43 protein-coding genes (1 of these 43 only partly in view) are annotated in these 57,671 nt (G+C 50.4%); 24 read left to right on the top strand and 19 right to left on the bottom strand.

All coding sequences use genetic code 11. The features are described 5' to 3' along the window. A protein-coding gene (locus tag T488_RS19090) for a CotH kinase family protein (RefSeq protein WP_051536533.1) crosses the window boundary here: on the top strand, nucleotides 1–2,287 show its 3' portion. It extends 731 nt beyond the left edge of the window; only the last 2,287 of its 3,018 coding nucleotides appear in the window; its start codon lies beyond the left edge, outside the window; its stop codon occupies nucleotides 2,285–2,287. 49 nt (nucleotides 2,288–2,336) lie between these two features. Here the strand turns inward: T488_RS19090 and T488_RS0116365 are convergent, their stop codons facing one another. Both T488_RS0116365 and T488_RS0116360 read right to left on the bottom strand, forming a co-directional pair. After that, nucleotides 2,337–2,963, bottom strand: coding sequence for a response regulator transcription factor (locus T488_RS0116365; RefSeq protein WP_028521747.1), 627 nt, complete (start codon nucleotides 2,961–2,963; stop codon nucleotides 2,337–2,339). A gap of 19 nt (nucleotides 2,964–2,982) precedes the next feature. Further along, on the bottom strand, nucleotides 2,983–4,044 hold the full coding sequence (locus T488_RS0116360) for a sensor histidine kinase (protein ID WP_028521746.1): 1,062 nt from the start codon (nucleotides 4,042–4,044) through the stop codon (nucleotides 2,983–2,985). A gap of 273 nt (nucleotides 4,045–4,317) precedes the next feature. Between T488_RS0116360 and T488_RS0116355 the strand changes: the two genes are divergently transcribed. From T488_RS0116355 to T488_RS0116345, 3 genes are read left to right on the top strand one after another with little or no spacing between them, the layout of a single operon-like run. Beyond that, on the top strand, nucleotides 4,318–5,268 hold the full coding sequence (locus T488_RS0116355) for an ABC transporter ATP-binding protein (protein ID WP_028521745.1): 951 nt from the start codon (nucleotides 4,318–4,320) through the stop codon (nucleotides 5,266–5,268). 2 nt (nucleotides 5,269–5,270) lie between these two features. Beyond that, nucleotides 5,271–6,404 carry an ABC transporter permease gene (locus T488_RS0116350; RefSeq protein ID WP_028521744.1) on the top strand — a complete coding sequence of 378 codons (1,134 nt, stop codon included), beginning with the start codon at nucleotides 5,271–5,273 and terminating at the stop codon, nucleotides 6,402–6,404. Next, nucleotides 6,391–7,572: an ABC transporter permease gene (locus T488_RS0116345; RefSeq protein WP_028521743.1), complete on the top strand. Its 1,182-nt coding sequence runs from the start codon at nucleotides 6,391–6,393 to the stop codon at nucleotides 7,570–7,572. Before T488_RS0116350 ends, T488_RS0116345 begins: the two co-directional genes overlap by 14 nt. Before the next feature lie 186 nt (nucleotides 7,573–7,758). Here T488_RS0116345 and T488_RS0116340 read toward each other — a convergent pair whose 3' ends face one another. The 14 genes from T488_RS0116340 to T488_RS19465 form a co-directional block, all read right to left on the bottom strand. Further along, nucleotides 7,759–8,454, bottom strand: a complete 696-nt coding sequence (locus T488_RS0116340) for a thioesterase II family protein (RefSeq protein ID WP_028521742.1) — start codon at nucleotides 8,452–8,454, stop codon at nucleotides 7,759–7,761. A 1-nt stretch (nucleotide 8,455) separates the two neighbouring features. Further along, complete coding sequence (locus tag T488_RS0116335) at nucleotides 8,456–8,707, bottom strand: acyl carrier protein (protein ID WP_028521741.1); 252 nt, start codon at nucleotides 8,705–8,707, stop codon at nucleotides 8,456–8,458. Next, nucleotides 8,707–10,266, bottom strand: a complete 1,560-nt coding sequence (locus T488_RS0116330) for a class I adenylate-forming enzyme family protein (RefSeq protein ID WP_028521740.1) — start codon at nucleotides 10,264–10,266, stop codon at nucleotides 8,707–8,709. The genes T488_RS0116335 and T488_RS0116330 overlap by 1 nt, the downstream gene beginning before the upstream one ends. 2 nt (nucleotides 10,267–10,268) lie before the next feature. Next, nucleotides 10,269–11,390 (bottom strand): alpha/beta hydrolase, encoded by a 1,122-nt coding sequence (locus T488_RS0116325; protein ID WP_028521739.1) that lies wholly within the window; start codon nucleotides 11,388–11,390, stop codon nucleotides 10,269–10,271. A 26-nt stretch (nucleotides 11,391–11,416) separates the two neighbouring features. After that, nucleotides 11,417–11,773 (bottom strand): hypothetical protein, encoded by a 357-nt coding sequence (locus T488_RS0116320; protein WP_028521738.1) that lies wholly within the window; start codon nucleotides 11,771–11,773, stop codon nucleotides 11,417–11,419. 32 nt (nucleotides 11,774–11,805) lie between these two features. Further along, on the bottom strand, nucleotides 11,806–13,017 hold the full coding sequence (locus T488_RS0116315) for a beta-ketoacyl-[acyl-carrier-protein] synthase family protein (RefSeq protein ID WP_028521737.1): 1,212 nt from the start codon (nucleotides 13,015–13,017) through the stop codon (nucleotides 11,806–11,808). A gap of 26 nt (nucleotides 13,018–13,043) precedes the next feature. Then, nucleotides 13,044–14,165, bottom strand: coding sequence for a 3-hydroxyacyl-CoA dehydrogenase family protein (locus T488_RS0116310; protein WP_028521736.1), 1,122 nt, complete (start codon nucleotides 14,163–14,165; stop codon nucleotides 13,044–13,046). A gap of 2 nt (nucleotides 14,166–14,167) precedes the next feature. After that, nucleotides 14,168–14,872: an enoyl-CoA hydratase/isomerase family protein gene (locus T488_RS0116305; protein ID WP_028521735.1), complete on the bottom strand. Its 705-nt coding sequence runs from the start codon at nucleotides 14,870–14,872 to the stop codon at nucleotides 14,168–14,170. Then, the gene (locus T488_RS0116300) at nucleotides 14,865–15,281 is read right to left on the bottom strand and encodes a hypothetical protein (protein WP_196243342.1); all 417 of its coding nucleotides are present in this window, start codon (nucleotides 15,279–15,281) and stop codon (nucleotides 14,865–14,867) included. Before T488_RS0116300 ends, T488_RS0116305 begins: the two co-directional genes overlap by 8 nt. 4 nt (nucleotides 15,282–15,285) lie before the next feature. Next, complete coding sequence (locus tag T488_RS0116295) at nucleotides 15,286–15,708, bottom strand: acyl-CoA thioesterase (protein ID WP_028521733.1); 423 nt, start codon at nucleotides 15,706–15,708, stop codon at nucleotides 15,286–15,288. Further along, on the bottom strand, nucleotides 15,705–16,424 hold the full coding sequence (locus T488_RS0116290; protein ID WP_028521732.1) for an enoyl-CoA hydratase/isomerase family protein: 720 nt from the start codon (nucleotides 16,422–16,424) through the stop codon (nucleotides 15,705–15,707). Before T488_RS0116290 ends, T488_RS0116295 begins: the two co-directional genes overlap by 4 nt. A 9-nt stretch (nucleotides 16,425–16,433) precedes the next feature. Then, complete coding sequence (locus T488_RS0116285) at nucleotides 16,434–16,736, bottom strand: acyl carrier protein (protein ID WP_028521731.1); 303 nt, start codon at nucleotides 16,734–16,736, stop codon at nucleotides 16,434–16,436. Nucleotides 16,737–16,799: 63 nt separating this feature from the next. Beyond that, nucleotides 16,800–17,690: a malonyl CoA-ACP transacylase gene (locus T488_RS0116280; RefSeq protein WP_028521730.1), complete on the bottom strand. Its 891-nt coding sequence runs from the start codon at nucleotides 17,688–17,690 to the stop codon at nucleotides 16,800–16,802. Nucleotides 17,691–18,072: 382 nt separating this feature from the next. Next, nucleotides 18,073–19,263, bottom strand: a complete 1,191-nt coding sequence (locus tag T488_RS19465) for an ECF transporter S component (protein WP_082320570.1) — start codon at nucleotides 19,261–19,263, stop codon at nucleotides 18,073–18,075. A gap of 499 nt (nucleotides 19,264–19,762) precedes the next feature. Between T488_RS19465 and T488_RS0116270 the strand changes: the two genes are divergently transcribed. The 10 genes from T488_RS0116270 to T488_RS0116225 all read left to right on the top strand — a co-directional run bounded on the left by T488_RS0116270 (nucleotide 19,763) and on the right by T488_RS0116225 (nucleotide 40,435). After that, nucleotides 19,763–31,510 carry a SpaA isopeptide-forming pilin-related protein gene (locus tag T488_RS0116270; RefSeq protein ID WP_155267243.1) on the top strand — a complete coding sequence of 3,916 codons (11,748 nt, stop codon included), beginning with the start codon at nucleotides 19,763–19,765 and terminating at the stop codon, nucleotides 31,508–31,510. Between the two features lie 168 nt (nucleotides 31,511–31,678). Beyond that, nucleotides 31,679–32,233: an RNA polymerase sigma factor gene (locus T488_RS0116265; RefSeq protein WP_028521728.1), complete on the top strand. Its 555-nt coding sequence runs from the start codon at nucleotides 31,679–31,681 to the stop codon at nucleotides 32,231–32,233. Then, entirely contained in the window at nucleotides 32,226–33,140 is a 915-nt protein-coding gene (locus T488_RS0116260; RefSeq protein WP_028521727.1) for a hypothetical protein, read from the top strand. The genes T488_RS0116265 and T488_RS0116260 overlap by 8 nt, the downstream gene beginning before the upstream one ends. 379 nt (nucleotides 33,141–33,519) lie before the next feature. Continuing rightward, a complete protein-coding gene (locus T488_RS0116255; RefSeq protein WP_028521726.1) occupies nucleotides 33,520–34,452 on the top strand; it encodes a magnesium transporter CorA family protein in 933 nt (310 codons plus the stop codon). 187 nt (nucleotides 34,453–34,639) lie between these two features. After that, a complete protein-coding gene (locus T488_RS0116250; RefSeq protein WP_028521725.1) occupies nucleotides 34,640–35,152 on the top strand; it encodes a helix-turn-helix domain-containing protein in 513 nt (170 codons plus the stop codon). A 320-nt stretch (nucleotides 35,153–35,472) separates the two neighbouring features. Next, entirely contained in the window at nucleotides 35,473–36,930 is a 1,458-nt protein-coding gene (locus tag T488_RS0116245; RefSeq protein WP_028521724.1) for an L-aspartate oxidase, read from the top strand. Nucleotides 36,931–37,048: 118 nt separating this feature from the next. Beyond that, nucleotides 37,049–38,389: a D-alanyl-D-alanine carboxypeptidase family protein gene (locus tag T488_RS19745; protein WP_051536532.1), complete on the top strand. Its 1,341-nt coding sequence runs from the start codon at nucleotides 37,049–37,051 to the stop codon at nucleotides 38,387–38,389. A 162-nt stretch (nucleotides 38,390–38,551) separates the two neighbouring features. Next, nucleotides 38,552–39,391, top strand: a complete 840-nt coding sequence (gene nadC, locus T488_RS0116235; RefSeq protein ID WP_028521723.1) for a carboxylating nicotinate-nucleotide diphosphorylase — start codon at nucleotides 38,552–38,554, stop codon at nucleotides 39,389–39,391. 60 nt (nucleotides 39,392–39,451) lie between these two features. After that, nucleotides 39,452–40,216, top strand: a complete 765-nt coding sequence (locus T488_RS0116230) for a Cof-type HAD-IIB family hydrolase (RefSeq protein WP_028521722.1) — start codon at nucleotides 39,452–39,454, stop codon at nucleotides 40,214–40,216. 30 nt (nucleotides 40,217–40,246) lie between these two features. Beyond that, on the top strand, nucleotides 40,247–40,435 hold the full coding sequence (locus tag T488_RS0116225; RefSeq protein WP_028521721.1) for a DUF6472 family protein: 189 nt from the start codon (nucleotides 40,247–40,249) through the stop codon (nucleotides 40,433–40,435). On the opposite strand, the gene T488_RS0116220 is transcribed toward T488_RS0116225, so the two are convergent. Beyond that, complete coding sequence (locus T488_RS0116220) at nucleotides 40,432–40,965, bottom strand: hypothetical protein (protein WP_037298688.1); 534 nt, start codon at nucleotides 40,963–40,965, stop codon at nucleotides 40,432–40,434. The genes T488_RS0116225 and T488_RS0116220 overlap by 4 nt on opposite strands. 125 nt (nucleotides 40,966–41,090) lie before the next feature. Between T488_RS0116220 and T488_RS0116215 the strand changes: the two genes are divergently transcribed. Then, complete coding sequence (locus T488_RS0116215) at nucleotides 41,091–42,254, top strand: CPBP family intramembrane glutamic endopeptidase (RefSeq protein WP_037298685.1); 1,164 nt, start codon at nucleotides 41,091–41,093, stop codon at nucleotides 42,252–42,254. A gap of 8 nt (nucleotides 42,255–42,262) precedes the next feature. Beyond that, on the top strand, nucleotides 42,263–42,736 hold the full coding sequence (locus T488_RS0116210; protein ID WP_028521718.1) for a nucleoside deaminase: 474 nt from the start codon (nucleotides 42,263–42,265) through the stop codon (nucleotides 42,734–42,736). A 3-nt stretch (nucleotides 42,737–42,739) separates the two neighbouring features. Here the strand turns inward: T488_RS0116210 and T488_RS0116205 are convergent, their stop codons facing one another. Together T488_RS0116205 and T488_RS0116200 are read right to left on the bottom strand one after the other, a co-directional pair. After that, on the bottom strand, nucleotides 42,740–43,726 hold the full coding sequence (locus tag T488_RS0116205) for a hypothetical protein (RefSeq protein WP_028521717.1): 987 nt from the start codon (nucleotides 43,724–43,726) through the stop codon (nucleotides 42,740–42,742). Continuing rightward, nucleotides 43,719–45,161 (bottom strand): spore germination protein, encoded by a 1,443-nt coding sequence (locus T488_RS0116200; protein WP_028521716.1) that lies wholly within the window; start codon nucleotides 45,159–45,161, stop codon nucleotides 43,719–43,721. Before T488_RS0116200 ends, T488_RS0116205 begins: the two co-directional genes overlap by 8 nt. 510 nt (nucleotides 45,162–45,671) lie before the next feature. Here T488_RS0116200 and T488_RS0116195 point away from each other — a divergent pair. The 8 genes from T488_RS0116195 to T488_RS18390 all read left to right on the top strand — a co-directional run. Next, on the top strand, nucleotides 45,672–47,489 hold the full coding sequence (locus T488_RS0116195) for a phosphoenolpyruvate carboxykinase (GTP) (RefSeq protein ID WP_196243341.1): 1,818 nt from the start codon (nucleotides 45,672–45,674) through the stop codon (nucleotides 47,487–47,489). A 119-nt stretch (nucleotides 47,490–47,608) separates the two neighbouring features. Then, on the top strand, nucleotides 47,609–48,082 hold the full coding sequence (locus T488_RS0116190) for a pyridoxamine 5'-phosphate oxidase family protein (protein WP_028521714.1): 474 nt from the start codon (nucleotides 47,609–47,611) through the stop codon (nucleotides 48,080–48,082). A gap of 465 nt (nucleotides 48,083–48,547) precedes the next feature. Beyond that, nucleotides 48,548–49,036 carry a GtrA family protein gene (locus T488_RS0116185; protein WP_028521713.1) on the top strand — a complete coding sequence of 163 codons (489 nt, stop codon included), beginning with the start codon at nucleotides 48,548–48,550 and terminating at the stop codon, nucleotides 49,034–49,036. Beyond that, nucleotides 49,029–50,033 carry a tRNA dihydrouridine synthase DusB gene (dusB, locus tag T488_RS0116180; protein ID WP_028521712.1) on the top strand — a complete coding sequence of 335 codons (1,005 nt, stop codon included), beginning with the start codon at nucleotides 49,029–49,031 and terminating at the stop codon, nucleotides 50,031–50,033. The genes T488_RS0116185 and dusB overlap by 8 nt, the downstream gene beginning before the upstream one ends. A gap of 293 nt (nucleotides 50,034–50,326) precedes the next feature. Beyond that, nucleotides 50,327–51,592 (top strand): CapA family protein, encoded by a 1,266-nt coding sequence (locus T488_RS0116175; protein ID WP_028521711.1) that lies wholly within the window; start codon nucleotides 50,327–50,329, stop codon nucleotides 51,590–51,592. A 533-nt stretch (nucleotides 51,593–52,125) separates the two neighbouring features. Continuing rightward, nucleotides 52,126–52,986, top strand: coding sequence for a cohesin domain-containing protein (locus tag T488_RS20215; RefSeq protein ID WP_028521710.1), 861 nt, complete (start codon nucleotides 52,126–52,128; stop codon nucleotides 52,984–52,986). Between the two features lie 97 nt (nucleotides 52,987–53,083). Next, the gene (locus T488_RS0116165) at nucleotides 53,084–55,276 is read left to right on the top strand and encodes a hypothetical protein (RefSeq protein ID WP_028521709.1); all 2,193 of its coding nucleotides are present in this window, start codon (nucleotides 53,084–53,086) and stop codon (nucleotides 55,274–55,276) included. A 179-nt stretch (nucleotides 55,277–55,455) separates the two neighbouring features. After that, nucleotides 55,456–57,671: cohesin domain-containing protein (locus tag T488_RS18390; RefSeq protein WP_196243340.1), on the top strand; the 2,216-nt coding region annotated here is incomplete at its 3' end.

The following is a 57,671-nucleotide window of genomic DNA, read 5'->3' as shown; positions in this document are numbered from 1 at the left end:
AAGAACAGACATCACAGCTTATACGGATATACTCGCTCCTGCCGAGGGCGTTCTCAAGGCAGCAGTAGTACGTGCGGCAGCAGTTGACGCTCAGGGACGCACCAGCGAGATCATCACAAAGACTTACTTCATCGGCTCCACAAACGTGGACAAGTATAAGAATATGAAGGTCATCTCTCTCGTTACCGACCCCGCTAACCTTTTCGACTATGAAAAAGGTATCTATGTAAAGGGCAAGGTATATGACGAGCAGAACGGCGGAGGCGCCTGGACCATGCCCGGCTGGGGCGGTCAGCAGCAGCCGGGTCAGCAGCCCGGACAGCAGGATCCCAACCAGGGACAGCAGGGCTGGAACCCCGGTGCATGGGGACAGCAGGACGGTCAGCAGCAGGGCTGGGGCAACTTTGACTTCGGCGGTGCAGGCAATCCCGTGGCTATGGCAGATGAAGGCGACCAGCAGCAAGGCGGCTGGGGCGGCTTCGATATGGGAGGCGGCGGCTTCGGCGGAGGCGGCTTCGGAATGGGCGACTTCGCATTCATGTCACAGGCCAACTACAACCAGAAGGGCGCTGAATGGGAGCGTCCTGCCAATATTGAGATCTTCGAGAACGGTCAGAGCGTAGTTTCCCAGAACGTGGGCATCAGGACAAAGGGTGCAGCTTCCCGTGCATGGGCACAGAAGAGCTTCAACGTCTTTGCACGTATGGACTACGGCAAGGGCGAGGTGGAGTATGACCTCTTTGAGGGCAAGTCCACAAAGGAGAAGAACGGCAAGGTAATTGACAAGTTTGACGGCTTCACCATCAGAAACGGCGGAAACGACAACATGGCAGGCTATTTCCGTGACTCCGTGAACCAGGCTCTCGTGGCTGACAGAAACAACATGGCTACTCAGGCTACCAGCGAGTGCATACTCTTTATCGACGGCGAGTTCTGGGGCATCTATCAGCTTATGGAGAAGTATAACTCCGACTATTTCAAGTCACACTACGGCGTTAAGAAGAACGACGTTGCCTTCGTAAAGAACGGCAAGCTTGAGGAGGGCAATGACTCCGACCTCAGCGACTGGAACAACCTGCTCAACCAGATCTCCAGCGCAGATATGACCAATGAGGCTACATATAAGCAGTTCTGCGAGAAGCTTGATATGCAGAGCTATATTGACTACTTCGCAGCACAGATCTACTGGGCTAACCATGACTGGCCCGGCAACAATACTGCTGCATGGCGTGCAAATACAGTAGACCCCGAAAATCCCTATGCAGACGGCAAGTGGCGTCTGGTGCTCTTTGATACCGAGTACAGTGCCAACCTTGCCGATAAGGTAAGCGAGACAGGTCCTACCTACAACAGCTTCAGCCAGTTCGGCGGCGGCGGAGGCTTCGGCTTCGGTATGGGCGGAGGCGGACTCAGCGGCTCATTCACCTCACTGATGAAGAATGCAGAGTTCAAGAAGCAGTTCGAGCTGACATTCATGGACCTTGCAAACTATAACTTCGATACAAAGAAGACCACAGCTGCTATCAACTACTACAAGGGCTTCAAGCAGCAGATAGTTGATACCTATGAGCGTTTCCCCTCATCGAAGAACACTCACAATGCTCAGACCTTCGATCAGGATTATCAGCTCCTTGAGACATTCTACAACACAAGATACAGCAACGTAACAAGTCAGATGAAGAGCTACATGGGTCTCCAGGGCAGCCTTGCATCAGTTACCGTAAACAATGACGGCTCAAAGGGCTCGATAAAGTTCAACACCATCAACCTTGACGACTCACTCAGCACATGGACCGGAAAGTACTTCACAGACTATCCCGTGACCGTAAAGGCTGAGGCTAAGGAAGGCTACTCCTTCGACCACTGGGAGGTAACAGGAGCAACTGTGTCAAATACAAGCTCCGCAGAGATCACCGTTCCCGTAAGCGAGGGCGTCAGCATAAAGGCAGTCTATGCCGCAGGCGGTTCACCTGCTCCTCAGACTACCACCACTACAACAACAGCTCCCGTAGTAACAACAACTACAACTACCACAACAGCTCCCGTCGGCAACGTTGTTTACGGCGATACCAACTGTGACGGAAAGGTAGAGCTTGCAGACGCTGTACTCATAATGCAGTCTCTTGCAAACCCCGACAAGTACGGCACAAAGGGCAATGCCGAGAAGCACATGACCGAACAGGGCTCAAAGAACGGCGACGTTGACAAGTCCACACCCGGACTCACCTCCAACGACGCACTGAAAATTCAGGAATATCTCCTTGGAAAGCTCACCTCACTCGATTAATTACCGGAAAGGGCTGCACAGATGTTGTGCAGCCCTCTTTCGTTTATATTCAGTTTCTTACCTCGGTGTAGTAGTACACCGCAAGCTGTGTCCTGTCACGGAGCATAAGCTTGTCCAGGAGGTTGCTTATATAGTTTCGCACCGTTCCCTCGCCCAGGAACAGCTCTCCTGCTATCTCCTTGTTGCTGAGACCCTTTGCCACCAGCTCCATTATCTCACGCTCCTTGTCGCTTATGCCGTGGGCGGCGAAGTCGAATTTGTCCTTGGGCTTCATGAGCTCGGGGAGCTTGGTGATTATCTGGTCTCCGAACACGCTCTGACCGCCCATGACGGCTTCAAGAGCAGGGACGATACCCTCGAAATCCTGTTTGAGTATATAGCCCTTGGCTCCCATGCTGAGGGCTTTTACTATGTATTCATCATCGGAGAAGGTGGTGAGATAGAGTATCCTTGCCTCGGGGAACTCTCTCAGTATCAGCTCTCCTGCCTCAAGACCCGTCATGCCCTCCATGCGTATATCCATGAGCATGACGTCGGGCTTGTGGGTGCGGTAGAGCTCAGGTGCCTCGGCCCCGTCAGAGCCCATGGCAGCCACGGTGACCTTTCCCGTACTCTCCAGAATGGTTTTCAGCGACAAAGCCACCAGCTTGTCGTCATCTATAACTACGATGTTCATAATAACTCCTCTCTGCTGTCTATGATTTGGGAATGGACATGAATATCCTGAAGCCCTCGGGTGAGGGTGTGAAGCTTATCCTTCCTCCCAGAGCGGCTGCACGGTCACGCATATTCTTGAGACCTATGCCGCTTTCCTTTATCTCCGAGCAGCTTCCGTTGTCCTCCATCACCAGCTGGCAGAAGGCGGGATGCTCGCGGACTATGAGCTTTATGCTGTCTCCGTTTGAGTGCTTCACGGCGTTGGATAGTCCTTCCTTGATGACGCCGATGATACACAGCTTTATATTGCCTGCCAGGTATTCGCTGACGTCGCAGTCGAAGGAGACGGTGAACTTGCCCTCCACTGACTTGAGGCTGTCCTCCACCACCTTTTTCAGGTCTATGGAGTCATCGTGGAGGTCGTGGACGCTTGCCCTTATGCTTGTCATAGCGGAGTCAAGGGTGTCGCGGAGACTTTCCAGGGGCTCGCGGAGCTGCTCGTCCTTGTTGATGACGATGAGGGCTCCCGACTGGAGCAGGGAGCGTGTGAGCATATGCCCCACATTGTCATGTATCTCACGGGCGATACGGTTTCGCTCTTTCAGTGTGGCGAGGTGTATCTCGTTGTCCTGAGCCTCGGCGAGGAGTATATTCTGCTGAGCCAGCTGCTGGTTCTTGCCTGCCACCTCATCGCGGAGGTCGGTGAGCTTGGTGACGGTCTGCTCCAGACCCGATACTCTTATGTATATTATGACAGCCACCGCAGCGGCTGCAAGGGTTATCATTATCTGTCCCGCGGTGAGACTGCTGAGCTTTATGAGAGCCAGAGCCGCAGGGGCGGTAAGCCACCATTTCTTCTCCCACAGCGCGTCATAGAGGAGCAGTGGCATGGTGCAGAGGGTGACGGGGAATGCTCCGCAGAGCAGTGAGAAGCCTGCTATGAGCACAGCCGCCGCCACAGTGCCCGTCAGCAGCTGTACCGCGGTGGAGACTGCAATTGCTGCCAGTATTATAATGACGGGAGCCGTAAAGCTGTCAGCCATGATCAGGCTCATCAGACATATGAGCAGTATAGCCAGCTTGTCTATAAGTCGGTTCAATCTCACACCACCTTTATATGTAGTTGAGAGTTGAGAGTTTACAGTTTAAAGTCAGAACGCTCACCTCTCCGATTATTATGATTATATTTGCTCCCCGAACTCAGTTCGGGACAATACATTAATTATATCACGGCATGGAAGTATTTGCAAGTGACATTTGCAAGGATGAAAATGTGACAAATGTCATTTCCGAAACTGACTGGGGACACTACAAAAGGGGACTTTTCTGAGGTATAATAAGGACAGTGAAAAACACAAAGGGAGGAATCCGATATGGAAAAGAACGTTGTTAAGATAAATGACCTGGTTAAGCGCTACGGCGACCTCATCGCCCTGGACCACTTCAGTCTTGAGATAAAGGAGGGAGAGGTCTTCGGACTTCTGGGACCCAACGGCTCCGGCAAGACCACTACAATAAACTGTCTGCTGTCGCTTCTCGCCTTCGACAAGGGCGAGATAGAGATATTCGGAAAGAAGATGACCCCCGTCAGCTATGACATAAAGAAGGAGATAGGCGTTATCATGCAGAATGTGGCAGTTTTTGATGAGCTGACCGTGTATGAGAACATCGACTACTTCTGCGGACTCTACATCACCGACAAGGCAAAGAGAAAGCAGTGTGTGGAGGAGGCTATAAAGTTCGTGGGACTTGAGGACTTCCGCAAGTTCTATCCCAAGAAGCTGTCCGGCGGACTTCTCCGCAGACTCAATATCGCCTGCGGCATTGCCCACAAGCCGAAGCTCATAATCCTTGACGAGCCCACAGTCGCCGTTGACCCCCAGAGCCGTAACCGCATACTTGAGGGCATACAGGAGCTCAACCGAAACGGCGCAACAGTCATATATACCTCCCACTACATGGAGGAGGTAGAGCAGATATGCACCCGCATCGCCATCATGGACAAGGGCAGAAAGGTGGCAGAGGGCACCAAGGACGAGCTGAAGCGCATGATAAAGAACACCGAGACCATTACCATAGAGATACTTGAGCTCCCCGATGATGTCCGCAGGGAGGTATCGGGACTGCCACACGTTTACGATGTGAGCTTTGAGGACAGCAAGCTCGTCATCAGCTGCTCTGGCGGCAAGCACAACCTTATAAGAGTGCTCGATGTGCTCCAGAAGCGAGAGCTCAGCTTCGGCAGAGTATACACAGAGCTCCCCACACTCAACGATGTGTTCCTTGAGATAACGGGCAAGGCTCTCAGAGACAAGGAGGATTGACAATGTTCCTGCACATACTGAAATACGAGCTGAAAAACGGTGTCCGCACAAAGGACCTCATCATCTGGCTCATGGTCTTTCCCATAGTTCTCGGCACTTTCTTCAAGATAGCCTTCGGAAGCGTTTACAACAAGACCGAGAAGTTCAGTGCCATACCCGTTGCGGTGGTGGAGGAGAACGAGAACCCTGCATTCAGACAGGTGCTTGATGGGATAGAGAGCGCCGATGAGCCATTCCTGAAGGTCACCTACGCCGACAGGGCAAAGGCTGAGGAGCTCCTGGACAGCGGCGATGTTGAGGGCATAATAAGCTCCGCAGACAAGCTGGGGCTGACGGTAAAGCAGAAGGGACTTTCCCAGACCATGCTGAAATCCTTCGTGGAGCAGTACACACTCCGCGAGAAGATAGCAATGGATGCAATACAGACCTCTCCCGAAAAGGCACAGGAGATAATATCCTCACTTATGAGCGGCACGGTATCATCGTGCAGGGAGATACCACTCACACAGGGCAATCCCGATATGTACATACAGTATTTCTACAACCTCATCGCCATGGTGGCATTGTTCGGCTGTATGACGGGAATGCACGTTACTATGCAGAATCAGGCAAATCTCTCCGCTCTCGGAGCAAGGAACAACTGCTCGCCCGCACCCAAGCTGGTGACCATTCTTGCCTGCCTTACGGGAAGCTTCATATTGCAGACGATATGTATGCTGCTGTGTGTCACATTTCTTGCGTTCGTGCTGAAGGTGGACTTCGGCGACAGACTGCCTCTTGTATATCCTGCGGCTATACTGGGCGGCATAATGGGTGTATCCTTCGGCTTCTTCGTAGGCTCTGTGAGCCACATGAGCCAGAAGACAAAGACAGCGGTACTCATGTCGGCATCAATGCTGCTGTGCTTCCTCAGCGGACTCATGGTGGGAGACCTTAAAGGCACCATAGCTCAGAAGGCTCCATGGTTCAACGATATAAATCCTGCTGCGGTAGTTTCCGACAGCTTCTACTGCCTCAATATCGACGAGGACTACACACGCTTTATCACAAAGCTCATAACAATGGCAGTCATAACCGTTGTATTCATAATGCTCGGCTTTATCATATCAAGGAGGAAGAAGTATGCAAGTGTTTAAGACCATGTTCAAGGTAATGAGGAGCAGGATCCCCTCAGCCATGATATACATAATCATATTCCTTGCAATATCCGCATTTGTCACCAGCCAGTCCACCAAGGACAACAAGTTCGAGATGAACAGGCTGAAGGTATGCGTATTCGACGAGGACGACACTCCCGAGAGCCGCGCACTTACGGAATTCATCGGAAAGCACAATGATATAGTTGAAATAGATAATAACAGGGACACCATCACCGATTCGCTGTACTACAAGACAGTGAACTACGCACTCATCATCAACAAGGGCTATGCAGAAAGGCTTGCCGCAGGGGAAACGGCTGAGCTTTTCGGCAGCTATCACATGGACGAGAGCTATTCCGTGGTCTATATGAGCAAGATGCTCGACGAGTACACAGGCTCCGTAAAGGCATACCTTGCCATGGGAAAGAGCCTTGAGGAAGCTGTCTCCGCCACAGAGGCGGCAATGTCTCAGGAGACAGAGGTAGAGATGCTGAGAGTTGACAAGGGGGGCGACTCTCACTTCAGCGTGGACTTCGCACAGTACTTCGAGTTCATGCCTTACATACTCATCTCCGTAATTATCAGCATAGTCAGTCTTGTTCTGGTGACCATGAACAAGAAGGACATACGCTACCGCACGAACTGCTCATGCCTGAAAAACTCAAAGTACACCTTCCAGCTCTTTTTCGGAAGCTTCCTGTTCGTGCTGTTTATATGGCTCATATTCATGGTTGCGGGAACTGTCTTCAATAAGGAGATGTACACAGGCAGAGCGTGGCTTGCAGTGCTCAACAGCTTCATATTCTCCATGGTCGTAGCAGCTCTTGCGGTATTCATAGCCAGCTTCGAGCCAAAGGACAATATCCTCAACCTTATCACACAGGTTCTGGGACTGGGAATGAGCTTCTTCTGCGGCGTGTTCGTGCCCATGGAGATACTCAGCGACGGAGTCCTCTCCGCAGCGAGATTTCTTCCCGCGTACTGGTACGTCAGGGCTAACCGCATGATAAGCGAGGAAGACGCATTCAGCTCCGAGGGCGTTATGAAGTGTATGCTGATAGAGTGCCTGTTCATCGTGGTACTGGTACTCATGACGATTCTGGTGCGCAGACTGAGATACAGCAGCGCATCCATCGGCTCCGCCGTAAAAAAGGCAGCAGCCTGATGTAAGTTGAGAGTTTAAAGTCAGGGGCGGCACTCTTGCCGTTCCGAATGTTGAATATAAAAATGGGACACCGTGTAGGTGTCCCATTTGTTACACGGGCGGCGGAACGCCGCCCCTACAAAAAAAGAGCGCACGATCGTGCGCTCTTTTTTTTCTTATAACTAAGCACTAAAACCTAAGCACTTCTCAAAAGCCCAGCTTTTCCTTGATAATGCCGCAGACCTCTTCCTTGTGCTGCTGATAGTAGAAGTGACCGCCGGAGAAGGGATATACCTGACAGCTGCCGCTTGTGAACCTGCTCCAGCTGTTCATATCCACGCTCTGCATAAGAGGGTCCTCCTGACCGTAAAGCACGGTTATATCGCAGCCGAATGTGACGTCCTCGGGGGAAGCGCTGTAGCGTTCAGCCATGCGGACATCGGTGCAGAGGATACGGTTGAGGGTCCTCATCAGTTCCTCGTCGGGGACGGGAGCGGCTGTGGACAGGGAGTTTGCCGAGAAATAGGAAACTATCTCCTCATCTGCGGCTTCCTCCACGTTCTCGAAGCAGTGAACGTCCTCGTCGGGAGGATTTTTGCCTGAGAGGAAAATGTGCTTGGGAAGCGCCAGACCCTTTTCCTTAGCCTGCCTTACCAGCTCTGTGACCAGCACCGTACCCATGCTGTGGCCGAAAAGTGCGTAGTCCTCTCTGAGCAGCTCAGAATGCTTTTTAATGAGGTCCTCCGCGCAGCCCTGTACTGTGTCGAGGAGAGGCTCAGAGGAGCGTGTGAAGCGTCCTGAGAGCTCCATAGGCACAACTGTCAGCTCCTTTGGAAGAAATCTCTTGAAGGAGCTGTAGCTCTTTGCGGAGCCCCCTGCATGGGGAAGAAAGAAAAGTATCATATCATTCCTCTGTGGGAGTGCCCTTTTCGTTGAGAAGGTCGAAGATCTCGCCTACCTTGCTGATGGAAGCCACCAGTGAAAGGGGAACATTGAGCTTGAATGTCTCTGTTATCTCGGAGCCGAGACCGAAAAGTCCCAGTGAATCGAGGAAAAGATCGTCATAAACGTCGGTGTCTCTTGTGATCTCCTCAGGGGCAACGCCTACATAATCGGAGATAGCCTGCTTGAATTCATCAAAATTAAGGTTATTCATTACTTATACTCCTTTTTTCTCAGATATTTGAACTGTATCTTGCCGATGTCCTTGGGTATCTCCTCAACGAGGACGACCTTGTCGGGCACCTTGTAAGCGGAGAGCTTGCCATCGAAGTACTTAGCAATCTCGCCTCTTGTTATCCTCTCATCGCCCTTGGGCTGGATGTAGGCAACGATCTGCTGACCGATAACGGGATGGGGCTCGTCTGTAACGGCTGCGGCTGCGACCTTGGGGTGAGTAAGGAGGCAAGCCTCAACTTCCTCGGCGTGGACCAGGTTTCCGCCGCGCTTGATGATACGCTTGCTTCTTCCTGCGAAACGTACTATGCCGCCGGGGAGCCTGTTTACAAGGTCGCCTGTGCAGAACCAGCGGCGTCCCTGATCGTCTGTGAGGATCTTCTCAGCGGAGAGCTCGGGATTGCCGAAGTAATCTGTGATAACACCGTCTGTGTATACGCAGAGCTCGCCGATCTCGCCCTCGGGAACATCGTTGTGCTTCTCGTCGATGACGCGGACGTCAGTGAAGCTGAGCTTGCGGAAGTCGCTGGGGTCTGTGCCTGCGTCTCTTGCAGAGTCCCATACTACCATGGTGCAGGTCTCTGATGAGCCGATAACGTTTACAACGCGGATGTGGAGCTTCTCAACGAAGGTATCGGCTATCTCCTTGGGGAGAACTTCTCCTGCGAAGTAGCAGATACGGACGCTTGAAAGGTCATACTTGTCAAAATCGGGAGTTGAGAGCAGCACCTTTGCCAGAGTTGAGGTGAGCTGGATAATATTTATCTTGTATTTCTGAACAGTTTCAAGGAATGTGATGGGGTTGAACTGAGGCTGATACATAACAGTACCGCCCTTGAGCACCATCTGCTGACCCATGCCGAAGCCGCCCTGATGATAGAGGGTCATGCCCAGCATCATTACATCGTCGGATCTGAATTCCAGGTATGTACCCATATCCTCCTGTGTGGACAGGAAGCCGCCCGAGGGAACGGACAGTATCTTGGGAGTGCCTGTGCTGCCTGATGTGCAGGCGAGAGACATGGTGTGGAGATACTCGGGATCGTAGATCTCACACTCATTGCTGCCGTACTCAGCCATGAACTTCTCGGCGGAGATATAGCAGCTGTCCTGAGGGATAACGCTGTCATCGGCAAAGCAGATGACCTTCTGAAGAGCTATCTGTGAAGGAACGAGGTCGCTTACAGCGGCGATGATGTTGTTGTTCCTGTACTTCTCTGTGATGAACATTACCTTTGAGGTGGTAGCGGGAATGAGCTTTGAGAGCTCCATAGAGCCGCTCTGGGGGTCCATGGGAACAGGCTGTGCGCCTATTCTTACAGCTGACCAGAATACCAGATACCACTCAATGCTGTTGGGCATACAGATGCCCACCTTGTCGTCCTCGCCGATGCCCATTTTCTTCAGGGCAGAGCCGAGAACGGCTGTCTTTTCCATGAACTGGCTGTATGTCAGCTCATTATCGTCTATTCTCAGCACTACCTTGTCGGGAGTTTCCTGAGCAAAGCGGCTGTAGTAATCAAAAAACTTCTTTGACATTCTTATTTTCCCCCATTAAGTCTTGCAGCGATAAAGTCTGCTGCGATGTGCTTTACCCAGTGATACTGCTCACCAACGGGCATAGCGTGCATGATGGTCTCCTCAGAGACGTAAGCGGGCTTATCCTCGATGTGTATGCACTCCTTGTAGCCCTTTGCCTTGTCAAGGAGTTTCTGTGAAGCCTCGGGAGTCATCCAGTTGTCGTCGCTGCTGTATACCATGAGGAAATCGGACTTGTGAGTGCCCTCCTCAAGCTTTTTCATACCCTCAAGGTAATCGTCGCTGTACTGGTAGGAGCTCCACTTGCCGCGCTTCATCCATACGGGGATGCTGTCCTGGTCGGCGAAGTTCATAAGGAGCGGGAACAGGCTTACGCAGACCTTTGCGTTCTTGCGCTTTACTGTTGAACGGAAGGCATAGCCGCCGCCCATGCAGAGACCGAAGTTGCCCAGGTTAGTGCTGCTGAGCTTGTCTGTGCTGTCGATGAACTTGTATATGCCCTCGAAGGCTGCCTCTATCTGCTTGCCTCCGCACTTGATGCCGTTGTGGATGATGGCACCGCCTGCACCGGGCATATCGGGAGTGATAACTGCGATACCTCTTTCATTGAGGGGAGCAGCCAGCATCTCCAGCTCCTCCTTGCAGCTTCCGATACCGGAATATGTGAGAACTACGGGATAGTCCTTCTTTCTTCCCGAGTCGGGGTAGTGTATGTAAGCGGGGAGCTTGCCGAACTTTGTATCTATCTCCACATACTGGATCTTGTTCTTGCAGAGCTTGATATAGCGCTTGTAGCTCTCCTCAAGACCGCTGTAGATCTCTCTCTTGTGCTCAACGTCCTCGATGTTTATCATAAAGCAGGCATAATGGCACTGTGCCACCATCTTTGCATACTCTCTTGCAGAGGTCTTATTGCCTGCTGCCTCAGCCTTGTCGCGGAGCTCGGCATAGCGGTCTATCTTGGCGTGCCACTCGTCGAGCCATACGCTCTGTATCTGCTTGCCGCTCTTTACCTTGATGCTGTCGATCTTCTTGAGGATATACTCCAGATCAAAGGGATCGGCACCGTAGAGCAGTGAACGTGTTGCCACGGGATTGAGAAGGTCTCTGATTGCCCATTTCATATTTATCTTTTCCTTTCGTTACAATGTCAGCCTGTATACCGCCACGCGCCCTCGCGTGTCATTTCCGTGAACTGCATATATATGCGGTATGGGTCGACTTTGGTATGCTTCTGTATGAGACTGAGCATCCTGTCAGCCAGCTCCTTGAGGAAGGCAGCCTTGTCGTCTGCGTACTCCTGAGGGAGAATGTATCTGAACTCTGCGAAGAATACTGTATCCTCGGAGCGGTTCATGTACATTGAGCAGTCGTCCAGCATTACCATGATGGCGGGCAGGGGCTTTTTAAGTATCTCAGCTAGCTCTGTTGCAGCCTCGTCCAGGAAAGTGGTCCTGGCGGCAGGGGAACTGAACCTGAAATTAGTCTTCATCTGTGCTATCGGCATGATTATTTATCCTTTCATCGGAGCTGAGCGACTCAGCCCTCGTATCTCTTGAGTACCAGTGTGGCGTTGTGGCCGCCGAAGCCGAAGGAGTTTGAGATAGCAACGTCTACCTTGTGCTCCTGTGGCTTGTTGGGAACGTAATTGAGGTCAAGCTCCGGGTCGGGCTCGTCATAGTGGATAGTGGGAGGAACGAGACCTGTCTCGATAGCCTTGATGCAGGCAATAGCCTCCAGAGCGCCGCCGGCGCCGAGAGTGTGACCGATAGAAGCCTTTACTGATGACATGGGAATGTCGTAAGCCCTCTTTCCGAAGACCTCCTTTACAGCCATAGTCTCATAGAGGTCGTTGAGACCTGTTGATGTTCCGTGAGCGTTGATGTAGTCAACATCGTCGGGGGTGAGACCTGCGTTGTCCAGAGCCATTCTCATGGACTCAGCCATGCCTACGCCGTCGGTCTTGGGAGCTGTCAGGTTGAATGCCTCGCCGCACATTGCAGCGCCTGCAAGCTCACAGTATATCTTAGCGCCTCTTGCCTTTGCCGACTCCTCAGACTCAAGGATAACGGTGCCGCCGCCTTCGCCCATGATGAAGCCGTCACGGTTCTTTGTGAAGGGACGTGCAGCTGTATTGGGGTCGGGATTTACGGACATGGCGAGAAGCTGATTGAATCCGCTTATTACAAGGTGTGTTACTGTATTCGAGATACCTCCTGCGACTACCATATCGCAGAGTCCCGATTCGATGAACTGCTTGCCGAGAGCGATAGCATACGCAGATGAAGCGCAGGCGGTGCTCACATTGAAAGCAGGTCCTGTGAAACCATATCTTATAGAAACGAGAGCGGGGAGCTCATTGGGCATTTTCTTCAGCGTGATGTTGAGGGGCTTTTCAAGCTCATAGTCCTCATAGGAGTTATCGATAACTCCGTAGATAACGCCGACTCTGCTGCCGTCATAGCTTGCAATATCCACTCCGCAGTCGGCAACAGCCTCACCTGCGGAAGCAAGACCCATTCTTGTTGTGGTAGTTGTAGCGTTGAGCTGACGCTTTTTCCAGTACTTTCCTGCCTCTGCCTCAAAGGAGTCGTCCACCTCGGCAGCAACAGTAGTATCATGGTTATCGAGAGGGATACGGGTGATAGTTCTCATTCCGCACTTGCCGGAAATGAGCCCGTCCCAGTAATCTGCGGCGGTATTGCCAACAGAGGTCACGGCACCGATGCCTGTGATAACAACTTTTTTCATAATTTTACCTCATATCTCCATCAGTATTACTTAAAGAGCGCATCCCATGCACTCTTGTCCTTATGTAAATACGAGCCGAAGCCTGTCTTTGCGCCCAGCTCATCAAGAGCTGCGAAAAGTGCCTCTGCACCGTATTTCTCGTAGTAGAAGGCAGGAGCCTCGGCAAGTCCGAGAGTGTCCTGCACCGCCTCTGTAAGAACGGCGGTATCGCCGCTGTAATCATTTGCGGCATTGACTGTTTCATTGAGTATCAGGGCTGCCATATAAAGAGCAGCCTTTCCGCAGTCTGCGCCTGTTGCGCTCTCACGCTCAGCCATGAAGTCAAGGAAGCTGAGAGTTTCCTTAGGGCAGCCCTCTGCCAGCCAGCCGTTCATCTTTTCACAGCCGTAGCCCAGAAGTCCCTTGTTGCGCTCTATGCGGAAGTTATCGGGGCTGCCTGCCATGAGTCCGAGACCCACGCTGTCCAGCACCTCAAAGGGATTTGCAACGGGGAACATCTCCTCCAGAGCCTTTCCCACCTCGGGCACGGAAGCGCCGAAGCTCTCTCTCAGATAGATAGCGTGAGAGACCATGCAGGCGAGTATCTGGTTGAGATAGATGTGGTATTCACCGGAGAATACTATGGGCTTCTTGCCCGCAGCCTTTACCAGCTGTGCAGCCTTCTCTGCGGAAGCCTCCGATGTCTCGGGGAGCACATTCAGCTCCACGAAGCCTGTGAGCTTCACGGGGTAGAAGAAGTGCAGACCGAAGCAGCGCTCCTTGTGAGGGATATCCGCGAATACCGAGGGGATATCCAGTGATGATGTATTCGACAGCAGCAGGCAGTCATCAGAGACAGCTGCGGCAGCCTTTGCAAACAGCTCCTTCTTGGCATCCATGTTCTCAAAAACGGCTTCTATGACAACGTCACAGCCGCTGAGAGCGGAGGTATCGTCGGTGAATACGAAGGAGTCCTTTTTGAATTCGTACTGTTCCTCGGTGAGCTTCTTGCGCTTCAGGCTCTTGCCGAGGGTCTTGAGAACGGCTGCGGTGTTCTCCTCGGCGCCGAAGAGGTCGATGACCACGAACTGCGCGTCGGGGAGCTTGTCAAAGAACAGGGAAAAGATGTCCTTTCCCATTTTTCCGTAGCCCACTATTCCTATTTTCATATTTATGCCTCCCTGCTTTTCTTGTAGGAGTCCATGTACTCCTTATAGCGTGAGGGGTCAAAGTCTCCGAAGTTTGCGGAGATGTACTCGATGAGGCTTACAGCCTCGGGAACGCCCTGCTTCTTGTCGGCGAAAATATCAGCCCAGCCGAGAGCGAATGCGTCGTCAGCGGAGATGAGCTCTCCCGACATAACGAGGGTGTATGCGTTCTGAGTGCCGCATATCTCGATAGTTCTTGCAACGCCGCCGAGAGCGGGGAGAATGCCGAATGTGGATTCGGGCTGACCTACTCTTGCGTTCTTCTCTATCATCCTGTAGTGGCTGTTGACAGCTATCTCGCTGCCTGAGCCGATACAGAAGCCCGTTACCACGCTTACCACGGGGAACGGGAGCTCTCTCAGGAAGGTGAAGAAGTGCTTCTGTCTGATGTGACCCTCGGGGAGCACTCCTGTTGAGTCGTCGTAGGTCTCGTTTGCGGAACGGTCGGCAAGAGCGTCAACGTCGGCGCCCACGCTGAAGTGGCGGCCTGCGCCCTTGATAATGAGTCCCTTGTATTTTCCTGCGGCAGCCTTTTCCTCTATCTCAGCCATGACTGCTTCGTATTCCTTGAAGAAGTCTGCTGTCATGAGGTTGTTGCCGGGCATATTCATGGAGAGCGTCAGGATGCCGTCCTGCTCCTCCAGTATCATACCGTTATTTTCATTCATTGGAGTTACCTCCGTTCTTGTCAGCCATCAGTCGGTAGAAGGCTCTTGACTCTGTGGCAAGTACTTCCTCCGCGGGAGCTGTACGCGCCTTGATGAAGCAGGCGTTTATCTCCCTTATCTGCTTTTTTGTCTTGTCCTTGTAAAGCTTTGCAACGTACTCGTCAGCCTCATCTGCTTTAACTGTCATATCGGCAGCGGAAGCCAGCTCATCGCTGATGTCGCCGTCAGATACCACAGCAGACATGAAATCAGCCTCACGAAGGAATCTTGCTGCCTCAGCCTTTTCGCTTTCGTCATTGCCGAGAGCGGTGTTCCCGTCGGCATAGATGAGCAGCAAGCAAGGCTCGCCGAGCTGCTCTCTTTCCTGTGAGAGCTGATACAGCGAGCTTAACTGACAAACTTTTGTCACGATATCATTTGCGGTTATTGTCATCGTCTTCGTCTTCCCCCTCGAGACAAGCCCTTACCGCTTCAGGAATATCGCTTATCATGCGATCCTTGTTTACATAGGCGAGCTTGCCTGTGACTCTGCATGAAACAAGACCCGTGTTCTTGTTTATGATGTTATGCTTGTAGCTGACTATGCCCCCCGAGCAGGAGACCTCAGTGTCTATCCTGACCTCGTCAAGGAGCCTCAGCTCATGAATGTATCTTTGCGTGCTTTCCATTACCACGGGGAAAAGCCCTTCCTCCACTATCACTGCCAGCAGACCGTGTACCTTGAAGAAGTTCCACAGAGCAGTCTCTGCGTACTGAAGGTAAACGGAGTTATTGACATGACCGAAGGAATCAAGTTCATATCCTCTTACAGTCAATCTGTACGAGCTTCTTCTCATTTCTTTGAAGCCTCCGCCAGAGCCGCTTCAAATTTGCCCTTTGAGGGGTCTTCAGCTCCCTCTGAGGCAAGGTTTATGGTGTCTATGATAGCCCGTATCTGGGTGAGGGATTTGCCGCTGAGCAGCTCCTTCACGAAGGCTACGGTCTCATCGAATGAATTCTTGTTCTCGCTGAGCTTTGTGACGAGTCCCATCTCTAATGCTTCCTTAGCGCCTATCATCTCGCCGCAGAGTATCATGCTGAGAGCCTTTTCCTTGCCCAGCAGTCTGTACAGGCGCTCCATACCGCCCATACCGGGAACAACGCCGTGCATTATCTCGGGAAGACCGAGGAAAGCAGAGGGCGAAGCTATCCTGAACTGACAGCTGAGTGCTATCTCAAGTCCGCCGCCGAAGCATCCGCCGTTGATGGCTGCTGCGGTTATCAGCGGGAGCTTCTCTATTGTACGCAGAAGCTCTCTTGCGTTTTCAAGCTTTGCCGAAAGGTCGGTGCCGCCTGCCTCACCGAAGAGTGAGACGTCAGCGCCGTGGGAGAAATGCCTGCCCTTACCTGTAATGATAAGAGCCCCCACCTGCGGATTTTCGTCCAGCCAGCCGAGGAGCTCCTTACGGTCTACGAATTCGGGCTCGGAGAGAAGATTCTTCGGGCCGTTGTCAATGGTAAGTACAGCAATATTATCCTCGGCATGAAGCTCAGATAAATTTGACTTTAACATTCAGACCTCTCACTGATTAACAATATCGTTGCCGTACTGATAGATCTTGCAGAACATCTCTACAACGTCGCTCATAGTGTCCATGGGAGCCTTGAGCATATACTTGCCGATGCTCTGGAGCTTGATGTCCATGTCATACTTGTCGGCTGTCATCTCTATAAGCTCAACGAACATGAGTGAATCGCTGCCCAGATCCTCCTGAGGGTTGGTATCCATAGTGATCTCGTCCTTCTCTACTTCACATTCCTCTGCGTAGTAGTCGAAGATCATGTCCTTGATTTCCTGTCTGATCTCATCTGTGATCTCTCTCATAATAAAACCTCCATAATAATTGTCTTTCCCTTTCATTGGGTGTGCTTGTATTTATCTGAAAATTCACACATCTTCGAGAGTGTAAATTTTGCATTTTCTGCTTACCCGTGAGAACTTGCTCACGGCGCCGTTGGCGCTGACGTCGAAGAACTCGGTAACGCCCAGCTCCTCAAGCTTCTTTACGGCCAGGTCCCAGCGTATGGGAGTATATACATTCAGCTGATTTTCTCTCAGCACCTGCTGCCCCGTAGTCATGACCTCTCTGTCGAAGATAGAGAGTATGGGGTAGGTGGGAGCGCTGTATTCGGTGGAAGCGCAGAAATCCACATATTCCTGTGAATACTGCTTCATGATGGGGTGGTGATAAGCAACGCCTGTGCCGAAGCTGAATGCCTTGATGGCACCCTCGTTCTGACAGAGGAGGAGAGCCTTCTCGACGGCACTTGCCTTGCCGCTTACCATTACGTGGAACTTTGAGTTGCCGCTTCCGATGACCAGTTCATCGGGAGAGAACTTACCCTCGAAGAGCTCCTCGATATCGTTGTAGGAGAAGCCGATGACGATGCCCATATCGAGCTTCTGGTCATGCTCCTCAAGACAGCGCATGGTAGCGCGGTTCATCATGATTATGTCGTGTGCGAATTCGTGGGGCACCGAGCCGAAGCAGCCGCTTATGCTGACTATGCCCGAGCTGTAGCCCGCACCGATGTCGGGGATGATGCCCTTGTCTATGTAATGCTCGAAAACGACTCTGTCGCAGATGAGTGAGATTATCCACTCGGCGACTCTGCCGTCGTAAGCCTTGTTCTTTTCAAGATCCATGCTGAGCCCCAGTCTTCCGAATGCCTGACCGAGGTAATGCTCGTACTTGTCCATGAGTTCGGGCGGCAGCTTCACCAGAAGCTTTTCGGGCTTTGAGCCTATGCCGTTGAACAGGAACGCTCTGTTGTACATTTATAATACTCCTTATTATTTATAAATACATATTAGCACCTATTCAGGGCGCTGTCAATAGAAAAAGGGGGGGTAAGGGATATTTTTGAGAAAAACGATAAAAAATTCACATACTCTGAATTGAATTTTATAAATTAGTGCAATTATACCCCAAGTAATATTACTGTTCTGCTCCTGCAAGCAACTGTTCCGGGAGAGACGGATCTTCGGTATATGTCGGAATAGTCAGTGCCGGAAAGGGTTCGTGGGAACTCCGCAGACAGCCCGAAGAACAGGAAAACTCAGTCCCGGGATCGGCTTTTATACTGCGGGGCGATTTCTCCGCTCCGGCGCGCCGAGCCGTAAAAAAGCCTTTTCCTGTACGGGAAAAGGCTTTAGCAGATCATTCCTTGAGATTTTCGGGAGTTTTTATCAGCTTTGCCTTAAAGAGGGCTGTGCCGATAAGAGTTGTGAATAGTGTTGAGATGACCATTTCAAACAGTGCGTTTATACCTACTGAGGTGATGAGGAAGAGCATGATGCTCTTGCCTGCTCTGAGTCTGTCGATATAGTTGAACTTCTTGTATACCTTAAGTGTGTATTTACCGTCGCTGAGACCGCTGAGGTCTGCGTGGGTGTCCTTGAATTTGTAAGTCTTGCTTTTTATCTCCTTGCCGTTGAGGAATGCGCCCTTGAGCTTGCCTGAGCTGAGCGTGAACTTTACAGCTCCCGAGCCGGCTGTTGAGGGGAGAGCCTCGGAGGTTTGTCCGAGTGTGAGGACAAAATCCTCACCCAGAGTGAATGCCTTTCCGTCGGCGGAGAATTCCACGGCCTTGCCTGCGTTGTCTTTTACTTCGGAAATAACTCCGTTAGTGACCGTGATGGTGTACTTGTTGTCCATACCTGTAGCGGTGTGGTTGAACAGGAGCACCAGAGCGGACATGAAGAATATGGTGTTGAGGATAGCAGCCGAGAAGCCCGAAACGGCGCAGGACTGCTGTACCTTTGAGAGATTTTTCTTGTTTATGAGCCAGAATGCCAGGGCAAATCCCACAGCGAAAACCGCAATGAGCGTTGCTGCCAGAGGAAGACCGGAGGTCATGAATTTATACATACCTGCGGACATCTTGTATTTGCCGTTCTCATCGTAGCAGATGAGAAGCATTACCGACAGGAACAGACCGATGAGGACCGCACCTGCCACTGAGCTGGTGATAACTGAAAGAGTCTTTTTGGACTTTACCTTGGAAAGGCCGAGGAAGATCAGTCCTACCAGGAGACCGTCCAGTGCACGGGAAACAACTCGCTGTATGAATGTGAGTGCCGGGCTTATCTCAAGGGTCATGGCACCCATTCCGCTGAGGACTCCGATACCGAAGCACTGAAGGAAGCTGAAGATGCCGAAGACTATACCCATGATAAGTCCGCCTGTTGGACCGAGCGCGATAGCGGCTATTGCAATGGGGATGATGTTGAGGGTTATCGACAGCGGACCGATAGGGATCGAGCCGATGGGTGTCAGTGAGAACAGAGCCACCACAGCTGTCAGAAGACCCAGCAGTACCAGTGAGCGTACGTTGAACTTCTCTTTCATATTAAATTTCCTCCTTGTTACTACTCCTCACGCGAGGATATAATACAATAAATATATCATAACACTTTTTTAAAGCCTTGTAAATAGCGGATTTACAGAATAAAATCAACAAAGTACTTTTTGATAGTATGTTTTTAACAAATATAAAAATTATATATAGTTATAGACTGTGCAAATAATACTAAAGGTTATATCGCTGGGAGTAGATTTTGAACAGTTTTTTACGAAGAGTCACCCAAATTGGTTTAACCAGTTGACTGAATTAGTGGTATTTTGTTGAACTTGCTGTTGAAGACCTCAAAAAGGTAATATTCTGCAACACATTGCACAAATATCGTTCGTTTTTTTCTCGTATTTAGTACGCCTTAAAATATTGCAATTTGTATACCGTTATGTTATAATTATATGTACAAAGAACTGTAATTTTTTTCGCTGCGTACAGGCAGCTGAGGAGGGTTACGGGGGATTGTAAAAATAACAACGAAAGGATGGAATGACCATGAAAAAATCTTTGGGGAAACGTTTGATTAGTGGCGTTACCTCAGGACTGCTGGCTGTGACCTATGCGTTGCCGTCAGGTTTAAGTCCGCTGCGGTCGTTTGCGGCAGAAGATGGTGTCGGCACTGACGGACTCCCGATAGTCAACACGCCATACGAAGAGTCGATCTGGAACAGAAATAATCCGCTCGGCGTGGCTGGCGACTTTCACTTATTCGGATTCGAGAGTGTCGAAGCCAAGAACCACGTAAACGGTAACGTAGCTTCACCTGTCTACATCATGGGTTATAACTATACCGCTCCAAGTACCGATGTCGGAAGAATTCTCAATGTCGTTACCAAGGACCTGGTATGGAGGCAGGACCCCCGATCAGGAGACAGGACGTACGATCTTGAAAATGGAAATATCCACACAAATCTTACTACAAACTGGCTTTACGACTGGCTCTTGCCCGAGAACTATGAGATCTGGGGCAATGATATTGCAGAGCACACTGAGTGGATAAACGGAGTCGAGACTGTTATTCCTGCCAACGATGCGGTACAGGTTTCGTATCCTACCGTCTTCAAGCCGACTCATGACCCCAGATATACCGGTATCAATATCTTCCCGGGCAAGAAGAGCGAATTTCCTGCAATGGTCGAAGCTTATGCTAATTCAGAGGCACGCACCGAATTTGAGAAGACCGAGGCCGGCAATAGCAATCTTGCTTATAACGGACCGATGTCCTATACTATCGGCAATAACCTTAGAGATGGCACCGAGAGCTACTACGCTCATGCAGGCAGCGGCTTCATCGATTTCACAGCCCTGAAGACCTACTATGAGAATATGTCCAACGACTATGCAAACACTTACAGAGATAACGTGTATGCTTCGATGGAGTGGGACAACGGTATGGATCCCTGGGGCGGAGACAGTGTGAACAAGGGTACTCTCACCCTTAACCCCGAGGGCGTTAACGTTCTCAATGTAAAGGCAGAGGACTTTGACAAGTTCTACGAGATCACTGTCAACGGCATCAACTACAAGGACGGCAGATACGGCGGAGGTCAGATCTTCATCGTAAACGTTGACCTTCAGCAGCAGGAAGATGTCTTCTGGCAGACAAAGTGGAACTATAATCCTATCGAAGGCGACACAACACTCAATAACGGTGAGGCTACTGTTACAAGCGGTACCAATATCCTCTACAACTTCTACAATGCAGCCCCCCGCGGCTCAAAGGTAAAGTTCGGATATGACGGAATACCGCTCGGATGCGTTCTCGCCCCCGATACTGACTTTGATGTATACCAGATAAACGGTAACATCATCGCTAACAAGATCCACGCTGACGAAGAAACACACATGGCTTTCTTCCTCAATCCTATCAGCGATAAGGAAAATGAGAAGATCGGCATCTCGGCTGAGAAGAAGTGGAGCGACGGAAACGGCAAGCACGAAGGCGAAGAAGTAAGCGTTACTCTTTACCGTCTGACTAAATCCGGCGTTACAAATCCCAAGGCTGAGTTCACACTTGAAAATCTGTTCAAGGATTTCGTAAGCTTTGTGAGTGAGGGCGACGTAAATACCAAGTGCAGGTTCAAAAACGGCGAACAGGAGTTTAACGTTGTCGCTGAGGAGGACGGCAAGAAGGTTTCCGCTTATCAGGGACAGAGCTTTGACTCCAGAACAGAGATCTTCGCCCTTCAGGATGACGGCAGCATAAATGCAGCGCTCGACGATGGCGAATATGAATTCACACTTCAGTCCAGATCAGTCATCATCAATGTTGCAGGCGGAAAGGTAACTGCTATAAGCGGTGCTCCTCTCGCTTCACAGGTGATCGGCACAAAGACCCTCACAAGCGAAAGCGGCTGGAACGATGAATGGACAGGCCTCGAAAAGGCAACCAAGAAGGGCTATCCTTACTTCTACTATGTAGTAGAAGACAGCGTACCCGCAGGCTACACTGTTTCCTATGACGGCAACGGCGCAGCAGGCGGCAACAAGCACGTTATTGTTACCAACACAAGCGATAGTGTAGTGAACAAGATCAAGTTTGTAAAGCTTACCGATCTGATGACTGTAGATTCTGAAACAGATGAAAACGTTACATTCAAATCTGCTAAGCAGAGACTTGAGGGCGTTCAGTTCACACTCACTCTGGTTGAGCCCAGCGTAGAGGGTTCAAAGCTCAATAGCGGCGTTAAGTCAAATCTTGACTCCAACACAAAGGGCAAGCCCACATATAACGAGACCACTATCACATGGACAACTATCGATCAGGACATTGAGTTTGAAGGACTTCCCGACGGAGCATACACCCTTTCGGAGATCGCTCCCGACGGTTATCAGACTGTAAACAATATAAAGTTCAGAGTCGACACCGGCAAGCCCGGCTACAGATTGAACGACGGCGAAAAGGCTGAAGGCTATTTGATCGATAATACTGATGCTCACAATGGTACCGTTACAATAACAAACGACGCTTACACCATCTCACTGAGAAAGGTTGACGAGAACAACATTCCCGTTCCCGGAGCTCTTCTCAGACTTACAAGCACCAGCGGTGCTGACATGACAAAGGTAAAGGCTCGCGATGTACAGTACTTTACCGCAGACGGTATCGGAAGAAACACCAGCGACAGCGCTCCCAGCAGACTTGAGCTCAGCAAAAACGAGATCAAGAATGTTGCAAGCGACAGTGCATCAGCTTTCGAGTGGTATTCGATCGGATCGGCTGTTGTATTCACAGGCCTCCAGGAGGGTACATACACTCTCGAAGAGGTAAGCGCTCCCGCGGGCTATTCAAGATCAACAGAGGTAAGAACGTTCACCATCGCAAGAGATGAGAACGGAAAGCTCAGTGCGAGCGGCGATACTTATACTGACACTGAGAAGGCTTATGATAAGATCAACGACATTATAAATAAGAAGCAGACCATCTCGGTAAGCAAGAACGACATGAACGCGACCGTTATCGAGGGCGCACAGTTCAAGCTCACCAAGAAGGACGGCACAGCACTCGGCAAGATCACAGTTGATGTTGAGAATGCAGAGGAAACTTATTCAAAGGCTATCGGCCTTACAGCAAATTCAAAGCAGATCACTATCAAGAATACTGCTGACGGCATGGGCTACACACTCCGCGGTAATACATTTAATAATGTAAAGATCGACGATGTGGCAGTCAATGAGACAGCAAAGCAGAATTCCTATGTGACAACAGGCACAGCTTCAGGCGACACACTTGTGATCTCAGGTCTCTATGACGGATCTTATGTACTTACACTTGATGACGGCAGGATCTATAACATCCGCGTTGAAAGCGGCATGATGGCTCCCGAGGTAAGCGTATCAAAGCTTGCCGAGCTGACAGACGGCGGTAAGGCATACGAGTTCACAGGCGGCGAGGCTGCAATGACAGGTCTTGATGACGGTGACTATGTTCTCGAAGAGACAGCTTCACCTAACGGTTATACCAAGGTAGAGTCAAAGTTCGAGTTCAATATCACTGACGGCAAGATCACTCTTACAAATGCCTCCACAACAGGCAATATCAAGCTGGCTCCCGGCAGCGATTCGGGCATTATAATCACAGACAGCGTTTCCGAGATAACCCTTGCAAAGGAATTCGGAGCATCAGGCAATACCAGACCTGAGGGCCCCGAAGGCGCAGAGATGAAGCTCACCTTCGTTTCAGCTTCCGGCAAGACCGTAAACACTATCAATGATGTTGATACTCTTGAAGTCGGCGGCTCTGTAACATGGAACACCAAGACAGAGAATCCCAAGACTTTCAGGGGACTGATGGACGGTACATACAAGTTTGAGGAAACAAAGGAACCCGCAGGCTACGAAAAGGCTGAGGCAAAGACCTTCGTTATCAAGGACGGCGTCATCGCTGATATGAACGAAGCAGGCGAGGTAGTAAGCACAAGAACTTCAGAGTCACTCCTCAACACAAAGAAAGGTACAGTAACTCTCGACAAGACAGCTCTGGGCGGATCAGTTATCCCTGCTGAAGCAGGACAGGCTAAGTTCACACTTGAGGCTGTAGGCGAGGGCAAGACTCTCAAGGGCGTAAGCATCAACGGCGGCGAGGCTCTCGGCGAAGTTGCAAAGATCGAGAATGTTGAGTGCACAGACAACAACATCACATTCACAGGTCTTAAGAAGGGCACATACAAGCTGACAGAGACAACTGCTCCTTCAGGCTACTCGCTTGTAAGTACATTTACATTTGAAGTAGACGACAAGGGCAAGGTAGTAAGCGTCAGCGACGTAGGTACAACAGGCAAGGCTTATGTCGGCGAAGACGGACACATCAAGGTCGAGGACGCACCTATCGTAGTTATCGACAAGGCTGCTCTCGGCGGAGATATAATCGAAGGAAGCAACGCTAAGTTCACACTGACCGCCAAGGACGAGGGCGCTACACTCAAGGGCGTCAAGGTCAACAACGAGGAGATCGGTGAAGTTACTTCCTATGACTTTGAAGGCAACAGCACAAAGTTCGAGTATCTCCAGAACGGTACATATTCACTCAAGGAAACAGCAGGTCCCGAGGGATTCTCAACAGTTTCCGAGTTCACATTCACTATATCCAACGGTCTCGTAACAGAGGTAAGCGCTGTTACAGACGGCAAGGTAACACCTCTTGAAGGCGGCAAGGTACTCAAGATCGAGGATCGGCCCATCATCAAGCTGGACAAGGTAGCACTCGGCGGAGCTCCTATCCCCGAATCAGCAGGCAAGGCTAAGTTCACATTAAAGGCTGAGGACGAGGGCAAGACACTTGAGGGCGTTAAGCTCAACGGCGGCACAGCTCTCGGCGAGGGAGTTACAGAAGCAGAGTTCGACGGAAACAATGCTACATTTGAATACCTCAAGGCAGGCAAGTACTCACTTGAGGAGACAACAGCTCCCAACGGCTACACAACAGTTACCAAGTTCACATTTGAAGTTGATGACAACGGCAAGGTAACAAACGTTTCAAATACTACAAACGGTAAATCCTACATCGGACGTGACGGCGAGATCGTAGTTGAGGACAAGCAGTCCACCGTTACTATCAACAAGAAGGCACTTGGCGGCGAAGAGCTCCCCGCAGAAGCAGGCACAGCTACATTCGTGCTCAAGGCTGAGGAGACAGGTCTTAACCTGGGCGGCGTTACAGTTTCCACAGGTGAGACAGCTTCAGCAGCTCCCGCACTTGGAGAAGATGTAACAGCTTACACCTTCACAGGCAACAACATCACATTCACAGGTCTCAAGAACGGCAAGTACAGCCTGGAAGAGACCGCAGCTCCCAACGGATATACAGTCGTTACAAAGTTCAACTTTACTATCGAAAATGGTAAGGTAAAGGAAGTTGAGACAGCCACTAACGGCAACTCAAAGAAGGTAAACGACACAACTATCCAGGTCGAGGACGCAAGATCAACAGTAGTTCTTGATAAGAAGGCACTTGGCGGCGAGCCTATCCCTGCCGGAGCAGGCAAGGCAACATTCACACTTTCAGCTGCTGAGGGCAAGAACCTCGAGGGCGTTGAGATCATAGCAGGTGCAGCAACTTCAGGCAAGGTACTGGAGGCTACAGATACATCTTATACATTCCAGGGCAACAATGCCAAGTTCACAGGTCTCAAGAAGGGTACATACACTCTCGAAGAGATCGCTGCTCCCGACGGATTTACAACAGCAACAAAGTTCACATTCGATATAAACGAAAAGGGTCAGGTGACCAACGTAGTCACAGAGACTGACGGACAGGCTTATATCGACAAGGTGACAGGTCACCTCGTAGTTGAGGATACAAAGACCAAGGTCATCATCGACAAGAAGGCGCTGGGCGGCGAGCCTATCGCTGAGGAAGCCGGCAAGGCTAAGTTCACACTTACAGCTGTAGACGAGGGACTCAACCTCAACGGTGTAGTCATCGGCGAAGGCGAAGGTGCTGCAGCAGTTGAGAACGATAGCACTTCCGTTGAATTCGACGGAAACACAGCTGTCCTGAACGGACTCAAGGAGGGTACATACACTCTCAAGGAGGAAACAGCTCCCGACGGCTTCACAACTGTAACTGAATTCAAGTTCAGCATTGACAAGGACGGCAAGGTAACAGTTCTTGATAAGCTGACTGACGGCGATGCTTATGTTGACAGAAACGGTCACCTCGTAGTTGAGGACGCTAAGTCAACAATGACACTTGACAAGAAGGCTCTCGGCGGCAAGGAGATCCCCGCAGAGGCAGGCAAGGCTACATTCGTTCTCACAGTTGAGGAGGACGGCAAGACACTCAATGGTGTAACGATCAGCATGGGCGAAGGTGAGGAAGCAACTTCCGTAACATTTGAAAATGGTGAGACATCATACGAGTTCACAGGCAATAACGTAAACTTCACAGGTCTCAAGAACGGCTCATACAGCCTGGAAGAGACAGCTGCTCCCGGCGGCTTCACAACAGTAACAAAGTTCACATTCGACATCGTTGACGGCAAGGTAGACAATGTAGGTACAACTACAAACGGCAAGGCTTACATCGACGAAAAGACAGGACACCTTGTTGTTGAGGACGGTCAGAACAGCGTGACTATCGACAAGAAGGCTCTTGGCGGCGCGGAGATCCCCGCTGAAGCAGGAAGCGCAACATTTATTTTCAAGGCTGAGGATGAGGGCGCTAACTTCAAGGGCGTAACAGTATCCCAGGGCACAGGTGAGGAAGCAACTTCCGAAACCATCACTGCCGAGGATAACATCTATAGCTTCACAGGCAACAACATCAGCTTCACAGGTCTCAGACCCGGTGTATACTCACTTGAAGAAACTGCTGCTCCAAGCGGATTCGTAACAGTGACAAAGTTCACATTCAGCGTAGACAAGGACGGAAAGGTAACTGTAATTGATACAGTAACAGACGGCGATGCTTATGTTGACAAGAACGGTCACCTGGTTGTTGAGGACGACAAGACAACAGTAGTCATCGACAAGAAGGCTCTTGGCGGAGCTCCTATCGACGAAGCTGCAGGCAAGGCTAAGTTCACACTCACTGCTAAGACAGAGGGCTTGAACTTCAACGGCGTAACAGTCGGAGAGGGCGAAGGTGCTGTAGCAGTCGAGGACGGAAAGACATCCGTTGACTTCGATGGCAACACAGCAGTATTAAAGGGCCTCAAGAAGGGTACATACACTCTCAAGGAGACAACAGCTCCCGACGGATTCATAACTGTAACAGAGTTCACATTCGACGTTGACGAAAAAGGTTACGTTTCAAATGTAAGCACAGTTACAGACGGCAACGCTTATGTTGACGAAAACGATCACCTCGTAGTTGAGGACGAAAAGTCAACTATCACACTTGACAAGAAGGCTCTCGGCGGCGAGGAGATCCCCGCAGAGGCAGGCTCTGCTACATTTGTCCTCACAGTTGAGGAAAAGGGCAAGACACTCGACGGTGTTACTATCAGCATGGGCGAAGGTGAGGAAGCTACTTCCGTAATATTCGAAAATGGTGAGACATCTTACGAGTTCACAGGCAACAACGTAAAATTCACAGGTCTCAAGGACGGCAAGTACAGCCTGGAAGAGACCGCAGCTCCTACCGGCTACTCAGTAGTTACCAAGTTTAACTTCACTATCGATAACGGTGTTGTTAAGGATGTTGATACCGTAACAACAGGCAAGGTAGAGAAGAAGAACGACGGCAAGACTATCGAGGTCCAGGACGAGCTTGAGTCGACAGTTACTATCGACAAGAAGGCTCTCGGTGCCAAGGAGATAACAGCTGACGCAGGAAACGCTGTATTCACACTCACATCCAACGATGAGGGCGTAACATTCAAGGGCGTTAAGATCAACGGCGGCGAGGCGCTGGGCGAGATCACAGAGACTGAGTTCCCCGGCAACTCTGCTAAGTTCACAGGTCTTAAGAGCGGTCACTACACACTGGTTGAGAAGACTGCTCCCGACGGATACGAAGTAGTTTCCACCTTTACATTCTACCTTGACGGCAACGAGGTAAAGGACGTATCAGCAACCACAAACGGCAAGGCTTATGTGGACGAGGAGACAGGCCACCTCGTTATCGAGGACGCTCCCAACGAGTTCACAATAGGCAAGTACGATATCACAGGCAAGAATGAAGTTAAGAAGGCTCAGCTCGAGCTCACTAACCCCGACATTGACTGGACATCTATCTTAGACGCTAACAAGGACGATAAGGACTTCACAAGCGTTGTAGACAGCGAAGGCAAGGTACTCGGTATCCAGTGGATCTCAGGCGATGCTGCAAAGATCGTAAGAGCTCTCAAGGACGGCGATTACACACTCAAGGAGACAGGTGATGACTTCACCGACGGAGAGGTAACATACTCCATCATCACTTCTGAGCTGAACTTCACTATCAGCGGTAACAAGATCACAGACGCATCAGGCGAGGCTCTCGAGACAGAGGCAAAGCCCGACTCTGAGACAGGTTACTACACAGTTGATAAGGAAAATGGTGTTATCAAGGTAAATGACGCTGAGGCAACAACAACTACAACTACAACAACGTCAACTACCACAACAACCACCACTACCACATCAACTACAACAACTTCGACAACTACAACGTCGACAACCACAACTACTACAACTACAACAACTACAACAACTACAACTACAACAACCACAACAACTACTACAACTACCACAACAACCACAACAACCACAACAACTACAACTACAACAACCACAACAACGTCGACAACAACTACAACCACAACGTCGACAACTACTACAACTACAACAACGTCGACGACAACAACAACTACTACGACCACGACCACAACGACCACCACTACTACGACTGCACCTGTTATAACTACCGTTAAGGTAAATATCAGCAAGGCAGACGCAACTGATGGTTCCGAGGTCAAGGGCGCAAGACTTACCCTCACAGGTAAGAAGGGCAAGGAGCCCATCGTATTCAAGGACGGACAGCTCACAGTAGGTGAGGGCGGCACTGAGATCAACAGCGTCGGCACATCACTGGTATGGCTGTCAGGTTCAAAGGAGACCATCGTAACTATCGAGGACGGTACATACACTCTCGAAGAGCTGGCTGCTCCTAACGGATACAAGGTAGCAAACAAGATCGAGTTCACAGTTGAGGGCGGTAAGGTCACAAAGATCAATGGCAAGGCTGCAAGTGAGAACAAGGTTGTAATGGAAGATGAGCGTATAGTTACTACAACAACTACTACTACGACAACAACTACTACAACCACAACAACCACTTCGACAACTACCACAACATCGACCACGACCTCCACAACTACAACTACGACAACAACACCTACAACCACAACTACAACATCTACAACAACCACTACTACCACAACTACAACATCTACAACAACCACTACTACAACTACTACAACCACCACCACAACTACAACTACCACAACTACTACAACTACAACCACAACAACCACTACGACAACGTCGACTACCACAACAACGTCGACAACCACGACAACCACAACGTCGACTACAACTACAACAACGTCGACGACAACAACAACGACAACCACAACCACAACGTCGACCACGACGACAACTACCACCACACCTACGACGACCACAACTGTTGTTACCGCTAAGGTAAACATCAACAAGGTTGATGGCATGAACAGCAAGGAAGTCAAGGATGCAAGACTTACCCTCACAGGTAAGGACAGCGACGGTCAGCCCATCGTATTCAAGGACGGTCAGCTGACAGTAGGCGACGGCGGAACAGAGATCAACGGTGTCGGCACATCACTGGTATGGCTGTCAGGTACAAAGCCCACTATCGTAACTGTTGAGGACGGTACATATACTCTCGAAGAGCTGGCTGCACCTAACGGATACGAGAAGGCAAGCAAGATCGAGTTCACAGTTGAGGGCGGCAAGGTCACAAAGATCAATGGTAAGGCTGCAAGTGAGAACAAGGTTGTAATGATCGATGAGCGCGTAACTACTACGACAACAACGACCACAACTACAACCACAACAACCACTACGACCACTACCACAACATCGACCACAACCACCACAACTACAACTTCGACAACAACACCTACAACAACATCAACGACCACAACTACCACTACAACACCTACAACCACAACTACTACATCTACAACTACCACAACAACCACAACAACTACCACTACTACTACAACAACTACTACAACAACTACAACAACAACAACTACTACAACATCTACTACAACTACAACAACAACTACTACTACAACATCTACTACAACTACAACAACCACAACCACAACGTCGACTACAACTACAACGTCGACAACCACAAGCACAACAACCACAACGTCGACAACTACAACCACTACAACAACGTCGACGACAACAACAACTACAACGACCACAACAACAACTACCACAACTGTTGTAACCGCTAAGGTCAATATCGACAAGGTAGACGGTATGAACAGCAAGGAAGTTGAAGGCGCAAGACTTACTCTCACAGGTAAGGACAGCGCAGGTCAGCCTATCATCTTCAAGGATGGTCAGCTCACTATCGGCGAGGGCGGCACTGAGATCAACAGCGTCGGCACATCACTGGTATGGCTGTCAGGCAAGGAAAAGACTATCGTAACTGTTGAGGACGGTACATACACTCTCGAAGAGCTGGCTGCACCTAACGGATACGAGAAGGCAAGCGCGATCACATTCACAGTTGAGGGCGGTAAGGTCACAATGATCGATGGTAAGCCTGCAAGTGAGAATACAGTTGTAATGATCGATGAGCGTATAGTTACTACAACAACTACTACCACAACAACATCGACAACAACTACAACTACTTCTACAACTACAACGACTACCACAACATCAACGACCACAACAACCACCTCCACAACTACAACCACAACATCAACGACTACAACAACGACCACCACTACAACAACAACTACCACAACTCTGGCAGTTGTAAAGATCGACAAGCAGGACGTTTACAGCGAAGAGGTTCCCGGCGCTAAGCTGACACTCACAGGTGTAGACGAGAACGGCAGCCCGATCGAGTTTGAAGAGGGCAGGATCGTTATAGGCGATGGTGCTTCTGTTGAAAAGGGTTCTGGCAACTCACTGATCTGGATCTCAGGCAACTCTGCAACAACTGTAACTCTTGAGGACGGCAAGTACGTTCTTGAAGAGATCGCAGCTCCTACAGGCTACGAGGTAGCTACCAACATCACATTCACTGTTGAGGACGGCAAGCTCACTTCTGTAGACGGCGTTGAGACAGACAGCGACACAGTAGTTATGATCGACAAGAGGATCGAGACCACCACAACAACAGTTACCGATATTATGGGTCAGGAGATCACAACCTCCACCACAACAATTATCGGCGGCGGCGACGATGCTACAAGAACATCATCAACTACTACCACAACTACTACAACAACTACAACTACCACAACAACAACTACAACAACCACAACTACAACCACTACAACAACTACTACAACCACAACCACCACAACAACAGCAGAGGAGACAAGCACGACAACCACTACAACAGGTGGTGCATCGAGCACAACGACCTCTACAACAAAGGCTAAGACCACAACAACCACCAAGAAGGTCACAACGAATTCTCCTAAGACGGGCGTCAAGGGCATAAGCGCAGCATTTGCGATATTCACACTTGCAGCAGCAGCAGCCTTCGCAGCTCGTTCAAGAAAGCGTGACGACCAGTAATGGAAGCTCTTAGGAGCACAAGGTCATAAGTCATTCGGAACTGTCGGACATAATGTCCGGCAGTTCTTTTTTATTCCCGAAAAAATATCTGCGAAGTTGAAATATTCACGGACAGATTTCAAATATATAGGTAAGAGGGAAACTTACCTCTGGAAAGGAGGCTCAGCCATGGATGACGCTTCGATAACAGAGCTTTTTCGCAAAAGGGACGAAATGGCGATCGCGGAACTTAAAAAGAAATACGACAAGCTATGCTTTTATATCGCAGGGAATATCCTTTCCTGCCGCGAGGACATAGAGGAGTGCGTTAATTCCGCCTATTACGAGCTGTGGAACAAGATACCGCCCGATGAACCGCGTGACATCAAGACCTATCTCTGCCACACGGTGAAGAACAAGGCACTTGACAGGTACAAGTACAACTCCGCAGAAAAGCGCAGCAGCAATTTTGCGGTCTCACTGGATGAGCTTTCCGAGTGCATACCCGACTTCAGAGAGGGAGGCGGCGAGGAAAAAGCTCTTGCGGAGGCGATAAGCCGATTCCTGCGGACTCAGGAGGAGCTTCACAGGAAGGTTTTCGTGAGGCGCTACTGGTACGGCGACAGCCTTGCAAAAATAGCGGAGTACTACGGCATAAAGGAACGCACCGCCGCCACCTATCTTTTCAGAACGCGGAAAAAGCTGAAGGATTTTTTGAAGAAGGAGGGCTATCAATATGAATAAACAGAAGTTTTTCAAGGTCATCGACCTTATCGACGAGGATATAGTCAGAGAAGCCGAGATAAAAACGGAAGCTCTGACAGACGCCGAAAACGAAAAAGCCATGACGGTCTCGGGCGTTGAAAAGTATCGGAAGATAACATGGCAGAGGACTGCGGCTATTGCCTCGGCGGTGCTGCTCATTGCAGGCGTCGGCACAGGCGGAGCCCTTATGCTGAAGAACCATCCGCCCCTGCTTGATGAGGTGAGCAACGTGGCTGTCACAGAGACTACCGAGGACATGGGCACAAAGGCAAAGGGCAGCGGTGAGACCGCGGAGGTGACTTCCGATGGCAGGACTGCTGAAACAGAAACAGATACAAAAGAAAGCAAAAATACAACTGCTGCGGAGAAAGATAAACAGCCCATGACCGATGCTCCCCGAGAGGAAAGCACGGAAGCTCCCCGGGAGGAGAACAACGGTGAGCCGCAGGAGGAGAATAACGAGCCCGAGGGCAGGGAAAATGTGACCACCACAGCCAAGCCCATACAGCCGAATAAGACTACCACCACAAAAGCGCAGACTACCCAGAAGCCCACAACAGTCACTACAAATGAGCCTGTTGTATATGAACCTACTGAGCCTGTTACCGAGCGCCCGACACCCGAACATGATCCCGGATATATACCCTACCTCACATGGTATCCCGAGGACGGAGCATGGATCATGAGCACTCTTAGCGGACTTTCGTATACGCCATGGAGCTATGATGTTACCGTGGGCGGACGTCCTCCCGAGGGCTATATCAACGGAAGCGACGGAAACGCCTATGCTTTGTGCTTCTCGGAAAGATGGGTGCGCAGGAACTGGAACGAGCAGGCATATATGCCCGATGAGATATACAATTACTTTTTTAGCGGAAGCAGATAAGAGCCTCTTTATTAGGAGAATGATCAAAATAACAGATAAACCAGAGTCAAGCCCTCTGTCCTTCGAGACGGAGGGCTTCCATTTTTGCAGGCGAAAACAGAGGGCAGAAATTCTTTTTCAAAAAATACTTGTAATCACCGTGGAAATTTGCTATAATAAAGATATATTGTGATTAGGAGGTGCAATAATGAACCCTGACCCTTATGGGAACGCGGATAATATCCCACGCTTCGGCGGGCAGCTTTGATGCGGCGATCAGATCCTGAAAGCAATCAGAGGTCAAGACCTGATCGGCACATCAAGGCATCATCTCCCACCTGCTGAAGTGAATTTCGGCGAAAGGAGAGAGCTGTCCGTGCTTGCGGACAGCGGTGAAAATATGATAAACTTTTACGGCTACATCAACGGCGTGCTGACACAGTGCGACGCTCCGTCGGCGGGCTGCTGGGTATCGGTGGTGGACCCCACTCCTCAGGAGGTAAGGGAGCTCATCGAGGACTACGGACTGGACAGCGGTTTCGTAAAGTCCGCTCTCGATGAGGAGGAGTCTTCCCGTATAGAGCGCGAGGACGATCAGACCCTCGTTATAATCGACACCCCTGTCTCAGCCATCGACGATGACAAGACCAAGAACTTCTACACACTGCCTATGGGCATAATCATCACGGACGAGTATGTGTTCACCATATCCATCCGCGAGACGCAGATAATCAGCGAGGCGACCAGAGGCGGCATCCGCAACCTCCGCCCCGACTTCAAGACCAGATTCGTGCTTCAGCTGCTGCTGAGAATATCGGCTCTGTTTCTTACCTACCTGAAACAGATCGACAAAATTTCATCGGCTGCTGAGCAGGAGCTCCACGACGCCATGAAGAACGAGCTTCTCATGCAGCTCCTTGCGTTGGAGAAGTCACTGGTATATTTCTCAACGTCACTGAAAGCCAACGAAGCCACCATCGAGAAGATATTCCGCGGCAGAGTCATAAAGCTCTACGACGAGGATCAGGACCTCCTTGAGGACGTACTCATCGAGATGAAGCAGGCTATCGAGATGGCGAGCATCTACACGGGCATCCTGTCCAGTATGATGGACGGCTTCTCGTCTATCATCTCCAATAACCAGAGTATCGTTATGTGGAGACTGACCATCGTCACTATCATATTGCAGATACCCAATATCATGTTCGCGTTCTACGGTATCAATACCAATGACATTCCATTCAACCACACCTGGGTGGCACTCAGTCTGACGGCGCTGCTGACAGGCGTGACTGCATTCGCTCTGCTGAAGTGGAAGAAAAAGAACAAGTGAACTGCCGCAGAAGCGGTGCCATACGAAGCCTTGTGCCATAGAGTTTCTGATAAAGCTGTCAGATACACTATGGCACTTTGTAATGTCAGGACTGCGGAAAACCGCGCCGTTGCGGCAATGTTAACATACGTTGCTTGCCTTAGGCGGCGGTATGGGTGTATGATAAATGCGAAAGGAGGTTTTCGCAATGCTGAACGAAAACATAAAAAATCTGAGAAAACAAAAAGGACTTTCGCAGGAGGAGTTTGCCATAAAGCTCAACGTGGTACGCCAGACCGTATCCAAATGGGAGAGGGGACTTTCCGTTCCCGATTCGGATATGCTGCTATCCATATCGGAGGTGCTGCAAACTCCCGTCAGCGTTCTGCTTGGTGAGACAGTACAGGAAAAGGAAGCGGAGGACCTGAAAGCCATAGCCGAAAAGCTTGAGGTGATAAACCTGCAGCTGGCGCAGAGAAACGATGCAGGCAGAAAGCGGCTGAGGTGGTTTTTCATTCTGGTATGTATTTTTATAGTAGTGGGATTTATCATAGCCGCTGCGGCAGGAAGTCCCTATCAGGACTGGGACTACAATGATCCCGAGCTTGCTGCGGCGGGGACAATACTCCACGGTATGGAATTCGTATTTGTCAGAGTCGCGCCCTTTGTACTCATTGGCTCAATAGTCGGTATAGTCCTTACCTGCAAGCGAAAAAGATAAACAGTATTAGTCGCCCCGGGGTGCAGAAAGAGCGCTTCGGGGCGAAGCTTTTTCTCCGGGCATCTTGCTATTTATAGGAGAGTATGCTATAAGCGGAGAGCCCCCGCAGGCTTTTTCGCGGCTAAGTATTCCCGACAGCGGCTTTTTCTCCGCGCATCTTGCTATTTATAGGAGAGTATGTTATAAGCGGGGAGCCCCCGCTGCCTTTTTCGCGGACAAGCTTTCCCGACAGCAGCTTTTTCTCCGCGCATCTTGCTATTTTCAGACTGATATGCTATAATGTAATTGTAAAGATCTTTTTGTAAAGGACGGTCCTTATCATGTCGAAAAATTATGATGTTATTATAGCAGGCTGCGGAGCCGCAGGTCTCTATGCAGCTATCAATCTTCCCAAGGAGCTCAATATACTCATCATCTGCAAGAGAGACCTGCCGCTGTGCAATTCTTCCCTTGCTCAGGGCGGTATCGCAGGAGTGTACAACTCTCCCACGGACAATATCCAGTACCACCAGAACGATACCCTCATTGCAGGAAGCTTCAAGAACAACGTCGAGGCTGTCCACACTCTTGTCAGTGAGGCTGCACAGGACATCGAGCGTATAATCGAACTGGGAGTTGAATTTGACAAGAACCCCGACGGTACATACCACCGCACCCTTGAGGGCGGTCACAGCCACCACCGTATCTTCCACCACGCAGACGCTACGGGCAAGGAGATAACCTCCACACTTCTGGAGAACGTTCAGCAGCTCAGCAACGTCACCATAATGGAGAACACCATGATGTGCAGCGTCAAGCAGACAAAGACAGGCTACTCTGCACTGCTCAAGCTTGCTGACGACTCCTACGAGACCTGCAACTGCCACTTCATGATAATGGCAACAGGCGGTATCGGACGTGTATACCAGTTCACCACAAACTCCGCCATAGCAACAGGCGACGGCATAACCTTTGCCTATGAAATGGGTGCAAAGATAAAGAACCTGAGCTATGTTCAGTTCCACCCCACAGCCTTCAACAACCGCGCTACCAGAGAGTGCTTCCTTATTTCCGAGGCTGTCCGCGGCGAGGGAGCTTACCTGCTGAACTGCCACAAGGAGCGCTTCATGCACAACTATGATGAGCGTCTGGAGCTTGCTCCCAGAGACGTAGTTTCCCACGCTATCATACTTGAGTCACGGAAGCAGAACTCCACCGACTTCTACCTTGATATAAGCTATAAGGACAGCGAGTTCCTCAAGAAGCGCTTCCCCATGATATATCAGAACCTGCTTGAGCAGGGCTACGATATGACCAAGGAGCCCGTGCCTATCTTCCCATGCCAGCATTACCTCATGGGCGGTATCGACGTTGACAACAACTCCGAGACCAGCCTGCCCAATCTCTATGCCTGCGGCGAGTGCTCACATACGGGAGTTCACGGCAGCAACCGTCTCGCCAGCAATTCTCTGCTGGAGGCCCTGGTGTTCTCACGCCACGCTGCAAACAGCATAGCATCAAGACTGGCAGACGCTCCCAAGGATTTTGAGGAGGCAGAGTTCGATCCCCATATCGGCGCTCCCCGCATACCCAAGGGCGTCAGAACAGAGACAAGAAAGATACTCCAGAACTGCTATTTCGTTATCCCCGACAAGAAGGCTGCGGCAGCAGGCTTCAAGAGAGTAAAGGAGATAAGGGAGGACCTGCTCAGCGGCGGCTATTTCGTTGATGCAGACTTCGTTCTGGCAAAGTCCATCGTTACGGTGGCATATATAATCCTCGGCGAGGTAATGCAGTAAAAGCTGTACAGAGATATACAACACACAACAGAAGAAACAACATTACAACAGAACAGCTGCCGGCGGAGTCCGGGGGGGACGAGTCGGCACGGCATACATATGCAAAGGGGGGATATGTATGACAAGGACAAACAGGCTCACGGCTGTTATACTGGCGGCAGCTGCCGCAGCGGTACAGCTCGGCGGTATGGGCGCAAATGCTGCTCCCATGCTCATCAAAGGTGACCTTAACAGAGATGACAGAGTAAACATCAGCGACGCAGTTATACTGAAAAACTATCTGCTGGGAAAGTACGGTCTCAACGAGAACCAGTCCATCGCAGCGGATATTAACGAGGACGGCGAGCTGGACTCCCTTGACCTGACAGCCCTTCAGGACATCATTATCGGCAGTACAAACAGACTGCCCTCGGGTACCTGGATAGGGGACTGCATGGGCGGCAAAAGATATTTCAGCTTCGGCGACGGTGCAGGCACTCTCATTGACCCCACAGCAGGCATAACCGACAGCTTTGACATCACAGCCAATGAGGACATAGTCGTGCTCCTGATGAAGAATTCGGGAGCAGAGCTCTCAGCCTTCATCACCTGGCAGAACGATGAGTCCTTCGTGCTGAAATGGGACAGCGGCGATACCGAGACCTTCCGATACTTCTGTGAGGACAGCATAAACGCTTCGGAGCTCCTCACGGGACACTGGGTCACCTCTCAGGGGCGCACCTTTGACATAAACGGTCTCAGCGGAAAGCTCACCGACAAGAGCGGATATGTGAGCCGCTTCGAGTATGCTCCTTCGGGCGAGGATGTGATGTTCCACTTCGGCAGCACCGAGAACAGCACCGGGGGAAAGCTTGTTCATACAGACTCCATGCACTTTGCGGTCACCTGGGCTGACGGTACCAGGGAGACCTTCACCCGTCAGGAGACAGAGGTCCGCGGCGGCATAACCTATGTCAACGGCATACTCATTGCCAACAAGACCTACGGACTTCCTTCGGACTACAACCCGGGGAAGATACTCCCCGACGCCCAGAGCGCATTCAACTCAATGCAGGCAGACGCCAAGAAGGCGGGACTGTCCCTGTGGATATGCTCCGGCTTCCGCTCATACACCTACCAGAACACCCTGTACAACAACTATGTAGCCCGTGACGGCAAGGCGAAGGCGGACACCTATTCCGCAAGACCCGGTCACTCCGAGCACCAGACAGGACTTGCAATGGACATAAACAACGCCAGCGACTCCTTCAATAACACCAAGGAGGCAAAGTGGATAGCGGAGAACTGCTATAAGTACGGCTTTATCCTGCGCTACCCCCAGGGCAAGCAGGACATAACGGGATACAAGTACGAGTCCTGGCACGTCCGCTATCTTGGAAAGGCGCTTGCAAAGGAGGTCCATGATTCGGGACTTACCCTTGAGGAGTTCCTGTGCATAGACTCGAAGTATAAATCATAATTTAGCTTCGCAAAATTATGATTTGAGTAAGTAGTAAGTAGAGAGTAGTGAGTAGAAACCGATACATTGAATAATACTACTCACTACTTACTACTCTCTACTCACTCGGAATTTAACACCGCAGGTGTTAAATTCCGATTAATAACAGAAAGGAAGATTACCATGAAGCTTTTACAATGCTATGTTGACAATATAATCACCACTGCTCTTATGGAGGACATAAACTACATCGACGCCGCTGCGGATAACCTTATCCCCGGGGACCACAGGAGCTCCGCTTACTACGTTGCAAAGGATACGGGAGTTGTCTGCGGTATCGAGGTTGCCAAGAGAGTATTCGACCTTGCAGGCGGCGACGTTGACTTTAAGATACTCCTTCAGGACGGCACAAAGGTGCAGAAGGGCGACATCATCGCAGAGCTTGAGGGAAGCACTCTCACTCTCCTCAAGGGCGAGAGAACAGCGCTGAACCTCCTTCAGCATATGTCGGGCATCGCAACTGCCACAAACAAGTGCGTTGAGCTGGTAAAGGGCACAAAGGCAGCCGTTACCGACACGAGAAAGACTCTTCCCGGACTCCGCGCATTGCAGAAGTATGCGGTAACAGTGGGCGGCGGAAAGAACCACCGCTTCAACCTTTCCGATGCGGCAATGCTCAAGGACAACCACATCGACGCTTACGGCGGAATAACTGCGGCTGTGAACGCTCTCCGCGAAAAGATAGGACATACCGTGAAGATAGAGGTGGAGGTACGTACACTTGACGAGCTCCGCGAGGCTCTGGAGACAGGTGTTGAGATAATCATGCTGGACAACATGAGCTGCGACGAGATGAAGGAGGCAGTTGCCATTGCAGGCGGAAAGGCACTGCTGGAGGCTTCGGGAAATGTGACCGCCGAGAATATCCGCTCCGTTGCCGAGACAGGCGTGGATATAATCTCACTTGGAGCTCTTACCCACTCGGTAAAGTGCTTCGACATTTCCATGAAGATAAAGAAATAATTCAACGGGCGCACAGGGAAGTCTGAATATGTGCGCCTGTTTTTGAAAGCAGGTAACTCCATGAAAAAGCTGATACTCACAGACCTGGACCACACATTGCTTAAAACAGACGGAACAATATCGGAAAGAACACTTGATGTGCTGAAAAGGTGCAGAGAAAAGGGCTGCACCTTTGCCATTGCAACAGCCAGATACTGGATAGGAGCAGAGCGGTACATCGAACTGCTCAAACCCGATTACGAGATAACTACCGACGGCACTCTCATACACTCGGGGGACGAATGTATCTACAGCTGCTGTTTTACGGCTGAGGAGACTAACGGCATCGTAGCGGCGCTCCTGGAAGCGGCTCCCGGTACCGAGGTTACAGTGGCACAGGGCAAGACGGTATACTGGAACAGCAGGCATATTGCGGAGTCGGAAAAGCTTCACAAGGCAGTCTATCGGGAGTACGACAAGCCCTTGAATGAGGGCGGCAGCAAGATAGTCGCAGAGCTCTCCTCGGAGAAAACTGCACGGAGGATAGCGGAGAAGTTCGGCTGCAAGCTCCAGTGCTACCGCGGCGAGAACTGGTACGGATTTCTCCCGAAGGGCGCAGGCAAGACCGCAGCTATAACCGCTCTTGCGGAGAAATGCGGTATCGCATTGTATGACACCATTGCATTCGGCGATGACAGGAACGATATGGAAATGCTGGAGCTGTGCGGTACGGGAGTTGCCGTCGCCAACGCCGTTGATGAAGTGCTGGACATTGCCGACGAGGTCACTGAGTCAAATGACGAGGACGGAGTTGCCCTCTGGCTTGAAAGAGAGATACTCGGCTGACAGCCGGGGAACAGATAGGAGCTGACAAAAATGGAAAAGAATAAAGCCACAAACTGCGAGACCTGCACCAATTACGTCTACGATGATGACTACGACTGCTACGTCTGTATGGTCAATCTTGACGAGGACGAGATGTACAGGTTCCTTCAGGGCACCAATTATGCCTGTCCCTACTACCGCCTCGATGACGAGTACGGAGTGGTAAGACACCAGAACTAATATATGACATGGCTGCCTGCGGAGCCGTCAGGGGCAAGCTCAGCCACCTCTGCGGAGCCGCTGCTGCAAAGCTCCGTCAGCACCGTTATCAGGTCACATTTCGGAGCGCGTCCCTGCTTCACAGCCTGTTCGGTCATACCGATGAGCTGCTCCGCACCAAGCTCCTTCATGAGGGCGCTGCCGTTGCTGCTGTACACCACCATGCAGGAGGGAGACACCCTCCATTCATTCAGCATATACCCCAGTATTTCGCGGCAGTCCTCACCGTCCACGATGAGGAGCTCGGTATAGCCCGTGAATATTTCCTGCCCCGTCATGAGCTCTGCGGAGTCTCTTGCGGAGGCGATGTTTTCTCCCGAAGCGGTAACGGTCTTCTCCTGTGAGAACAGTCCAAGTGTGAGAAAAGTATCATTATTTTCTGTGACCGCGGCAGCTCTCAGGTAGCCTTTTTCCTGTATCCTGCCCTGCTCACAGCCCGTGAGACCAAGCAATATCGCGGCAGCTGCCGCAAGACAATTTATTTTTTTCACTATTGCGCCTTTCTTTATTATTTTGTTCAATTAACAATTTATTCACATAATTACTCTAAAATATCTACACTGTTTCCCCTGAAATATGTTAAGATTATATTGAGAAATTGTAGGAGGTGAGCAAAATGGATCTCACTGACACCTCAGCTGAAACGATGATCAACGTGGTTGATCAGTTCGACTATTCGACACAGAATGATACATACAACGAAAAGTTCAGAGCGTGGCGCAGGAACAAAGAGAATCCATACGCCTTCAACTTCAAGCTCAACCGCAAGGAAAGCGTCTTCGTAGAGGGCAAGGGCTTTGAGAAAAAGTCAGCCTCGGCTACCGAACAGAAGATCATCGGAAGGATAATGTACATAGCCGGTATGGCTATGCTCATGTGGATCGTGACCGATAATATATTCAGCAAGCTTATCGTTGCAGTATTTGACGCACTCGGCTTTGATATACACACGTCATTTCTTAGCACAGTTCCCTACGGCGGAAGCGGCGAGATAATCACCGCTCTCATAGTCACCGACATCGTGAAGATACTTCTTCCCGCAGCCTACATACACAGGAAAATGAAAATGCCGCGGCGTGTGGAGTTCATGACCTCCCTCAACCATGCCTCAGATCTTATAGGCACTATCTGCATGGCAATGGCGGTCAGCGCAGTTACCAGTCTGCCCAACATCTACACCAACAGGACAAGGCAGGTCTTTGATTATTTCCGAAGCATCAACGCCGATGTCTCCGTATGGAGCCAGGAGCAGTTCGTGCTGTACACCATATTCGACATCGTGCTTATTTCCGCAATGTCGGAGCTGTTCTTCCGCGGAGCTGTTTTCGGCGCCCTGAGACAGTTCGGTGATGTTTTCGCAGTTATAATCACCTCGGTAATGTCCGCACTTCTTGTTCAGGACATCCATGAGCTGCCCTCGGCACTTATGATCTCGGCAGTCGCCTCCGTGGGAATGCTCAGGAGCGGATCCATATTCACAGCCATATTCGTACAGGTGATATTCAAGATGTACCGCCTTGCGCTGGTGATACTTGAATACGGCTCGCCCGACACCATGTACCTGAAGCGAAATACATTCATACTTGTATTCTTCATCATCGGTGCGCTGGGTGTGGTAATGCTCTACATCTTCAACAAGAAAAAGGACAGCCACAGAATGGCGGCATACAGCTCCGAGATAACTCTCAGAGAGAGACTTGTCATCGCATTCAGGAGCTTTCCTATTCCCGCTGCCGTATCGATATGCCTTCTGGCAGCAATTATCAAGTTCGTACTTTAGGTGATACAATGGAAAAATACATGAAGCGCGCCCTGGAGCTTGCCCGCGAAGCCTTCGACGAGGGAGAGGTCCCTGTGGGAGCCGTGGTGGTGAAAAAGGCCACAGGCGAGATAGTCGGCGAGGGAAGGAATATGCGCGAGGGAGCCAAAAATGCTCTTGCCCATGCGGAGCTCATGGCGATAGACAGCGCCTGCCGCAGACTCGGGGGCTGGCGGCTTCCCGAATGTGCCATATACGTCACCCTTGAACCCTGTCCCATGTGCTGCGGAGCCATAATCAACGCCCGTATCGACGACGTTATCTTCGGAGCCTATGACGCAAAAAGCGGCTCAGCCGTTTCCGTGCAGAAAATGTTCTCACTGCCTTATAACTACCGTCCCGAGGTAACGGGAGGAGTCATGGAGGAGGAGTGCGCAGGGATACTCTCGGAGTTTTTCCGACAGCTTCGCATAAAAAAGAGCGGCAGCGCTCAGAAGGAATGATACCTATCCGCTGATATTTTCGGCGGATATTTTTTTGCCCGAAAATGCAGCTGTGAGAAGCGCCGCAGCCTCAGCCGCCGCGCGAAGGAGCAGCAGCTCCCGCCCCTGCATGAGGAGAGCCGCGGCTATGGTGAGGACTATTACGGCAGTGCTCTTCCACCGCCTGAATGAGGGGGATATGTGCCTCAGCAGAAAGGCTCCCGTCATGACCTGGAGCGCCGCCGCGAACACGGCAAACACCGAGAACACCACCAGAAACAGTGAGTCTATGCGCTGCGCCTCAAAGGGCTGGGAAAGCTGTGCCGCGGTGATGACGGGGAACTCCGTCATGGGCATTATGCCCCCTGCCACCGCAAGAGCGGTCAGCAGCACCGCCGCGGATATGACCGCCTTTGCCGTGAAATACCTTACCGCAGTCTTTACCCTGTCGCCCCGCACCTCTCCGAGAAAGACCGCGAAGCTGCCGAGACCGCCGCTGACTGCAAAGCCCCTTATGAGCTCTGCGGCAGTGCTTCTCCTTTCGGGACGCCAAAGGTTCTGCCAGTCCGCATTGACCACGGCGCTGGCAAGGTCTACGGCAAGGCAGAATATCCCCACCGCTGCTGCGATGACAGCTGCCCTGCCTGCGGACTTCATGCCCGTTGAGGAGATATAAAGGCACACCGCCGCCACAAGCCCCGCAGTCAGGAGCCGTCCCCATATGCCGTGGCCGCTCTCATAGGGGATATAGATAACGCCGCTTGTGCGCCACAGCTCCGAGAACACCGTGCCTCCGCAGAACAGAGCATACAGCAGGAAGAAGACCTCCGCCGTCTTTGAGAGCTCCCTGTTCTGAACGGCGAAGGCAAGAGCAAAGAGGAACTGCAATGCGGTGCCGCCCAGGACTCCCCAAAGTGTGGCAGCGGAGATGCTCCCTCTCATGCAGCACAGCCCGAACATATCCGTGATGAGGAGCAGTGCGCAGAGCTGATTTTTCGACAGGCTATTCATGATATTCCTCCACAGTGAAGCCGCGGCTCTGGAGCTTTTTTATGCCGCTTCGGACCGCCGTATCGCTCATGCCCCTTGCCCTGAAGGGTGATATGGGAGCGGTGTAGGGAAAGCCGTAGTCCTCGGTGGCGCAAATATTCACCAGCACCGCGCAGGCAAGAAGACTAATGCCGAAAAGTCCAAGGACTCCTCCTGCTATAAGGAAGCCAAGGCGGAGCACCGTTATCTGGGGCTCAAGCTCGGGTACCACCAGTCCGCCCAGTACCGCCAGCGCGGTCATGGTCAGCAGGGGAGTGCTCACCAGCCCCGAGTTCACAGCGGCGTCACCGATGATGAGACCGCTGATTATGCTGACCGCCCCACCCGTTGGCTTTGGAAGCCGCACTCCCGCCTCCCTTATCATCTCGTACATCAGCAGAGCGAACAGTGACTCTGTGACTATTGACAGGGGAGCCTTCTTCTCAGCCTCCACCAGCAGCATGAACAGGGTGCTGTTGAGAAGCTCGGGGTGGTACATGACAATGGCGGCATAGAATGCAGGCAGCAGCACCGCCGTCAGGAAGGCAGCATATTTCAGCCAGCGTATGAATGTGGCGTAGTAGGGCTTGTAGGCGTAGTCGTCAAGGGTCTGGAAGCTCTCGCAGAACAGCCGCGGTATGATGACAGCGTAGGGAACGCCGTCCACTAGTATGGCAGCCCTGCCCTCGATAAGCTTGGAGCACAGCACATCGGGGCGCTCGGTGGTGCCTGTGGAGCTGAAAAGCTCGAAGCTGCCGTTCTCCACAAAGGGACGTATATAGCCCGTGGTGAGGATAGCCTCCAGCTCTATCCCCTCAAGGGAGGAGCGTATCTTCTCCATAAGCGCTTCCGGCACTCTGTCCTTCATGTAGCAAAGGCACAGGTCGGTGCTGCTTTTTTCACCCTTGATGAAAAGCTCCATGACCAGCTCGGGGGACTTCATTCTCCTGCGTATCTGCGACATATTGGTGCGGATAGTCTCGGTGAAGCCCTCGTGGGCACCCATGATGTTGCCCTCGCCCGATGGCTCCTGAACGCCCCTTGTGTTGTAGCCCTGAACGCCGAAGGCAAGTCCGCAGGTCATTCCCTCGGCGATAAGTACCGCAAAGCCCGAATTCAGCAGGCGGAACAGCGTATCGTAATCCTCCGCCTGAGGGCGGTCGGTGGAGAGGAGCAGCTCCTCGTTTATATAGTGAAAGAGTCCCTGTGCGTTCTTCTGCGGCGGTATTTCGGTTATGGGCTCGAATATGAGTTCCGTTATGACAGACGTGGACACCATGCCCTCGCAGCAGAGCAGAGCGCAGTGGATACCGCCCGTAACAAAGCGGTTTATGAGCACGTCCGAGGAGCCGCCGGAAATGCGGCGTATCTCGTCTATACTGCGGTCAAGAGAGGGCAGCAGTTGTTTCTTCTCCATTATCTCACCTCGTCCCTATTATGCGCGGGACTGTCGGGAATATACCTTCGGCGGCAATATCGTCCGCACAAAAAAGGGACGCACACTGTGCGTCCCTGCAATTCAGATTATCTTTATCTGACAGAAAACGAACTTTAACGTGTCTGCGAAAAATGTAATCGCCAACGCAGAGCTTTACGGAAGGAAGTTCTTTTATTCAACTCATTGAGAAGCCGCTCAACGCAAAAACATTGACAAAAATATAACAACGTGCATTTTTTTATATATCACTCTCAACGTATCATCGCCGTTTGACTGTGGTTGCAGAGGGTTAACCCCATGAAATGCAATATTTATCGGTAATATTGCTATTCCGAAAAAATACCGTCAAAATATAACATATCTCTATTGACACATTGACAAAAAACAGATATAATAGTATCAGAGGAACGTTTGGCTTTTGCCTGACATTCCGTTTTGCGGTGTGTGCGCACCGCTCTGAAATGATAAATTTTTAGGAGGTATTATACAATGTCATTGACTAAGAACCCTAACGTATTAAAGTGGGTAGACGAGATGGTAGCTCTCTGTCAGCCTGATAAGGTAGTATGGATCGACGGCTCACAGGAGCAGATCGACGCTCTTATCGAGGAGGTAACTTCTCTTCCCGACGATAGCTGGGACAAAATGTACAAGCTCAACCCCGAGAAGTATCCTAACTGTCTCTACCACAGAACACGCGCTAACGACGTTGCCCGTGTTGAGGACAGAACATTCATCTGCTCAAAGGAAAAGAAGGGCGCAGGTCCTACAAACAACTGGATGGCTCCCGATGAGATGAAGGCTCTCCTTACACCTATGTACAACGGCGTTATGAAGGGCAGAACAATGTATGTTATCCCTTATTCAATGGGACCTATCGGTTCTCCTCTTGCTAAGGTAGGTGTAGAGGTAACAGACTCTATCTACGTTGTTCTCAATATGAACATCATGACAAGAATGGGCAAGCAGGCTTTCGAGAACCTCGGTGATACTTCCGATGACTTTGTAAGAGGTCTCCACTCCAAGGCTGACGTTGATCCCGAGAAGAGATACATCGTTCAGTTCCCTGAGGAGAACACAATCTGGTCCATCAACTCTGCATACGGCGGAAACGTACTCCTCGGCAAGAAGTGCTTCGCACTCCGTATCGCTTCCTTCCAGGGCAAGAACGAGGCTTGGATGGCTGAGCATATGCTTATCCTGGGCGTTAAGAAGCCCAACGGCGAAGTTAAGTACATCACAGCTGCATTCCCTTCAGCCTGCGGCAAGACCAACCTGGCAATGCTCATTCCCCCCGAGGGATACAAGAAGGCCGGCTATGAGGTATTCACAGTAGGCGACGATATCGCTTGGATGAAGCCCGGCAAGGACGGCAGACTTTACGCTATCAACCCCGAGAACGGCTTCTTCGGCGTTGCTCCCGGAACAAACGCTAAGTCCAACTACAACGCTCTTGCTTGTACAAAGGAAGGCGCTATCTTCACAAACGTAGCTCTCGACAACAGCGACAATACTCCCTGGTGGGAGAAGCTCACAGAGAATCCTCCCAAGGACGCTACAGAGTGGAAGGGCGAGAAGGTAGACGGCGAGGCTTATACAGCAGCAGGCAACAAGCTGGCTCACCCCAACTCAAGATTTACAGCTCCTGCTAAGAACTGCCCCTGCATCTCACCTGAGTTCAACAATCCCGAGGGCGTTCCGATCTCTGCTATCATCTTCGGCGGCAGACGTGCAACAACTGCTCCTCTGGTATATCAGTCATTTGACTGGACACACGGTACATACATCGGATCAGCTGTTTCTTCCGAGACAACTGCTGCTGCAACAGGTGCAGTAGGCGTGCTCCGTCACGATCCTATGGCTATGAAGCCCTTCATCGGCTACAACGTAGGCGACTACTGGGCACACTGGCTCGAGATGGGCGCAAGACTCGGCAGCAAGGCTCCTAAGATCTTCAACGTAAACTGGTTCAGAACAGACGACGAGGGCAACTTCCTCTGGCCCGGTTTCGGCGACAACATGAGAGTTCTAGACTGGATCATCAAGAGAGTTGAGGGCGAGGTTGACGCTGTTGAGACTCCTATCGGATTCCTTCCCAAGGCTGAGGACATCAACCTCAAGGGAATCGAGGACGAGGTAACTCCCGACGCACTCAAGATGCTCCTTACAGTTGATAAGGAAGAGTGGAAGAAGGAGATCGCTGAGATGAGAAGATACTATGACGAGGACATCAAGGCTAAGGGTGGAAACATTCCTCAGGCTCTCTACGATGAGCTCGACGTTATCGAGGCTAACCTCAACAAGTAATTACCGTAAGATAGGGTAACTTGCAAATATAAGGGCTGTCGCAGTGCGGCAGCCCTTCGTTGTATCAACGGGCAGAAATGACATCATTGATATATTCGTAAAATAAAGGAGCTGATAATATGTTCAGAGACATGAGAAGATATAAGCAGGCAGTCTCCGAAAGAGAGTGCCTTGAGATACTCCACCTTGCCAAGAGGGGAGTGCTTTCCGTTATTGGCGATGAGGGCTATCCCTACGGAGTGCCTATGGACTTCGTATACAACGACGCCGACGGGAAGATATATTTCCACTGTGCCAAGGAGGGCCACAAGCTGGACGCCATACGCGCCTGTGACAAGGTCTGCTTCACGGTACTGAATGACGGCTGTCAGAAGGAGGACTGGTCCTGGTACTTCACCAGCGTTATTGTTTTCGGACGTGCTGAGCTGGTGACAGACAAGGAGACCGCTCTGGACGCCGCAAAGAGACTGGGACTGAAGTATTACCCCACAGTGGAGGAAGTTGACACCGAGATCGAAAAGGCATTCAGCCGCGTGCAGATGGTAGCTCTTACCATAGAGCACATGACAGGAAAAAATGTACACGAAAAATAAAAAAGCTCCCCGAAAAGGGGAGCTTTTCATATTCCGCAGTGGTTAGCCGTGGAATGAAAACAGAGCTTTATTTAATTGAACACACTATGGAATACATCAAATACATTCCGATATGTATTATAGCATATTTTGTAAGTTTTTACAATTCGGATTTGGCACAAAAAACTGCCGGTTTTTTAGTGTAATATTAACAAATAAATTTACTTCAAGTATATGCAGTTGATTTTTATTGCTGAATTGCATAAATTTAACCTTCGTAATTGGACTATAAATCTCCAAAATGTAAAATCTCGCTGAAAACTGTTCGCTTTTTGCTGTTTATATCGTTTGTTTATAGTGGAGCGACAGTGGGCTTTTTTACGAAAAAAGTGGGATATTCCATGAAAATCATATGAAAAGACTTGAAATTCTGTCCGTAAACTGCTATTATATAAAGGCGATTGAATTTCTGAAAGGACAGATATAATGGAAAAATTCATAAAGTGGTGCGTTTCGATACTTCCGGAACCGCTGCAAAAGATATATTACAAATATGAGGAGAAATGGCTGTACCTGGTTTTCGGCGGACTCACCACAGCGGTGTCCATCGTGACCAAGCTGCTTATCTTTGTGCTTGTTCCCGGCGAGCCCAAGTGGGAGAGCACCGCAGGCGTTGTGTTCTCATGGATATGCGCAGTTACCTTCGCCTTCTTCACCAACAAGAAGTACGTATTCAAGAACGAGACCACTACGGCAAAGGAGTTCTGGAAGGTCTTCACCTCATTCTTCGGTGCGAGATTTGCCACTCTGGTCATGGAGGAAGCTATATTCCTCATCTGCTGTGACTGGCTGGGTGTGAACAAGACCATCATCACCTTCCTCAGTCAGGTGATCATCTTAATAGCAAACTACGTCCTCAGCAAAGTCTTTGTATTCAAAAACAAGGACAAGCCGGCGGAGGATACTAATGAGTGATACTATTAAAATAGGAAGGGTGACTATCCCGAGGACTGCCGCACTGGCTCCCATGGCAGGAGTTGCGGACAGGGCGTACAGGCTCATGTGCAAGAGGTACGGAGCCGCCTATGTTGTCAGCGAGATGGTCTCCGCAAAGGGAATATGCTACAGCGACCGCAAGACTGCGGAGCTTTGTACGGTCACCGACGAGGAGCGTCCCATGGCGGTGCAGCTTTTCGGAAGCGAGCCCGACTTCATGGCTGAGGCTGTGAAGATAGTTCTGGAGTACGCCCCGGACATCATCGACATAAACATGGGCTGCCCAGTTCCCAAGGTAGTTGGTACGGGGGCAGGCTCGGCGCTGATGAAGGACGTGAAGCTGGCGGCTTCCATAACAGAGGTTGCGGTGAAGGCTGCGGGAGATGTTCCCGTTACCGTGAAGATACGCAGCGGCTGGAACTCCGACAGCATAAACGCTCCCGAAATGGCAAAGGCGCTGGAGAGCGCAGGAGCGGCTGCCATAGCAGTCCACGGGCGTACAAGAGATATGTTTTACAGCGGCGAGTCCGACAGCGGTATCATCAGAGCTGTCAAGCAAGCTGTAAGCGTCCCCGTTATAGGCAACGGTGACGTCACCGACGGAGCCTCCTGCAAGGCGATGTACGAGGAGACGGGCTGCGACCTTGTCATGATAGGCAGGGGCAGCTATGGCAACCCTTTTATTTTCCGTGAGACAGAAGCGGCGCTGAAGGGGGAGGAGTACATACCGCCCTCACTGGACGAGAAAATGAGAGTCATGCTTGAGCACATAAGGCTCATACTTGAGCTCAGCGGCAAGTGTGAGGAGCTGGCTATGCACGAAGCCCGCAAGCACGCCGCCTGGTATATGAACGGTTACTACGGTTCAGCCAGGTTCCGCGGCAGGTGCTATCAGCTTTCGAGCTATGCAGAAGCAGAGGCTCTGGCGGAGGAGTTCATGGAGCTCCAGAAAAGCCGTGAAATTAACAATATGTAATCGTGATGTATACATATGGGACAAAAAAGCCGAAAACTGTCAGCTTGCACAATAATTTTTGAAAAACTTCGTATGAATAAACAAATATTGGAACAGAATAAAGCTGGAGGTGAGAATTTGCCGTAAATACGCCGTTTGCAGCTGAAATTTAATCTTTATGGATATAAAACGCGTTGTAAATTCATTTAAGTTTGATACAATTTGTAATTGCCAAATGAAAAATAATGTGATATAATGATTTTAGGAAGAGGCATATTTTCAGGGATTTTATGCCCTTTCACAAAGGAGTATTTATGAAATTGAGAAAAGGACGCGCTATCGGTGCGCTCGCTGTCGTAACAGTTCTTGCTGTGTGTGGCGTGGGCTGTGCTATGGGCAAAGCAGTCGGAAAGGCTGACACCGGTGCGCAGACATCATCATCAGACACAGAAACAACACTTCCCGAGGAAACTACCGAGGAGCCTACCACGCTCCCGCCCGACAAGGTGGTCCATGTGATCGCAGCGGGCGACAACCTCATACATTATTCTGTATTCAAGAACGCAGAGGCTCTCGCAGGCGGCAACGGCTACGATTTCAAGCCTATGTATTCCGAGGTCAAGTATCTCATAGAGGACGCAGATGTTGCTATCATTAATCAGGAGACCGTTATCTCACAGAGCAATCCCGTACGCGGTGCCGAGGGCGGTGTGCTCCTGTTCAATTCTCCACCGGAGGTAGCCGATGCGGTCATAGACTGCGGCTTCGATGTCATTACGATGGCTAATAACCACCTGCTCGACATGGGTACCGACGGACTTGAGGAGTCAATAAACTTCTGGAATCAGAAGGCAAAGGAGAATGACCTGACGGTGCTGGGCGCCTACCTCAACGAGGAGGACGCAAACAATATCCGTATCAGAGAGGTCAACGGCGTCAAGATCGCATTCCTGGCATATTGCCACCACATCAACGGCTTTGACGCACAGCTTGACGATGTTCCCCTGAGAGTCATCAAGAATGATGAGGAGGACGTCATTGAACGCCAGATCAAGGAAGCCAAGGAAATGGCAGACGCTGTCATCGTTTCAGCCCACTGGGGTCAGGACGATACCACCGTTGTCACCGAGGACAGAATAGAGCTGGCAAATAAAATGGTCAACTGGGGCGCCGATGTGATACTCGGCTGCCATACACATACAGCGGAGACAATGGAATGGATAACCCGCGACGACGGCACAAAGGGCTTCGTTTATTACTGCATGGGCAACTTCATCTGTGCCCAGACCGACAACTTCAACGTTGTGGGAGAGCTTCCCGACTTTGACATAGTCATCGACGGCGAGACCAACGAGCTCAGACTGGAAAACGTAAAATGTATCCCCACTATTGTCCACTACGAGAGCGAGTTCTCCAACATGAAGGTCTATCCCTACAGCAAGTATTCACCTGAGCTGGCGGAGAAACACGGCCTTCCCTATGCTATCCCTCAGGGCACATATACAGAGTTCGGATGGGATGTCATCAACCGCATAATCGAGGAGCAGATACCCGCTGAATTCCGTGCGTTGGACAAATAATTTGATAAATTCATTTTTGGTTCAGAAATCCCGTTTAACTGTGGTTTTTCTGGAAAATCATCATTGTGCAAACCGTGCAAAAAATACTTTTCCTGTTTAGGTAAAATACCAAAAACAGTATGAACCTATTTACTTTTTTTTAGACCTGATATATAATGAAATCATGAATAAATATAGATTTGGGATTAAGTATCTCATCACGGCAGTGTGATGCGTCTTACGACAAAACCACTGCCTGCAGAGCGTAGTTTTCAGTCGCAGGCTGACGGCAGAGGGGAGCTTCAGAGCGGCGTGGACAAACGCCGGATCCGAAAGTGATCCGCCGAAAACCGCAGCTCGGACAGCTTAAGCCTCGTCTGTATGACTGAGCAGCGGCATCGCGCCGACCGCTTTGCATGGCTTTCATTCGTTATCGGTGATACGGTTTTGCAGGGAGGGCGGAACAATGTGTCCGCTGCATTAAGACACGATATAATTAAAGGGGCACCCCGTTCCTTTGTTATATAACATTATTGAAGAAGGAGGAAAAAATAATGAAGACAAAAAAGGTAGTCGTCGGAGCTATCGCTGCTACGATGCTTTCACTTTCAGTCTGCTCACTTATGCCTGTTGCAGCTGCCGGCGAAACAGTGCAGATAAACGCTGGCACAACAACTGTAAAGGCGGGTGAGACTTTCTCGGTGGACGTATCGTTAGCTGATATTCCATCTTCCGGCATTCAGGCAATCGATTTTGCTGTTGCATATGACAGCAGCGTACTCACAATCACTTCCGTTGACGCAGGAGCACTTGTTACAAAGATACCTCAGTCAGCTGATGCTTCAGCTTCACTCAGCGATCTTTACGAGAGCTCGATCAACAGCAAAGAGGGTACGATCAACCTGATCTGGTCTACTGCTGCCGATGATTCTTCTTACTGGCTCAAGGGCGACGGAGTATTCTGTACCATCAAGGGAACTGTTTCAAGCAGCGCTCAGAACGGTACAAAGTCAGCTCTTTCGATCAAGCCTATTGATCGTGAGACATACTCAGGCTCTAAGCAGGTAAACGGAAAGATCGGATGCGGCTACGAGTCAAACGGCAAGCCCGTCAAGCTCGAAGTCAAGGTGACCGACGGAGCAGTTAATATCGGTAGTGATCCTACTACACAGCCCATTTCAAATATTGTTAAGGGCGATACTAACTGTGATGGAAAAGTAGAGCTTGCAGATGCTATCCTTATCATGCAGAGTCTTGCAAATCCCGATAAATACGGTCTTAAGGGTTCAGATACCAAGCACCTCACAGATCAGGGTAAGGCAAACGGCGATGTAGATAAGGACACAGAGGGTCTTACATCTAACGATGCTCTCAAGATCCAGAAATATCTGCTCCACATGATCACAGAACTTTGATCCGAGATTATCTGATTTGTCCCCCTTACAAAGGAATACAAACCCAATTTATGTTTTATTAATAGGCGTAAAAACCTAAAGAAAGGAATTATTACAAATGAAAAAGTTAATTTCTGCAGTCACATCACTGTGTATGGCTGCAACAATGGTTAGCGCAGTAGCTCCTATGACAGTAGGCGCTGCAGATGCAACCAAGGGATTTTATGTTAAAACATATGATGAGACAAAGCCTGATATGGCTAACGGTTCTTCCACAATAACCGTTAAGAAGTCTGATATCGGCGCAAACGGATACAAGATCCCCGCTGCAATGTACCTCGATGAGGCTACAAACAACGATACTGGTTCACTTTCAGTAAACCTTACTTGTGATTCACCCAGCATCGCTTTCAAGGTTCTTGATCCTACTGCTAAGTATTATGATTCTGAGAAGAACGTAACTCTGGCAACAGGTTCCGGTTCTACAGACCGTTACATCACATGGGGCGGTATCATGGACGACATGGACGGCTATACACACCCCGGTTACTATGTATTCGGCTGCGATTCTTCACAGAAGTCAGCAGGTACTAATAACTACTTCCTCGGTCTTTCATGGATGAACAACGGTGCAGACTATGCTTGGGCTGGTTCAACATCCACAGCATATCCTCTGTACGCTTTCGACATCACACTCAAGTCTGATATCGAGCCCGGTACATACCACGTTGATATCATGCACTATGATACAGATCCTGATGAGAAGATCACAGTTATGACTCCTATGATCGAGGCAAGAAGAGCTGCAGGCGAGGCTGCTCGTAAGTACTCTCTCGAGGATAATAACCTCAAGACAGAGGGTCTCACAATCAAGGTTGAGGGTGATGGCCCTGTAGCAACAACTACAACTACAACAGCTCCTGTTGCTCAGCCCACAACTACAACAACAGCTCCTGTTGTTACACCTGTTGGTGATAAGGACTTCAACTTCAAGATCGTTGATAAGAACGGCAACTCCAACATCAACGCTAATGCTGGCGATGAGCTTCAGGTTAGCCTCGTAGTTGATGCCGGCAACAACACTTGTGCAGGTCTCGACGCTCAGTATGACCTCGGCGGTCTCGAGCTCGTTCAGATGGGTAAGAAGGCAAACGCTCTCGGCGGTGCTACACTTAATCCCAACCCTGCAGAGGCACGTATCAGCGTTATGTCTGTAAGTGCTACAACCGGTGAGCCTACAGCAGTTACAAACGGCGAGTCTGTATCTGTTATCAAGATCAAGGTTCCCGAGAACGCTGCAGACGGCAAGGTATACACACTTTCACTCGTTGCTGATGAGCTCCACGTATTCAAGGAGGGCGGCTCCGGTGATAAGTATTCAGCAGGCTTCACACCTATGACAATCACAGTTGGTCAGCCTACACCCGGAACAACAACTACAACAGCTCCTATTGCTCAGCCCACAACAACTACTACAACAGCTCCTGTTGTCGGCGATAAGGAATTCAACTTCAAGATCGTTGACAAGGAAGGCAAGTCAAGCGGCACAGCTAAGGCTGGCGATGAGCTCCAGTTCAGCCTCATCGTAGATGCAGGCAACAACACTTGTGCAGGTCTCGACGCTCAGTATGACCTCGACGGTCTCGAGCTCGTTCAGATGGGTAAGAAGGCAAACGCTCTCGGCGGTGCTACACTTAATCCCAACCCTGCAGAGGCACGTATCAGCGTTATGTCTGTAAGTGCTACAACAGGTGAGCCTACAGCAGTTACAAACGGCGAGTCTGTATCTGTTATCAAGGTTAAGGTTCCCGAGAACGCTAAGAACGGCGATAAGTTCACACTCTCACTCGTTGCTGATGAGCTCCACGTATTCAAGGAAGGCGGCTCAGGCGACAAGTATTCAGCTGGCTTCACAGGCTATGAGCTGACAGTTGGTGATGGTGTTGTAACAACTACAACAACTACACCTCCTACAACAACAACTACAACTACAACAACAGCTCCTGTTGATCAGCCTACAACAACAACTACAACAGCTCCCGTTGTTACACCCGGTCAGAACCTCAAGCCTACATGGGGCGATGTAAACTGCGACGGTAACGTAAACGTTGCTGACGTTGTAGTTCTTAACAGATTCCTCGCAGATCCTACTTACGCTAACATCACAGCTCAGGGTAAGGTTAACGGCGACGTTAAGGATCCTCAGGACAAGTCCGGCGCTGCAGTAGATCCTGCAAAGGTTCAGCTCACAGCTGCTGACTCAGAAACAATCCTCAAGGCTATCGTTGAGCTTGTAACTCTTCCTCAGTAAGGAGAGTACAGGTACGTACTAATTAAATAGAGCAAATCGCTCGGAAAGGAAATGCACTGATGAAGAAACTGCTTTCTGCAGTTACATCCGTTGCCATGAGCTTAACGCTCATGGCAGGTGCATTTGCTTCGTCAGTTAGTGCTGCCGGCAGTGTATCTGCTGCGCAGCCTAACGTTAGTATGGGCGAAGTACTGGATGTTTCTGCTAATAGAACCGCTGCTGACGGTAAAGTAGAATGGCTCATCCCAACAGTAACTGCAGCTCCAGGCCAGACGGTCACAATGCCCGTAGTAGTCAAGAGTTCGAGTCTCGCAGTTGCAGGTGCGCAGTTCAAGCTCGATGCAGCAGCTCCCGTAAGCTTCAGTTCAAAGACTGACGGCGATGCTTACGGTTCAAGTATTGTTTATAACAAAGGCAAGTTTGCTTTCGGTCAGGGTGCAGGAAGAGGTATCGTTGCTGCTGACGACTCAGTTGTTGTCACAGTAGCTTACACAGTTCCCGCAGACTGCGCAGAAGGCACATATGCCGTAAAGTGGTCTGAGCCGTTTGCAAGTGATACAGACGGTAACAACATCACTGAAAAGGTTACATTTACCGACGGTGCCATCATCGTAAAGAAGGCTCCCGCAAACGGTAAGATCAGTTGGGTCCTGGACAAGGTGACAGCAGCTCCCGGTGAGGTAGTAACTCTCAAGGCAACTGTCAGCGCTCCCGACAATGCTGCATTATCTGTAGCAGGCGGTCAGTTCAAGATCGAAAACGATTCAGCTGTAGAATACAGCTCAGTAACAAGCGGAGGTGCTTATTTATCTCCCGTTGTTGCTAACGATGATAAGAAGTCATTTGCATTCGGCAACGCAACAGGTGTCGGTGTGATCGCTTCTGACAACGCTACTATCGCATCATTCACTTTCAAGGTTCCTTCGACCTGCGCAGAGGGTACATACCCTGTAAAGTGGGCTAACGGCTTTGTAAGTGATACAGACGGTAAGGACATTACCTCTAACGTAACATTCGTTGACGGTTCTATCACTGTCAAGAATACTCCCACTGTTGACGGTAAGGTAAAGTGGGTTCTCGACAATGTCAAGGCTAACAAGGGTGAGACAGTTACCCTCAAGGCTGTAGTTGATGACTCTGCAAAGGCTGCAGTTCCTGTAGCAGGCGCACAGTTCAAGATCAATGCTGACACAGTCAAGTATTCCAAGATCGCAGACGGCACAGCTTACGGTGCTCCTGTAACAGCTAACGATGCTAAGCAGTCATTTGCTTTCGGCAACGCAGCAGGTTCAGGCGTGGCAGCAGCTGACGGCGCTACAATCTTCACACTTACTTTCACAGTTCCCGCAGACTGCGCTGACGGAAAGTATCCCGTTAAGTGGTCTGACGCATTCGTAAGTGACACCGACGGAAGAAACATCACAAGCAATGTTATCTTCGAGGACGGTTCTATCACAGTAGGTTCTGTTGACGGCGCAGTTGAATGGGTGATCCCCAAGGTACAGGCTGAGCGCGGTGCAACAGTAGCTCTCGACGTTTACGTTAAGGGCGACAGCGACCTCAAGGTATCAGGCGCACAGTTTGATATAAAGGGTACAGCTCCTACATCTTATAAGGATGCCAGCGGTACTCCTTATGGCAACTCACTCGTTAAGAACAACGACAAGATGCACTTCGCATTCGCAAGTGCTGACGGTGAAGGAAAGCCCGCTTATGACGGCGACAAGATCGCAAGTCTGATCTTCACAGTTCCTGTTGATTGTCCTAAGGGTCAGTATCCTGTAACATGGAGCAAGCAGTTTGTAAGCGATACAAACGGCTCTGACATCACTTCCAATGTTACATTCACAGACGGTTGGATCGAAGTAGTTGACGTACTTACTACAACAACACCCGGTCCTACAACCACAACAACAACTACAACAGTTACAGCTCCCGAGGGCGGTATCATGTGGCAGATCGCTACAGTTACAGCTTACCCCGGCGAGACAGTCAAGCTTCCCATCAAGGTCGTTGACAAGGAAGGCACAAGGCTTGCTATCGCAGGCGCACAGTTCGATATCCAGAACCGTGAGGGTGTCAACTACTTCAACATCGAGGGTTCAGATGCTTATGGTGCTTCCATCACAGCTAACCCCCTCAAGAAGAAGTTCGACTTCGCTAATGCTGCAGGCGTTCAGGCTGCTGCAAATGACGGCGACAACGTAGCTGTTCTTACTTACACAGTTCCCGAGGGTACAGCTCCCGGAAGATATCCCGTTGATTTCGTAGACGGAACACTCAAGATCTTCGATACAAACGGTAAGGATATCTCAGATCTTATCATCGGTGTAAACGGTGCTATCATCGTTTCAAATCCTGATGTCACAACAACAACCACAACAACTGGTCCTGA

The sequence above is a fragment of the Ruminococcus flavefaciens ND2009 genome, assembly GCF_000621785.1.
GTDB classification, from domain to species: Bacteria; Bacillota; Clostridia; order Oscillospirales; family Ruminococcaceae; genus Ruminococcus; species Ruminococcus flavefaciens_C.
This window is presented reverse-complemented; position numbering and strand designations above follow the sequence as displayed.

What these genes read in the sequence shown, in the direction of transcription:
- T488_RS0116290 (WP_028521732.1), bottom strand. Translation starts at nt 16,424, where the DNA reads ATGTTAAAGTCAAATTTATCTGAGCTTCATGCCGAGGATAATATTGCT.
- T488_RS19465 (WP_082320570.1), bottom strand. Translation starts at nt 19,263, where the DNA reads ATGAAAGAGAAGTTCAACGTACGCTCACTGGTACTGCTGGGTCTTCTG.
- T488_RS0116305 (WP_028521735.1), bottom strand. Translation starts at nt 14,872, where the DNA reads ATGAATGAAAATAACGGTATGATACTGGAGGAGCAGGACGGCATCCTG.
- T488_RS0116315 (WP_028521737.1), bottom strand. Translation starts at nt 13,017, where the DNA reads ATGAAAAAAGTTGTTATCACAGGCATCGGTGCCGTGACCTCTGTTGGC.
- T488_RS0116280 (WP_028521730.1), bottom strand. Translation starts at nt 17,690, where the DNA reads ATGTACAACAGAGCGTTCCTGTTCAACGGCATAGGCTCAAAGCCCGAA.
- T488_RS0116340 (WP_028521742.1), bottom strand. Translation starts at nt 8,454, where the DNA reads ATGATACTTTTCTTTCTTCCCCATGCAGGGGGCTCCGCAAAGAGCTAC.
- T488_RS0116190 (WP_028521714.1), top strand. Translation starts at nt 47,609, where the DNA reads ATGTTCAGAGACATGAGAAGATATAAGCAGGCAGTCTCCGAAAGAGAG.
- T488_RS0116195 (WP_196243341.1), top strand. Translation starts at nt 45,672, where the DNA reads ATGTCATTGACTAAGAACCCTAACGTATTAAAGTGGGTAGACGAGATG.
- T488_RS0116225 (WP_028521721.1), top strand. Translation starts at nt 40,247, where the DNA reads ATGGAAAAGAATAAAGCCACAAACTGCGAGACCTGCACCAATTACGTC.
- T488_RS0116295 (WP_028521733.1), bottom strand. Translation starts at nt 15,708, where the DNA reads ATGAGAAGAAGCTCGTACAGATTGACTGTAAGAGGATATGAACTTGAT.
- T488_RS0116310 (WP_028521736.1), bottom strand. Translation starts at nt 14,165, where the DNA reads ATGAAAATAGGAATAGTGGGCTACGGAAAAATGGGAAAGGACATCTTT.
- T488_RS0116245 (WP_028521724.1), top strand. Translation starts at nt 35,473, where the DNA reads ATGTCGAAAAATTATGATGTTATTATAGCAGGCTGCGGAGCCGCAGGT.
- T488_RS0116365 (WP_028521747.1), bottom strand. Translation starts at nt 2,963, where the DNA reads ATGAACATCGTAGTTATAGATGACGACAAGCTGGTGGCTTTGTCGCTG.
- T488_RS0116205 (WP_028521717.1), bottom strand. Translation starts at nt 43,726, where the DNA reads ATGAATAGCCTGTCGAAAAATCAGCTCTGCGCACTGCTCCTCATCACG.
- nadC (WP_028521723.1), top strand. Translation starts at nt 38,552, where the DNA reads ATGAAGCTTTTACAATGCTATGTTGACAATATAATCACCACTGCTCTT.
- T488_RS0116165 (WP_028521709.1), top strand. Translation starts at nt 53,084, where the DNA reads ATGAAAAAGTTAATTTCTGCAGTCACATCACTGTGTATGGCTGCAACA.
- T488_RS0116250 (WP_028521725.1), top strand. Translation starts at nt 34,640, where the DNA reads ATGCTGAACGAAAACATAAAAAATCTGAGAAAACAAAAAGGACTTTCG.
- T488_RS0116175 (WP_028521711.1), top strand. Translation starts at nt 50,327, where the DNA reads ATGAAATTGAGAAAAGGACGCGCTATCGGTGCGCTCGCTGTCGTAACA.
- T488_RS19745 (WP_051536532.1), top strand. Translation starts at nt 37,049, where the DNA reads ATGACAAGGACAAACAGGCTCACGGCTGTTATACTGGCGGCAGCTGCC.
- T488_RS0116185 (WP_028521713.1), top strand. Translation starts at nt 48,548, where the DNA reads ATGGAAAAATTCATAAAGTGGTGCGTTTCGATACTTCCGGAACCGCTG.
- T488_RS0116270 (WP_155267243.1), top strand. Translation starts at nt 19,763, where the DNA reads ATGAAAAAATCTTTGGGGAAACGTTTGATTAGTGGCGTTACCTCAGGA.
- T488_RS0116230 (WP_028521722.1), top strand. Translation starts at nt 39,452, where the DNA reads ATGAAAAAGCTGATACTCACAGACCTGGACCACACATTGCTTAAAACA.
- T488_RS0116355 (WP_028521745.1), top strand. Translation starts at nt 4,318, where the DNA reads ATGGAAAAGAACGTTGTTAAGATAAATGACCTGGTTAAGCGCTACGGC.
- T488_RS0116215 (WP_037298685.1), top strand. Translation starts at nt 41,091, where the DNA reads ATGGATCTCACTGACACCTCAGCTGAAACGATGATCAACGTGGTTGAT.
- T488_RS0116265 (WP_028521728.1), top strand. Translation starts at nt 31,679, where the DNA reads ATGGATGACGCTTCGATAACAGAGCTTTTTCGCAAAAGGGACGAAATG.
- T488_RS0116260 (WP_028521727.1), top strand. Translation starts at nt 32,226, where the DNA reads ATGAATAAACAGAAGTTTTTCAAGGTCATCGACCTTATCGACGAGGAT.
- T488_RS0116325 (WP_028521739.1), bottom strand. Translation starts at nt 11,390, where the DNA reads ATGAAATGGGCAATCAGAGACCTTCTCAATCCCGTGGCAACACGTTCA.
- dusB (WP_028521712.1), top strand. Translation starts at nt 49,029, where the DNA reads ATGAGTGATACTATTAAAATAGGAAGGGTGACTATCCCGAGGACTGCC.
- T488_RS0116200 (WP_028521716.1), bottom strand. Translation starts at nt 45,161, where the DNA reads ATGGAGAAGAAACAACTGCTGCCCTCTCTTGACCGCAGTATAGACGAG.
- T488_RS0116330 (WP_028521740.1), bottom strand. Translation starts at nt 10,266, where the DNA reads ATGTCAAAGAAGTTTTTTGATTACTACAGCCGCTTTGCTCAGGAAACT.
- T488_RS0116350 (WP_028521744.1), top strand. Translation starts at nt 5,271, where the DNA reads ATGTTCCTGCACATACTGAAATACGAGCTGAAAAACGGTGTCCGCACA.
- T488_RS0116320 (WP_028521738.1), bottom strand. Translation starts at nt 11,773, where the DNA reads ATGCCGATAGCACAGATGAAGACTAATTTCAGGTTCAGTTCCCCTGCC.
- T488_RS20215 (WP_028521710.1), top strand. Translation starts at nt 52,126, where the DNA reads ATGAAGACAAAAAAGGTAGTCGTCGGAGCTATCGCTGCTACGATGCTT.
- T488_RS0116335 (WP_028521741.1), bottom strand. Translation starts at nt 8,707, where the DNA reads ATGAATAACCTTAATTTTGATGAATTCAAGCAGGCTATCTCCGATTAT.
- T488_RS0116285 (WP_028521731.1), bottom strand. Translation starts at nt 16,736, where the DNA reads ATGAGAGAGATCACAGATGAGATCAGACAGGAAATCAAGGACATGATC.
- T488_RS0116345 (WP_028521743.1), top strand. Translation starts at nt 6,391, where the DNA reads ATGCAAGTGTTTAAGACCATGTTCAAGGTAATGAGGAGCAGGATCCCC.
- T488_RS0116255 (WP_028521726.1), top strand. Translation starts at nt 33,520, where the DNA reads ATGATAAACTTTTACGGCTACATCAACGGCGTGCTGACACAGTGCGAC.
- T488_RS0116210 (WP_028521718.1), top strand. Translation starts at nt 42,263, where the DNA reads ATGGAAAAATACATGAAGCGCGCCCTGGAGCTTGCCCGCGAAGCCTTC.